Genomic DNA, 42,684 nt, shown 5'->3' with positions numbered 1-42,684 from the left:
GGTGGGCCTATCGTCTGTCAGCAGTTCGTGGGTTCACTAACTATCTACACGCCACCGATCCCACAGTCGAGGTGCCGCCATCGGACTTACTGCCCTGGCGGGCGCACCGAGCCAGCCCGTATCTGTATCGTGAGGAAGAGATCGTCGCGCTGATGAAGGCCGCCGGCATGCTCAGTTCACCGCTGCGAGTGGCGACCTACCAGACCTTGATTGGGCTACTCGCCGTCACCGGCATGCGGGTCGGTGAGGCGATCAACCTGGATCGGCAGGACTTCGATGCGCGCAACGGCACGCTGATCATCCGGCGGGCGAAGTTCAATAAAACGCGAGAAGTTCCATTGCACCCAACGACGGTCGCGTCCTTGAAACACTATCTCGCTCGCCGCAACCGTGCGCCCTGCGCCGAGAGAACCTCGGCGCTATTCATTTCCCCGACTGGCAGTCGGCTCCTGTACTGCAATATTCAGTGGACCTTCCAGCGACTGCTCCACAAGGCCGGTCTCGTGCCGCGCACCTCTCGTTGTCGTCCCCGTATCCATGACCTTCGTCATGCTTTCTCTGTTAACTCGTTGCTTGAGGCCTACCAGGATGGCTCGGACACGCAGCAGCGTCTCACGCTGCTTTCAACTTATCTTGGGCACATCAATCCGGCGGCGACCTACTGGTATCTGTCCGCGGCTCCGGAGCTGCTCGCTAAGGCAGTCGAGCGTCTGGAGCATCCACATGGAGAACAGACATGAGTGCACTTGCCATTACCCTGCAAGCATTCTTCACTGATCGGCTCGTCCGGGAACGTCACGTGAGCCCATGCACAATTGCCGCATATCGCGACACGTGGCGATTGTTGCTTGGCTTCGGCGCAAAGCGAGTCGGTAAATTACCCTCGGCACTCGATTTTTCTGACTTCGACGTTTCGCTTGTCTGCGCCTTCCTGGACCACCTCGAACGGGATCGCAAAAACAGCGTGCGTACCCGTAATGCTCGGCTCGCCGCCATCCACTCGCTGTTTCGCTACGCGGCTTTACGTCACCCCGAATACACAGCGACCATCGCCCGGGTACTCGCGATATTACCCAAGCATTTTGAGCGCGCGATCGTTACCTTCCTCACCGAAGCCGAAGTGCAAGCGCTTCTTGCAGCGGTCGATCGCACCTCGTGGTGGGGACGACGTGACTATGCATTGTTGTTGGTCGCGGTGCAGACCGGATTGCGAATCTCAGAGCTGATTGGCCTGCGACGGAGTGACGTTCACCTCGGCGTTGGTGCACATCTCGCCTGCCAGGGAAAGGGTCGCAAGGAACGCATCACGCCCTTGACCGCCCCTGTGGTCAGCGTGCTGCGCACCTGGCTCGCCGTGTGTGACGTCAAATCAACTGCGCGGTTGTTCCCAACGCGGACCGGCAACCCACTCAGCCGCGACGCGATCGAGCGCCGCATCGCTGTGCACGCAGCTACAGCAGCCGCCGCGTGTCCGACTTTGGCGAAGAAGAACATCACTGCCCATGTACTTCGACATACCGCTGCGATGCGGCTTCTGGAAGCCGGAGTCGATCCCACAGTAATCGCTCTATGGCTAGGCCATGAGCATGTCGACACCACTGCCATCTATCTCCACGCGCATCTTGGCATCAAGGAGCAGGCTCTCGCCCGGGCTCGAATGCCGAACGCAAAGCCGGGCCGGTATTGTCCCTCCGATCCGCTTTTGACATTCCTGGAGTCGCTCTGATTATGCCGATGCCTACAGCGCGTTCACCGCCAGCGGTGCGGCATCGCGTCCGCACAACGGCATAATCCGGAGATCGGCGTAATGGAACTTATTCCGACATCGGAATAAGTTCCACAAAATGGGCAATGTCCTGAATGCGCTGCCGAAGTCACAACAGGGCAAAGCCAAAGCAGATCTGCAGGCGATCTGGATGGCCGCCACGCGCGCCGACGCGTATGCCGCGTTTGATCGTTTCGTAACGGTCTACGCGGCGAAATATCCGAAGGTAACAGAGACGTTGAAGCTTTGATGACGATTCTTGGGGCAGACGCGATCCAACCTTGACGAGGGCGGGAGGCGACAACCGGCCAGGAAGGAACCTTCGTTGGTTGCGCCGCCATGACAGTCGAGAGGCAGTTCCGCCCTCGCAAGCGGTCATTCGAACGCTGAGAGCCTGCGTTAGGTGATCTTGAGGTTTGTTCGACGCCTGCCCATGTCCGCGGGCTCGCAAGCGCATGAGTGCGCATGCGGGCAGGCGTTGGACAAACCTCAAGACAAGGTGCTGGCGCCTCCGTCGTCTTGGTGTTTCGCATCCGCGGTCCGCGTGGGAGTCCGTTGTTTGGCGAGGAGAAAAGTTGAGCACGCTTGGTGAGGAACCGGAAGCCTAGTACCTCATCGATCGTGAACAAGAAAACGGTCGCAATGCCCTCAGAAGAATGCTCACGCTCACAACCACCCGTCGAGTCGAGGCGGAACGGTCGGTATCGGGGCAGCGCAGATAAAGTCACCGGAAGCGAATTCAAAGAGGCCCCTCGTTGGCGGGGCCTTGAGCTACGAATCACCGTCTTTCTGTTAGTACGTCACGGAAGCCCCACTGCCAGTAAAACTGTGCTGGGTAGGAGCGTCATTTGCATAGTCGGCAACGGCCTGGATGATGTTCACGATCTGTTGCGGCAGCCTGCCGCCGCTGACGGCGGTCATTGCAGTACGATCCATCTCAACGGCTATGGGGAGGTCTTTGATTACCAGCGTGTTCATTTCGATTCTCCAAGGGGCAATTAGTCAGTCAGGAATGTCGGAGCTTATTTTGAGGGTGTCGCCACTCCTCGATAAGGATCAAAGCAAAGGGCGTGCCAAACGGTGGCGCCGCGGTAGGCGCCCACGCAACTAGTTGAAAATATTGGATTTTTAATGGTGACCAGTGCGAATCGGTAGACAGACATGCGCGCTGCGGCCGGTGGCTCGGATCCAACTCTCCGTCTGGCGCTGTGGGTTAGATCGCGACACATGCGGTCCGCCTACGTATCCCGTGTTTGTACGATGTCCTCGAGGCTTAGAATCCGATCGAAGCCTGACGACAATGAGTCTGTCGCGGACAGTCTCGCTTTCCTGCTGGACTCTGCTATGGCCACCATGCTGCTGTGGCCTACGATGGCGAAACGGCGCTCAGGCTCCTTCGTACCGGCGCTTTTGAAATCAATTTCCGTGACGAGAACCTGCCCGACATAAAAGGCAGTGCTGTCGCATGGTCGCTGAGGGAAACGCCAATTCGCTCCGCGGTTTTCCTCGTTTCAAGGACGGGAGACGCTGCCAGTCAGGGAGACATTGCCCGGCTCTTCGATGTCTATTTGCAGAAGCCGTTCTCCTGCGAAGCACTCATGCAGGTCATCGAAGACGCTCCCTGCAGCAGCGATGCGAATACTCGACAAGCCACCTGGCCACCTTGCCACTTCATCCGAACGACCAGGCATTAGCTATCAGCGGACCCTTCGAAGGTTAGGCGCGCGTCGAGTCAAGGTGCAAAAGTCGCGTCCATGCGGCCGGCCTGTTTGCAATTGCCCTGCTCCGATAGCGCTTAGTGAGCCTACATCTAAGGGACTGTCTCCTTGCGTGAACGCACCCCTTCGCACTCGAGCCATGAGCGGAACAGCATGACCAGGTCATCTGCAGACTTCCCATCCGGAACGTAGGTGCAATAGCTCCTTGACGGCAGACGAGGATCGACGAACGGCGCGACAAGCCGGCCACCCGCGAGATCGTCGGAGATCAGCGCGGTCGGTCCCATCGCGATACCTATCCCATCAATGGCAGCTTGCAACGTCAGATAGAAGTGGTCGAAGGTCAGCGCGGCAGCCGGCGTGAGTTCAGCAATGTTTGCCCTCGCCAGCCAGTCCGGCCAAAGCCGCGGCAGACTCGACGTGTGCAGCAACGTATGCTGCTGCAGATCGTCTGGCATCTGAAGCGGCTGTCGCTGCAAGAGTGCCGGACTGCAGACCGGGAGCCTCTCTTCGGAGAGGAACGGCTGCATCGAGTACCCATAGAACGTGTCCGGACCGCCCCGGATGATGACGTCGTAGGTCTCTTTCAGACTCTCCACCGGCTCGTTCGATGTCTCCACCTTGACGTCCACGTCGACATGCCCGGCGCGGAATTTCGCCAGTCTCGGCACCAGCCAACGCAAGGTGAACGTCGCGGGCGCGTTCACGGACAGTGTCCGGGAAACCGTTCCGGAGAAACCATATCGCGCGGTTGCCTGCGAGAGTTGCTCGAACACGGGACCGATTTCCCCAAGGTAGGCCTTCGCCGCCGGAGTGATCGCCACGCGCCGGTTGTGCCGTTCAAACAGCGGCGCGCCAAGCCACTCCTCGAGCAGGCGCACCTGCTGGCTCACCGCGCCGTGAGTGACGTGCAATTCGGCGGCGGCTTCCTTGAAGCTACCGAGCCGGCCTGCGGCTTCGAAAGCGCGCAGTGCATTGAGCGGAGGCAATACCCGTTTCATTCGAAAGAGTTTATCTAACGCGAACTGTCAATTTATCTGAGTTGTTTGCCCGTCACAAGATAGATATCTATTTACGGTGCCGCATAAACTTACCCCTTCCCTTGTGGCCCGGAGCCCGCATGCTTAGTTACACCGGCGGTATCGTCCTTCTTGCCGCCTTGCTTCACGCAAGCTGGAACGCGATGCTGCACGGCAATCGCGACCGGTTCCTGTCCATGACGTGGATGAGCATCGCCATTGCGACGGTTTCCACACTCGTAATTCTGTTCACGCCGTGGCCGGCCGACGCGGCCTGGCCGTACATCATCGCTTCGGGGCTCGTGCATATCGTCTACAACGTGACTCTTGTACAGTCGTACCGTCGCAACGATCTGGGGCAGGCGTATCCGATCGCACGAGGCTCGTCGCCGCTGCTCGTCACGCTCGGCGCGGCGCTGTTCGCGCACGAGGCGATCGGCCCCTTGCACGCGCTCGGGATCCTGATGATATCGGGCGGCATCATCGCGATCGCGCTGGAGGGGAGTCGCGTATCGCGCGCAGGTGCGCTGGCCGCACTGACGACCGGCGCGACAATCGCGGTCTATACCGTGATCGACGGCATCGGCGTGCGCCTGTCCGACGGTCAGGCGCTCGCCTACACCGCGTGGATGTTCCTGTTCTATTGGCTGATGCCGGTGCTGTTCGTCGCGACGCGTGGACTCAGGGCGTTGTGGGTACCGGTACGGACGGTGCCAATGGCAATCGGCTCGTCGCTGGTCGGCGGCCTCGTGTCGATCGCGGCGTACGGCATCGTAATCTGGGCGTTGCAGTCGGGTGCGATGGGCACGGTATCGGCGCTGCGCGAAACCAGCGTGGTCTTCGCGGTGCTGATCGGACGGATGTTTTTGCGGGAAACAGTAAGTGAAAAGCGCTGGCTCGCGTGCGTGGTCGTCGCGGTCGGGGCGGTTTGTCTAGGACTTTGACAGCGCCTGAAGCGCATGATGTGTTGCTCTTGCGTCAGCGCCCGTCCGGCACCCCGCCTGACCGTACCGGGTCCGACACCACTGACCATCCCGGCCTATCAATCGCCATAGCCGCGAAGCGCGGTTTCCTCCATCGGGTTTATTCGACGCCTGCCGACATGCGCGCAGGCATGCACCTTCCTGCGGCCGATGGCAGGCATCGAATAAACCTTAACGACTAGCGCCGAATGTGTCGGCGCTAGTCGGCCTTGGCGGGACACTACTTGCTGGTCGCGCGCGGGCTCGGTTCATCCGGACATCACGTCAGGCCGGACGATCAAACGTGCCAGGACTTGTGTGCGTCGCCTTCCAGCTTTCGGTGCGCTCCTTCGTCGCGCGCGCCAGCGCATCTTTGACGCCGTGTACATCGAAATCGCCCGTATAGACAGGCGAGCCGGGCTGCTGCCTCCATGAATCAGCAATCGTGCCTGCGTCTACTGGATCGAAGCCGATCTGATCGACGAGTCTGAACACGACTTCCTTCGCCTTCGGGTTGTCGCCTGCCACGGGCAGCGCGATGCGTCCCGACGTGCCAGCGGGCTTGCCCATCCCTTCGAGGTGCGCGGCATAGATGTTGTTGAACGCCTTGACGACGGCGTGGCCGATCTGCTCCTCGACCCAGCGGCTTTCGGGCGCGCCCGTCTCGATGCCGTCGATGCGCCCGTCACGTTGACGAGGGTAATAGTTACCCGTATCCACGACGATAGCCGACGGCTTTGCGTTGCCGAACAGACCTTTCGGCAAATTCGTCACCTTGGCTTGCGGAATCGTCACGACGATCACGTCCGCGTCGGCGACGATATCCTGCACGTCGCTTGCCGTCGCGCCCGTCTCCTTCGCAATGTCCCCCAACGATGCCGCTCCGCGCGAGTTCGCGATACGCACGGCATGCCCGTTTTCCACGAAACGGCGCGCGAGCACCTTGCCGATGTTTCCTGCTCCGATGATGCTGATATTCATAATGACCTCTTGAAAATGAACGAGCCGCGCGCCGCACTGGAGCCTTCAGGCGACGGAATAGCCGGCGTCTGCAAGCAGCGCATGACCCGCCACATATGACGAATCGTCGGATGCGAGGAAGGCGACGACCGTCGCCATTTCCTCGGCGGAACCGAAGCGGCCCGCCGGCGTGCTGGCGGCGAACGCATGCTGCGCTTCGACCGCCGGCCAGACGCCTCGATGATGGAACGGCGTTCGATCAGCCCCGGACACAGGCATTGACGCGCACACCGTGCCTGAACCATTCGATCGATGCCGGCTTCGTGATGGCGATCACAGCATGGTTCGTGCCCATATAGAGTGACGCGTTTTCGAAGCCGATTATGCCCCCATCGACGCATTGTTGATAATGCTTCCAAAACCCTGTTACAGCATGACTTCCGCTTCGTTATTTCATGCTATTGAACACGCCGCGCACGTTCGGTTCGGACACCATGTCAAAGCGTTCGTTGTTCTGTTCGACGAGCGGCGCAAGAATGCCTTCCGTGCCCGCGTTGTTGAACGCGAGCCGAACTGGACGAAGTCGTTGCCGCGATCACAGCGGCGGGCGGCGACGCGACCTCGCTCGTCGTCGATATGACGAAAGAGGACGACGTTGCCGCGATGGTGAGGCTTGCGGTCGATACTTACGTGAAGCGCCACGCAGCGGCCCGAAAATGCCCTTTTGCCGATCGAGAGATTCATCTGCATTGTCCGCCTGCTATTCCTTCAGGGTCCGCGAGCGCCTAGTCGTTGCCGTAGCGCCGCAGGTCCGCAGCCCGCCAGAGTTTGGCACGCCCAGACCGGATTTGCGGATCACGCGGGCGGTCTGGCGCCGGTCATGATGTATTGGTCCTTTCATACTGAAGTGCGCTCAAACTCGAAAGCGACGCTGGCAGTTTTATTAACCAATCTGAAGGAGTCGTTCGATGGACATCACTCTCGTACCCGGCAATTCCCTCATTACGGCGACGCCCGAGGATGGTCGGCACCTGGCGATCAAAATGGCGCGCCTTGAAATCAAGGCCACCCAGCCTGACGACGATACACGAGCGAAGTTGCGCGCAGTCTATGCGAACGGTGCTTCGGACCTCATTCAGGTTGGCCACGTCGTGGCGCTCGAGTTCGCCACCATCGCTGCGGCGAACAACTATTGGCGAGACTAATCGCACATGCCGCAGACTCGCCGCGCGATTGAGCGGGACAACGCCTGAGATGGCTCGCTGCTGCTGTCGACGGGCGCTATGCTGTGCGGGCGTTCATCGAGACGGAATTAACATGAGTGACAGCCCGCTACCCACTATTCGGACATGGGCCACCAGCACCGTTCCTTGGGCGCAACGCGTCGCGTACTTCCAAGCTGCGTGTGCGACCGCGCTCGTTCCCTTTGGCTTATCGGGACCCAACACCGCGAGTTTTTGCGCGTCGATCGAGGCCGTGGACCTGGGACCTCTCTCGTTGATGCGGCACAGCGGCAGCGCACATATGGTTCGAAGCGGTAAGCTGGAAATCCAGCGTCGGATTGAACGCAACTTCAATGTGCTCGCGACTCGCCGGGGATCGTGGCGACTCAGACACCGGGAAGAAAATCTGTCCGCCCCCCACATCGCTGCGTTCACCGACTCACAACTGGATTTGACGGTCCAGACACTGGAAGACTATGACCTTGTCAATCTCCAGCTTCCCGTCGGCTGGGTGCGTCAGTGGTTGCCAGAGCCGCAGGTTTTGCTGGGACGCCGCATCACCCCGCACACCCCGTGGGGCCGGGCGCTGACGAACTTCATGACGGCCCCGAGACCTGAAAGCATGGTCCGTCCACCGCTTCCGCCACAACTCATCGCGGACTATCTGGGCGCCCTGCTGGCATTGGCCGCCAATGAGATTGCCGACGGCGGCGACTCCCCAGCGCGACCTGACAAGTCTTTGGCCGATCGCATCGAAGACTGTATTCGCGCAACGCTGCGGAGAGCTCTCGCTGACAGCAGTGAAGTGGCACACGCGCTAGACATCTCGCCACGAACGCTGCATCGCCATCTGGCCTCCCGCATACAGGTCTTCGGTATTGTTCTCATATCCGCGCGCGTCGCCGTGGCAGCCAGGATGCTCGAATCGCGACTCTTCTCGCACCTGACTGCAGCTCAGATCGGTCAACGCGCCGAATTTGCAGACCCTTCGCACTTTGCACGCACGTTTCGCCGCGCGGTATGTATCGCCGCTCAAATTCCGGCATGGCGGACACGAGCCGAAATCCCACGAATGACGGGCAGGCTGCTTCCTGCTTTCGATGGATCCCGAACCGGACAGTCATTGCCTCAAGATTGCTGCCGGGAAACCTCGAAGGCCGATCGGCTGACCGATGATCTCGCGAGCGGTATGGCCGCTGTTGAGATGCTGCCAGTCGAAACGTCCTTCCTGTGGCAAGGGCAGCTTTGTGACACCGCATCTCAGCGGGTGCAATCGGTCAGGTTGAGCCATTCAGAGGAAGCTTTCGCGGGTCCCGCTCCCGGCTCGACATGAGACGGTCGCTGATCGCGCTCTGAGCTTGCCGTCCGCCATTCCAGGGCATCGCGAATTGCGGACGAAGGATGACCTGCTGTGTGACCTGATGTCCAGGTGCGATGACGCCGGTGAATAATGCCCGGCCCACCACAGGTGGCCGTGCTGCAGAAAAGCAGAGGTTCATTGGGCGGGCACAATACGTGAAGGCCGGCGCCTGAACGGGAACCGCGAACAGCTACCTGCGAAACGCGCTTCGCGTACGCCGAAGCACGTCGACGTCCACCGACAAGCGGCTTGGATCACGCAGTCGGAACAGTCCCGCCATCGATGACGTACTCAGTGCCGGTGATGGCGCTGGCCCGCGCGGAGACGAGGAAACCGATGAGTTCTGCCACTTCGCGGGGAGAGCATGGCCGGCCGAGAGGAATGCCCCCGAGCGAATCCATGATGATCTTGCGGGCGCCTTCCGTGTCGATGCCGTTCTGCCGGGCGATCTCAGCAACGAGACCTGCGGCGGCATCCGTCTCAACCCAGCCGGGGGAGACACGCACGACCCGAACGCCTTTCGGACTGACTTCCTTGGACAAGGCTTTGCTGTAGTTCGACAGGGCAGCCTTGGCGGCGGCATAGGCAATCGTGGCCTCCGGCAACGGTAACTGCCGCTGGATCGACGTGACGTGGATGATGACGCCTGAGCGCTGCTCGACCATCGAGGGCAACAGCGCGCGATCGATGCGCACTGCCGGGAACAGGTTCAGGCTCAATGCCTTGTTCCATTCGTCGTCGTCGAGCACCCTGAAGCCACCCGCCGGCGCAGATGAGCCACCCGCCACGTGCACGATTATATCGACGCCGCCGAGCCGGTCGAGCACGGCGTCGACAATGGTTTTACAGCCCTCGGCCGTCGTGATGTCCGCACCGATGAAACTTTCTTCTGTAAGGTCATCGGAACGCGAACGTGCCGTCGCGAGGACATTCGCGCCCGCCTCGCAAAGGTGCGCGACTACGGCTCTACCGACGCCTTTGGTCCCGCCTGTGACGAGCGCCCGAAGCCCCTGAAGTTCGAGTGCGGCGCTCATCAGCGAATCTCCAGAGACGCGATCTTGCCGTCGGCCAGGACAAACGTGTAGGTCAGCTCGACCGGGCTGCCGGGGAAGGTGCCGGTGAGCCTGGCGCGCATCGTCACGGCGGCGCCATCCTGTGACAAGTCCAGCGGCTCGACGGCGTACTGGTACCTGGCTTTGGTGTCTTTCTTCCAGGCCTGGATGGCTTCGAGCCCCTCGATAGTGCGACCCTCGTCGCGCACAACAGCATCGGCAGCGAAGCAGTTCGCGAGAGGAGCGGTGTCGCTAGTGGTTTCCGCGTTCAGATAGGCATCCACTGGCGGCGGCAGGGTCATGTTCATCGGACTTGTCCTGAACGTCACGTTTGCATGTCCCAATGATGGCGCTATAGTTACCGCATCGCAAGAACGCACTAAAAAGTAAGTAAGCCGTGCCCAACCGAAAAGCCTACACGCCCACCACCGCCGCGATTGACGTCGAAGCCGCATTCAAGCTGCTTGAAGGACGTTGGAAGCTGGTCATCCTGTTTCACCTTTTCGGTGGTCAGGTGCGACGCTTTTCGGACCTCGAGAGGCTGATCCCCGGCATCACGCAAAAGATGCTTGCCCAGCAGCTACGCCGCCTCGAAGAGGACGGCATTGTGACGCGCACGGTCTATCACCAGGTGCCGCCGAAGGTGGACTACCGCCTGACCGATTGGGGGCAGGCGCTGTGCCCGGCACTGGATGCGATTCTGAAATGGGCGGAGCGCCGTGAAGACTTTCCATCGGCTGCGTCGAGCGTGCGTGCCTAAGGCTGACTGACCTGTTTTCCTGAATTCGAATTCTGTGGGTCGTCGACGAGGCGTCTGCTGCAAGTCAACGGATGCGTCTGCATCGGTTTGGGGTGTTCTCCCGACGTTTTCGGAGTCACGCCGTCGGGGTCGCGGTATGGTCGGACCGCGTCAGCGATCCGCCACTTTCCGTGATGGCCGACGAGATAAAGGAGGCCGACGCGTTATCCGCGGTCGTCTCATGTATTCGCTTCGATAGCTGACCGGCAGGCAGCGCCATGGTCGCTCGTCGTCAATCGCATTCGGCCGTCGGTTCGCCAATAAGGCCCGCTGCTCCGATTAATAGCGGACATGCCCCCATCCCCAGGATTGGTACAAATGAAGCGAATTTAGCTTAGAACGGCGCTGTCACGTTGCTGAATTGGTCGAGTAAGATCGCGTGATGAAGAATGCAAAATCGCTTTAACAGGTCGTCGCTTTCCAGCGGCGGTCATCAGTTGCGCGGTGCGCTGGTATTTCAGGTTTCAGCTCAGCCTGCGTGATATCGAAGAGCTGCTGTTCGAGCGCGGGGTTATCGTCAGCTACGAAACAGTCCGACGCTGGGGCGATAAATTCGGTGCGTGTTTCGCACACCGTGTGAAAGCAGCGCGTCGTAAGCCCGGCACCACATGGCACCTTGACGAAGTATTTGTGACGTTGCGCGGAGAGTCTTATCTGTTGTGGCGCGCCGTTAATCAACACGGTGCTGAACTCGATATCCTGCTACAGAAGCGCCGGGACAAGGCTGCAGCCTTATCCGAGGCCACGTGAGCTGGCGAGCCCGCAGTCGACGAACTGGTCGCGCCGCCGTAGCTTTCAAACGCTTTCTGTTGAGCCGCCATCCGCGCTAGCGCGGCCTGGAAGTCCATCGAGAAATTCGTATCGACGCTCGAACGGTCGTGATAGGCCGTGCGTTGAAGCTGAACGGGTTCCGTACGCACTTGCTCAAGCGTTAGCGGACCGTTGCTGTGATCGAACGCGACCGTGGGGATGGAGAGCACCGACGCGACAACGGGAGCGGGGATGAAAAGCTTAGCCATGGTGAAACCTCCATATCGAGCGTCGGATACAACGGACGCGAGGTGTGTGAACAACGGCCTGGCCGGGAAAGGGGGATACCTGAACGCCAGTTCGCTGAGGGCCAGTTTATCCACTTACTATCGACGTACAACCGCCTAAGCGGCAACGAACAGTTCCCGTTGCTGCAACGCGTCGTGAGCCAATCGTGTGAAGCTGTCCTCAGTTTTCGGATAATCGAACAAGAATTTGCGCAGCGACGCGTACCGGCTTTCTTCTGTGCCGTCGGGTTGCTGACGGTCTACCTGCGAAGCGTGCACGGGTGCGTTGCGAGTAGGCCCAATAACCTGTTCATCGTGACGTCGTCGAGCTAGTGACTACTTGAATGAGTTTGTTAAGGTCACGCGTTCGCGTTCCGTCACGCTTCGTTCTTGAAGCGAGCGAGGTGACGCTCCTACTGGGAGATTCCGCCCATCCGCACCTAACTATGTGAACTCGACGCTGAGTTGACGAATGCAAGGCGCGGTTGCATTCGCTGTGTGAAATCTTGACTGCTTTCACGTTCAACCGGATTGAGGCGATGTCGAAGCCGGCGGGGCGAACTCGTCGTCGCTTTAAAAAACGATAGGCCCGAATCGCACGTGGCTGCGGGAATAATACGGACCGTCTATTGGCGATAGTGCAACTGATAGTTGCGAGGCTCGAATGGCCGTTCGGTGTACGTATAATGCATCCCGCACCTGAGACAGCAGGTGCCCGGATGACAGACGGTTCACGCAAGTGCAACAGCTACAAGTTCTAGTTTTGTTGCTGTCCCGCGTACTTCTTTCTGCGGGTGGGCCAAGGAGATGGAGTCTTCGCGCTCGCCGGGTTCTTGTGTGACCGGTCTGTCAACGTTACCTTGTGCCTGCCCACCACTTTTGACAGTCGGATGCAGGCTGCGTCATTCACACAGGAGTAGTCATGGCACAGCAACTTATGTCCCAGATCGGGCAATCGAAGACAGGAGTCGTCCACGAGATCGTACAGCACGCGCTGCGCATTGCTGCTACAGCTTCGACGTCTAACGGTGCTATCGACGCGCTTGGCGACGCACTGCTCCAGGTTGAGCGCCTGGTGACACACAGGAGCGTTCGGACGGACAGCGCCCTTATTTGCGGCACTGCTGGTTTCGCTCGTGACCAGCTCGCATGCGTCTGGTGATTCGTCAATCAATGCCACCGTTGAGAATGTCGGGGGAATGAATGAAAACGGGGGATTTGTGGTGCTACGGTCGACCGATGGAATGTGCCGCTATTACGGCGTACTTCAGGAGACGGCCCGAGCGCCCCGGAGGACCGGTGAACGAATTATGGCTCTGGCAAGCGGGGGAAGGTGTACGACCGGGTGACGGTCATCAGCTATTCGGCATGTCTGCAGCGGGACGGAAATTACGTTAGCGAGAGTATTTCACTGGTTTCGCCCGGCGGGCAGCGGCTTGGCATCGGAGATAGCGTAATCCTGCGATCTTCCGTCTAGCCAGGTTCGGTGCGGTGTTTATCCCTGTGACCGTCGGCAACGCCTTGGGGGAGCTGATATCGGGGCCGAAATTGCACCGGGCGCTTCGCCGCCCCGCTAGGGGGCGCCATGTCATTTCACCAATGGACTAACGATGACAGGATCCAAACGCGCCTGACCATCATCTGCCTGACTATTGCGGTCGTTCATCCCGCCAACCTCCGGAGAGCGACGGAGATCGTACCGGCGAAGTGCGGCAAACAATGGCGAAGCGTTACCACGGTGAGCCTTGTACACGGGCGACGGTATCGGGACACCCGCCGGAAAAAGACTTTCACATTTGTCGTCATGATTGACATATAAACCAATTATGATTATAATGTCATAAAACGCGACGTCCGGCGGTTCTTCCTTCGGGCCGTATGAAATCGTGCCCGGTGTCCCCTGTTTTCGCAGCACGGATATGCAGCCGCGAATGGCTTTTATGCTGGCAAGTCTGGCCGGCTCGGCTGTGGTGTTGAACAGGTACTCGCCGGCTCGGCAAGCGACTCGGCGCCCGGCGTCGCACTGTTATCGCGCACAGCCAACGCCTGTGCGGTGATCGTGCTGTCTCCGCCCGCTTTGCTGCAACTGCCCGGATCTGCTGTCGGCGGCCGCTTTAATAAAGCAGGTGGCTAGCAGGAGCAGCGCTGCCGCCAGGCGCGGCGGCGCAAGCCATCGAGTACGGCATCAACTACCGCAAAGGTTTGACGGATGATTTTCGACTGCAAACGAAGTGATTCGCCGGATCGGTGGCGAGAATGAAGCGACGCGCGCTCTTTGTCTTGATGTGCCTGTGCCTTCTTTCTTTCACGGCGACGGTCAGCGGTTGCGCCACGATAGTCACACCGGTGCCTCGCGTCATAGCGGTCGTCGTTCCAGTGATGCCGCCAGCTCCAGTGGTGGCGCCCGCTGCGCCAGCATATCGGATCGCACCTCCATTGTTGATCGAAGTCACTGGCCCATCTGATGGCCAATCGCAGGTAAGGACCGACAAGCCGGAAACCCGGGAAGGTAAGTGGCGACAACAAGGTGATGACAAGCGGAGTCGCAACGCGTCGCGCGCAGCGACTGTCATCTGAGGAAAATGAGTGATGGATACCGCGGGCGTTGCAGCGCGTGTGAGGTATACGCGCGAGGTTATTGACCAACGGCTTTGCATCTCGCGGGTTTCATTCGGCCCATCATCTGCGTCGACGGTCGAGCACATCGACGGCTCGTCCATCGCCAGCTTTCGCCGACCAACGATGCGGCTGCGGTCGAAACTGATGGCGCAACACGAGTCACTCGATCAGTTTTCCAAAGAGACGCGCTTATGATTGTCTACCATCGCCAATCTCTGTTCTGGGGGGCCATAGCGCTAGCGGCCGGCATCTTGCTGTGGAACCTACGTCCCGTTCTCACGCCGTTTCTGCTTGGCGCGCTCATCGCATACGTTTTGCAGCCGGGGGTGGAATGGCTGGTACGTCATCACATGCCGCGCGGACTGGCGGCGCTGGTGATGATGTCCTTTTTTGCGTCGGTCGTCGCGCTGCTGGCACTGCTTGTGTTCGTCGTGATCCAGAAGGAAGGGCCTCAACTCGCGAGACAGATTCCCTTCATGGTAGCGAAGCTCGATGCATGGCTGAGCCCTCGGCTGGCTTTCATGGGACTTGGTTATTCGCTCGATTTGACCGGTATCCGTGACGCACTGGCTGCGCATCTCAGAGCGAGTGAACAGGGGGCTGTTCTTGCTGCGTGGCAGTACCTGCGCACAAGCAGTGACATGATGATCAGTGTCGCGGGCAATACGGTGCTGGTGCCGCTCGTTCTGTTCTATCTTCTCTACGACAGGCACGAGGCGTTCGCGCGGATGGAGAGCTTCGTGCCACGGCGCTGGCTCGGCAAGACGCGGGAATTGGCGACGGAGATCGATCGCATGATGTCGCAGTACCTGCGCGGGCAACTGCTCGTGATGGCAGTCCTAGCCGCGTTCTACCCGACTGCACTGATGATCGCGGGATTCGAAATCGCGCTGCCTGTGGGTCTCCTCACGGCACTCGCCGTGTTCATCCCCTACGTTGGCTTTGCGACCGGGCTCGCCTTTGCGCTCCTCGCGGCGCTACTCCAGTTCGGTGACTGGTATGGATTCGGTGCGGTGATCGTTGTGTACGGTATTGGCCAGATCCTTGAAAACGTTGTTCTCACGCCGAGACTCGTTGGCGAGCGCATCGGCCTGCATCCGCTCGCGGTGATTTTCGCGTTACTGGCTTTTGGCCGGCTGTTCGGGTTCTTCGGCGTGCTCCTTGCGCTGCCGGTCAGCGCGATCTTTGCCTCGGCACTGCGGGAATTGCGCCGTCGTTATGTGGCGAGTGCGCTTTACACGGATTGACCGTATCCCTATGGTGCGGACAGATATTGGAACCTCTATGCCGCATACCCGTGAACCAGACATCACCAAACTCGCCACGTCGGCGGCGCTGACATCGCCCGACGCGGCGACAGAATCGCGGCCGCGTGGAGTTCGCCGAAAGCAGGAAACGCGAGCCCGTCTGCTTGATGCCGCGCTCCGTCTAATGGCCAGAAAGGGCATGGAAGGCGTGACCATTAACGAGATCAGCGAGACTGCCGACGTCGGTTTCGGATCGTTTTATAACCATTTCGAATCGAAGGAGGCGATCTATGCCGCGTTCGTCGATCGCGTATTCGAAGACCATTTTCGGCGCGTGTGCTAAGCCTTGGGCTCGGACAGCGACAGCGCACGCAACGGGGTATCGCAGGTAAGCGCTTCTTCGTCGCTGTTCCGTTTTTCGGCTTCCTTTCGCTGAAAGGCACCTTGCTTGCAGCGATCGCCGTCGAACTGCACATCGCGGCGCCGACGGGTGGCGTACTGGAGGAACTCGGCGCAAACGGAGAGCATCTCGCGGAGCGAACAGCCACAGCTGTCCTGCAAATGCTGGGGATCGAGCGCGCGGAGGCCGACAACATTGCAAAGCGAACCCTTCCCGGAATGCAAAGGCACGTCAAAGGCAGGCGAGCGCGACTGAAGGCGCCGTAAGCGCCGGGTCGCTCCATTGCCGCAAGGTTCGATCATGCGGGTCCTGACTCACAAATGGTCTCATCAGAGCACAGGCCGCGCCGTATGCGGGCGATGCGGCTTCCCTGCGAGAAACCTGCACGCCGTATGACGCTGCGTGCCGGCGCGCTATGTGCGAAATGTCCGCCTGCTCCCTGCTAACGGGCTAATGGCCCTTCTCAACGGGTCTTGACGTCGGACTTGTGGGCAGCGGACGTTGTGCGATTTTCTCGGCCTCCACGCGTTTGAGACCGAACGCCTGCAACACAATTGCCGCTGTGCGCTCGGCAAACTTTGCTTCGCTGGATCGAAGCACCTTTCGCGCGCGGACAGTCCGCTTCGATGAGGCAGCGAAGTGCAATTCAGCAGCAATTCCCGCGAGGATGGTGCCGATAGCGGAGATGAGGCACATGAGCTGGTCTGCGACAACAAAGCGTCTCTCTGAAATCCCTCTCTCGCTATCTCGCAGCAGTCGCTGACCGAGACCCCTGCTCAGCGCGTGCGCTGAAAACCCTTCGCGTATCAGGAGTTGGCCCCACACCGGCTCCCGGTAGGCGCGCATGAGCGTATGACGCACGGAGACAGCGATCACTTCCGCCGGATCGGACAAGCCGCTGGCGAGGTGATCGAGCGTACACGCGAATTCCTCGAACAGCCATTCGACGAGCGCGACGAAGAGTCCTTCCTTCGATTCGAAGTGGTTGTAAAACGAGCCGAACCCGACGTCGGCTGCCTCCGTGATCTCGTTAATGGTTACGCCGTCCATGCCCTTTTCCGCCACTAGTGCGAATGCAGCGTCGAGCAGACGGGCGCGCGTCTCCAGCTTGCGTCGGGCACCGCGCGTATGGCGTCCACTGGTCATCTCCCAAGGCGCAATCGGCGTCTTGAGGGTGCGTCGGCGACTCGTGCGCGGGTTTGGGACATCTGGCATGTTGGCACCCCAGTTATTGTATGTCCCGATACTAGATTCAAACGTCATGGTTGACAAGCATATCAGTAATGGGTCTAATGTCACATTTTCGGAAGCACAGGTGCAGGAACGGAGCATGAACAGGGGCGCTCGAGAATCCCCGGCAAAAGGTCTTTCGCTGAGCTTGGCCGAAACCGGCAGACCGGCGGGGTGCGTAGCCATGGAAGCACGCTGATCACATTCTGATTGCGCACGTCCATGAGGATGTCGGATGCCGCCAGCATGCAGCGAGGTGCCAGGAACTTGCTGGCGCCGCTGCATGCAAGCGACTGACGGGTAAGGGAGTTGTGTAGCACGCGATGACCCAGACTGAAGAGCGACCATTGTTAAATCCGTATAAGCAGGATTGCTAACGTATAAAGAAAGCTTGTTTTGTGCGTCCGCGCTGATGGCGAACCGTGCTTCCCGGCACGCGGGGTTTCCACAGCATCGGGCAACTTTTTACCTGGTTCATCACTTGCCTTGTGAACATCGTGAAACACTCCGGTCTTAACGCGCAGACGTCTGCGTACTCCTTCCTGTCGTTCGTCGCGCCGTCATCCCGCCGAGGACGGCTTTTCATTGCGGCTTGCGGGGCGATCCTGCTCTCGGCCTGCCACCACCGTGAAGCGACTCCACCGGAGCTCAAGCCCGTTGTCGCCCTCGCGATGCATCCCGACGGGCGCACGGCGAGCGCCTCGTTGCCGGCCCAGGTACAGGCGCGGTACTCCACCTCCCTTTCGTTCAGGGTTGGAGGCAAGATCACCGAACGCAAGGTGCGCCTCGGCGATACTGTCAAGGCGGGACAGACCGTTGCAATGCTCGACCCTACCGATCTGCGTATTAACCTGGTGAACGCGCGAGCACAGCTCGACGCCGCCGAACATCGCCTCGTGTACGCCAGGCAGCAGCTCGACCGCGACCGCGCTCAGGCGCAGGCAAATCTGATCGCAACGGCGCAGATGGAGCAGACCCAGGACGCCTACGCTTCCGCCCTCGCGCAACGCGATTCGGCGCTCGCCCAAATGGCGCTCGCCACGGATCACCTGCGCTACGCCACGCTCTCGGCAGACCACGACGGGGTGATCACATCGGAGGACGCCGACACCGGCCAGAACGTTCAGGCAGCCCAGGCCGTCTATCACCTCGACTGGACCGGGGACGTGGATATCGTCTGTGACGCGCCCGAGCGGACGCTTGGCGCACTGACCGTCGGCAGTAAGGCGCGTGTGAGCCTGTCCGCGCTGCCCGGCAAGACCTTCGAGGCGCGCGTGCGCGAGGTGTCGCCCGCCGCCGACACGCAAAGCCGCACCTGGCGCGTGAAGCTCACGCTGGCCGCGCCGAGCCCGGAAGTTCGCCTCGGCATGACGGCCAATGTTGCGTTCGACGCCGTCGGCGACGCGGCCGCGGCGCGTCCGTTCGCGCTGCCCGTGACGGCGCTCTTTCACAAAGGTGAGGATCCCGCTGTGTGGGTGGTGCGCGCCGGCAGCGACACCCTGGAGCTGCGCCCCGTCAGCATCGCGCGCTACGACGAGCGCACGGTCTCCGTCACTGGCGGGCTGCACGATGGCGACCGCGTCGTGATGCAGGGCGTGCACGCAGTGAGTGCAAACCAGCACGTGCAGGTAGTGGCCCCGCTGCATCCCGAGGATTTTTCGTCATGAACGCACGCGACCGTGAAACCGCGCGTGACAGCGCGTCCGTCACCCCGTCCGACGCCGAGGCACATGGCGAAGGCGGCTTCAATCTCTCCGCGTGGGCGTTGCGCCATCAGCAGCTCGTGATCTTTCTGATCGGGCTTGCAACCCTGTTCGGCGTGATCGGGTATACGCAGCTTGCGCAGTCGGAGGACCCGCCATTCACGTTCCGGACCATGGTGGTCAAGACTTACTGGCCGGGCGCGACCGCCCGCGAGGTGCAGGAACAGATCACGGACCGGATCGGCCGCCAGTTGCAGGCGGCGCCCTATGTCGACAATATCAAGAGTTACTCGCGGCCCGGCGAGTCGATGATCTTCTTCGCAATGAAGGACTCGGCTCCGGTCAAGGAGGTCCCCGAGACCTGGTACCAGGTGCGCAAGAAAGTGGGCGACATCGCGGCGACGCTGCCCAAGGGAACGATTGGACCGTTTTTCAACGACGAGTTCGGTGACGTCTACACGAACATCTATGCGCTCGAAGGCGACGGCTTTACGCCGGCGCAACTGCACGACTACGCGGATCAGTTACGCACGGTCCTGCTGCGCGTGCCCGGCGTCGCCAAGGTCGACTACTTTGGCGACCCGGACCAGCACATCTTCGTCGAGATATCGAATCCGGAGCTGACGCGGCTCTCTATCACGCCGCAGCAGCTCGCCCAGGCAATCGACGCGCAAAATGCGGTGGCGCCGCTCGGTACCATTACGACGGCGAACGACCGGGTGTTCGTGCGGCCAAGCGGCGCGTTCAAGGACGTGCAGGCGCTCGCCGACACGCTCATCACCGTGAACAGACGCACCTTCCGGCTCGGTGACATCGCGAAGATCACGCGCGGCTACGACGATCCGCCCGTCACCCAGATGCGCGTCGGGGGTCAGGCGGTGCTCGGGATCGGCGTGACGATGCAAAAGGGCGGCGACGTGATCAGCCTCGGCAAGGCGCTCGACGCGAAAGCCGCCGAACTCCAGGCGACCCTGCCGGCAGGACTCAAGCTGGCTCCTGTCTCGAGCATGCCTCACGCGGTCAAGCATTCGGTGGACGAGTTCGTCAGGTCGGTCGGCGAAGCGGTAGCAATCGTGCTGGTCGTGAGCCTCGTTTCGCTCGGCCTGCGCACCGGCATGGTCGTCGTGATTTCGATTCCGATCGTGCTCGCCGTGACGGCGCTGTGCATGCATGTGTTCAATATCGGGCTGGACCAGGTCTCCCTTGGCACGCTCGTGCTCGCGCTGGGGCTGCTCGTGGACGACGCGATCATCGCCGTCGAAACGATGGCCGTGAAGCTCGAGCAGGGGTGGAGTCGCATGCGCGCGGCGGCCTTTGCCTACACGAACACGGCATTCCCGATGCTGACCGGCACGCTCGTGACGGTATCGGGCTTCCTGCCGATCGCACTCGCGAAATCGAGCACGGGCGAATACACGCGCTCGATCTTCGAAGTGTCGGCCATTGCGCTGATCGTTTCGTGGTTCGCGGCCGTCGTGCTGGTCCCATTGCTGGGCTTCCACATGCTGCCCGAGCGCAAGAGCCACGAGAGTGGCGGGCACCATCACGAGCACGATGTTTACAACACCGGCTTCTACCGGCGCCTTTCGGATTGGGTCACGTGGTGTATCGAACGTCGCTGGGCCGTGCTTGGCGTCACCGGCGTGGTCTTCGCCATCGCGATGGCGGCCTTCACGCGCGTGCCGCAGCAGTTCTTCCCGAACTCGGAACGGCCAGAACTGCTCGTGGACCTACGGCTGCCGGAAGGCGCATCGTTCGAGGCGACGCTGCGTGAAGCGAAGCGCCTGGAAAAGGCGCTCGACGGCAATCCCGGGATCGAGCACTTCGTCGACTTTGTGGGCACCGGCGCACCGCGCTTTTATCTGCCGCTCGATCAGCAGCTTCAGCAGCCAAACTTCGCGCAGTTCGTGATCACGGCCAAAAGCGTCGAAAACCGCGACGAGTTGATGCACTGGCTCGATGCCAAGCTCGGCAAAGAGTTCTCCGGCGTGCGCACGCGTGTGGCGCGTCTCGAGAATGGTCCGCCCGTGGGTTTTCCGATCAAGTTCCGGGTGAGCGGGAGCGATATTGCGAGCGTGCGCTCGATTGCCGAGAAGGTCGCCGACAAGGTCCGCGCCGATTCCCGCACGCGCGATGTCCAGTTCGACTGGGACGAGCCGGCTGAACGGTCGATCTCATTCGAGATCGATCAGAACCGGGCGCGCCAGCTTGGCGTGTCGTCGGAGGACGTATCGAACTTCCTGGCCATGACGCTTTCTGGCTACACGGTCACGCAGTTCCGTGAGCGAGACAAGCTGATCAACGTCGATCTGCGTGCGCCGAAGAGCGAGCGGGTCGATCCGGCGCAGCTCACGAGCCTCGCGATTCCGACGCCAAACGGCCCGGTACCGCTCGGTTCCCTCGGACACATTCGGAACACGCTCGAATACGGGGTGATCTGGCAGCGCGACCGGCAGCCGACAATCACGGTGCAGGCTGACCTTCGTGGCGACGCACAGGGCATCGACGTGACCCGCTATATCGAACACGCGCTCGCGGAGCAAAAAGCCACGCTGCCGGTCGGCTATCGCATCGAGGTCGGCGGCGCGGTCGAAGAAAGCGTGAAAGGCCAGACCTCGATCAACGCCGAGATGCCGCTCATGATCATCGCCGTGCTGACGTTGCTCATGATCCAGCTGAAGAGCTTCCTGCGGACGTTTATCGTCGTGCTGACAGCGCCGCTCGGGCTGATCGGCGTCGTGGCTGCGCTGCTCCTGTTCGGCAAGCCCTTTGGTTTCGTCGCCTTGCTCGGCGTGATTGCCATGTTCGGCATCATCATGCGCAACTCCGTGATTCTGGTCGACCAGATCGACCAGGACATCGCGGCAGGGCAAGGGCGCTTCGACGCGATCATCGGTGCAACCGTGAGGCGCTTCAGGCCGATCATGCTGACGGCCGCCGCCGCCGTGCTCGCCCTGATTCCGCTCCTGCGTTCGGCGTTCTTCGGGCCCATGGCGACCGCGCTGATGGGCGGCATCACGATCGCCACGGCACTGACCATTTTCTTCCTGCCGGCGCTCTATGCGACGTGCTTCAGGATCCGGCGCGATGAGCGCGAGATGCAACCGGTCGTCGTCGAGCATACGGAGATCTGACCATGAAGTTTGCCTATAAGACATCCGTTCTCGCCGTGGCTACGGCGCTCGCGCTGACGGCCTGCTCGTTCGGCCCCAGCGGCGAACCGCCGGCGATGCCTTCGCCCGAGCACTACGGGGCGCAGGCGCAGCCCTCGAAGATTGTTGCCGCAGGCGGTGTTGCGCAGGAGTTCGATATCGGCGCCACATCGGTGCCGCAATGGTGGCGGCTTTACCGGTCCGATGCGCTCGATGCACTCGTCGACGAAGGCCTGCGCAACAGCCCGACGCTGGCGGGTGCGCAGCGGACGCTGGCGGCCGCGCAAGAGGAACTGCGCGCGCAGGTCGGCTCATCCACGCTGCCGTCAGTCGACGGTGTCGCCCAGGTCGAACGCGCGCGTTCACCCGTCGTGCCGGGGCTCGGGCCTCAGGAGGTGCAGTACAACTTCTTCGCCGGGCAGATTCAGGCGCACTATACATTCGATTTCTTCGGTCAGACGCGTTACGCAAACTCGGCGAGCGCCGCTCGCGTAAACGTGCAGGCGTACGAACTGGAAGCGGCCCGGCGCGCGCTCGCGGCCAACATCGTCGGCACGGCGATCAATGTGGCGGCGCTCGACCGCCAGATTGCGCTCACCGAACGGCTCGTTGCCGTGGCGAGCGAAACTGCAAACGAGGATCAGCAACGCTACGCGCTCGGGTCCATTTCGCATGTGCAGGCGCTCAACTCGACGCAAGATGCAGATTCGATCGCGGCGAGTCTTCCGGCCATGCGCCAGCAACGCGCCTCAGCGGTCCACGCGCTCGCGGTGCTGATGGGCCGCACGCCGGATAACGCCCCGGGCGTTCCCGAACTCGACAGCCTGTCGGTGCCCGAGCATGTGCCCGTGGTCGTGCCGTCGGATTTGCTGCGTTCGCGTCCCGACATTCAGGCGGCTGACGCCGCCGTGAAGGCCGCCGCTGCCGACGTGGGGGCTGCGACCGCGCAAATGTTTCCTAGCCTGTCACTAACCGGCTCGATGGGCCGCGGCGGTTTCAGCTGGCCGGCAGTGCTCTCAGGTGCGGGCGGACTCTGGGCGATCGGTGCGGCCCTGTCGCAGCCGATCTTCCATGGTGGCGCGTTGTTCGCGCAGCGCAGAGCCTCGATCGATACCTACGATGCGGCGGTTCTGCACTACAAGTCCACGGTGCTGTCGGCGTTCCAGGATGTCGCGAATTCGCTGGCCGGACTGGATAACGACGCGCAGACGCTGGCATCGACCGAAAGAGCGGCAAAGGCAGCGCAAGCCGCATTCGACGACACGGCGTCGCGTCGCCGCATGGGATCGTTGCCTTCAACGGCAGAGCATGCCAGCGAGCAGCGGTTTCTCAATGCACAGATCGGCGCCGTCCGCGCAGCGAGCCAGCGCATGAGCGATACCGCGGCGCTGTTCCAGGCGATGGGTGAACTGCCGCCCGGCCAGCCGCAGGCAGCGATAAGAGAATGATCGCGCGTCCGTGAGTGCGGGTTGAGCGACCCGGTGAATCCAGTCGCTTTTCATGATCCGCTGTGAGAAAAGTCAGACGGCGCTAGTTCGGTATCCGAAATGGAGCCGTCATTTTATCTGCCTCGAATGACACTGGAACTTCACCGTCGTCGGTCGCCCGTATGGAATATCAGAAACTGATTGCCTGCCACGAATGCGATCTGCTGTTTCGCAAGCCTTCGGGTGTGAGACGGCTGGTTGCGTGTTGTTCGCGCTGTGGCGCGCGCCTGAAAGGAATACATGGCGTCGGCCTGCCGCTCGACGGAATCTGCGCGGTGACCCTCGCGGCGTTGATTACCTTTTTTATAGCGCAGGCTTTTCCTGTAATAGAACTCAAGGCTAACGGAATGGTGTCCGAGGCGACACTGTTCGGCGCCGTGCGGTCGTTGTGGACAGGTCACATGCGCCTCGTCGCAATGATGGTGTTCTGCTCGGCCATACTGTTCCCGCTCATTGAACTGCTCGTCTTTCTCTATGTGCTGGTTCCGCTTCGCATCGGCAAGCTTCCGCCTCACTTCAACAGGATGCTTCGCGTCGTGCAGTTGGTTCGGCCATGGGGCATGGTCGAGGTGTTCATGCTGGGCGTGCTCATCACGATCGTAAAAATGGTGAGCCTGGCGCAGGTGATTCCAGGCACGGGACTGTTCGCGTTTGGTGCGCTGACCTTGATGCTGGGCGTTGTCGCCGCGTTCGACGCAGCCGGGCTGTGGCGAATTCGGGACGAGTTGAAGCTTCGGCGACCGCGCGGCGTTCGATGGGCGAGGGTAAGTCACAGGCGCGCCGGCCTGAGACGGGTGTCCGGTGCGCAGAAAACGGCGTCAACGGCTCATCCCACGGCACAACGTGCCGGACTTATTGCGTGTCATACGTGCGGCCTTGTCCTGAAGCGTATCAGGCATCAGCCACATCAGCACTGCTCGCGATGCGAATCCGTGCTGCACGAACGCCATCCGCATAGCGTGACACGCACCTTAAGTCTGCTTCTTGCCGCCGCGCTTCTCTACGTTCCGGCGAATCTCTTGCCGATCATGCACGCGTCGTCACTGGGCGGCTCCGAGGATGACACGATCCTTGGTGGTGTCGCGTACTTCTGGACCTCTGGAGACTGGCCGCTGGCTGTCATCGTCTTCGTTGCCAGTGTCGTGGTGCCGATGCTCAAACTTGCCGTTCTCACGCTGCAGACCGTAGCAGCTTGCCGGAGATCCGCCTGGCTGCCGCTTGAACGCGCCAGACTGTACCGGCTCGTCGAGCGCGTTGGCCGATGGTCGATGCTCGATGTCTTCGTTGTAGCACTGACGGTCACTCTCGTGCATTTCGGCTCGTTTGCCGTCATCACTGCGGGTCCGGGGGCACTCGCTTTCGGAGCGGTGGTGATCCTTACCATGCTCGCGTCGCATCAGTTCGATCCGCGGCTGATCTGGGACAACATCCACTCGCGAAAAACGTCCCCTTAACGACCATGAATGAAAGCAGCTTCCTGGCTGCGCGAGCTCCAATAAACTGAAACCTGGAAATAGTCTACGAGCGATGCATCTTCCCAATCCCCCCGACCCCGAAATCAAGCCGCGAAAACGTTGGCTTCCATCCCTGATCTGGTTAGTCCCGCTGATCTCTGCGCTGATTGGCATCGCGCTGGTGGTCAAATCCGTTACCGAAAAAGGACCAACGGTGACCGTCACATTCGATCACGCAGAGGGTATGGAGGCGGCCAAGACGAAGGTCAAGTACAAGGATGTAGAAATCGGCTCGGTACAGGCCATTACGCTGTCAAAGGATCTCCGGCATGTCATCGTGAACGTCCAGCTCACCAGGGAAGCTGAAAAATTCGCCAGCAGAGGCGCGCGCTTCTGGGTCGTTCGCCCGCGTGTCGGTGCGAACGGCATATCGGGCCTGGGTACGTTGCTCTCTGGCGCGTACATCGGCGTCGACATCGGGCGATCGGCAGAAAGGCAGACCACGTTTGTCGGCCTCGAAAATCCACCCATCGTCACGACCGGCCAGCCGGGGCATCAGTACACGCTGCGAGGGGGGTCATTGGGCTCGATCGATATTGGCGCTCCCATTTTCTACCATCGTATCCAGGTGGGGCAGGTGGTTGGCTTCTCTCTCGATCCGCACGGCACCGGTGTAATCGTCAACGTTTTCGTCAATGCCCCGTTTGACCAGTACGTCGGAACCAATTCACGGTGGTGGCATGCGAGCGGCGTTGACCTTCGTCTCGATTCGAACGGACTGAAGCTCAATACGCAATCTCTGGCGACGGTGGTCGTCGGAGGCCTGGCGTTCCAGTCGCCCGTGGGCGAGGAGGCCGGACCGCCGGCTGCTGACTTGGCCGTGTTCCGACTTGCATCGGACGAGTCGGACGCGATGCGCGAGCCGGACGGCCTGCCGCTCCATGTGGTGATGAGGTTTAACCAGTCGCTGCGGGGACTGTCTGTGGGCGCACCTGTCGACCTTCGCGGGATCGCTCTGGGGCAAGTGACGGACATCGGTATCGAGTACAACGAAAAGGAAAAGGGTTTCAGCATGAAGGTGGCCATGGCGCTTTATCCCGATCGGCTCAGCCGGCGCAGCAGCGAGGCGCTACCGGCTCCGGGCACACGCGGCGGGCATGAGATGCTGCAACACCTCGTCATGGAAGGGCTGCGCGGCCAGTTGCGAACCGGAAACCTGCTGACCGGGCAGCTTTATGTGGCGCTCGACATGTTCCCGAAAGCGCCTAGGGCGACCGTCGACGTACATCGAAACCCGATCGAACTGCCGACCGTGCCCAACACGCTCGATGAACTGCAGGTGCAGATTGCGGACATTGCCAGGAAACTGAATCAGGTCCCGTTCGACAGGATCGGAGCCAATCTGAATGGCGCACTGGAAAATGCCAGCCGGCTGTTCGGGCACATGGACACAGAGGTCGTTCCGCAAGCTCGCGACACGCTGGCAGCCGCGCAGCGAACCTTCAGCACCGCTGACACGGCGCTCCGGCAGGCTGCGCCCATGCAGTCGGACATTCAGGACGCGATGCAGGAACTGACGCGCACACTGCAATCCCTCAACGCGCTCGCTGACTATCTGGAACGTCATCCGCAGGCGCTGCTGTTCGGCAAGAAAGGAGACAGACCGTGAAACTGATTCAAACCCGCTCGTGTCGCACGATGGTGCGGATGGTGACGGGCATCGGTCTGGCTGTGCTGACAGCGTGTGCTTCCTCGCCAGCACGCTTCTATACGCTGGGGACAGACAGCGAGTCGACAATTGCAAACCGTACGGCGAGCCCGGCCTTTCTTATCGACATGCGTCCGGTCAAGGTGCCTGCTGCAGTGGCGAGGAGCCAGCTCATCGTACAGGTGAATGCGGCCCAGGTGAAGGTATTGGAGGATGACCGCTGGGCGTCGCCGCTTCCCGATGAAATCCGCAATGCGCTGCTGGCTGCCCTGACACAGCAGGCAGGCGCGCCTGACGTGCGCGAGGCCGCATTGCCCGTGTATCAGGTTTCCGTCGACATACAGCGTTTCGAATCGTGGCCGGGGTCACACGCGCTTATTGATGCCGTATGGAGCGTGCGCACGTCAGACGCACAGGAAACGTTGACCTGCCACAGCGTAGCCACTCAGGCTGTGTCGTCGGGCTACGATGCGATCGTCGATGGCCATCGACAAGCAATAAGAAGAATCGCGGCGCAAATTACTCAAGGCGTTCGGGAATTTTCAGCGACGTCGACAGTGCGCCCGATTCGGCTCGCCAGCACGCCCGTCACGACGAGGAAGGCGACGTTGTCGTGCCAGTCGCTGGCGGGTGGATTTGATGCCGGAATGAATGTGCCGGTTCACGGCCCGGCGCGATGACCCATTCACCGGGTCGCATATTGGGTAGGCGCGGTTTGCGAATCTGCGTGAGCCCGAATTAAGGAAAAGAATGGCAGGAATTCCTAACTGGAAGTATGCGGGCGCGTTTTCACTTGTCCGGGTCGGAGCTGGAAACAGCGGTGGGAACGAAGATTCCCGCTTGCGTAAGCAGGTCGATGACCTCTGTATCGCGCTTTTCGATCGCTGGTGTGAGCGCCGCGCGATCACGCCACTCATCTATCTATTGCATGCGTGGCCGTTTTTCCCATCGACACCTCAGCCGGTCAAAACCGTGTCGGCAGCGCTTCGGGAACTCTTGAAGTTCCACTTGGAAGCGCTTGACCATGGGGATCGGGAGTTGATTGCTAGCGTCAATGCATTAGCGGGCGATTGAAGTGAATCGCCAACGATCGAGCGGGTTCCATTCGACAGGCTGATGCGAGTGCCGACCGATGCTCATTTCACATGGACAGCCCGGAAGCAGGATGATCAGAGTTAGTCAGAAGCGGTAGCGGTCATCGATCGCTGATCGATGACCGCAGGGGAAAACCATACCGTCACTGTCGTCCGAGCTTAATCCGCTTCGATGGCTTCCTCGACGAGTGGCAGCGGACGCGCTGCAATCTTCTCCGCCTCCGCGCGTTTGAGCCCGAGTGTCTGCAGCAGCATGGCTGCCGTACGCTCTGGGAAATGCTCTCCGGTGAACCCAAGCTTCTCCAGTACCCCTGCCGCCGGTGCGCCTGGAGCGACGAAGTTCAGCTCGGCGGCAATGGCAGAGAGGACCGTGCCGCCCACCGAAAGAAAGCCGATGAAGGGGTCGGCGACCACGAAGCGTTTCGCGGCAATACCGGCGCCGATATCGCGTAGCAGCCGCTGGCCCAGCCCGCGGCTGATCGCGCGCGCCGAAAACCCTTCACGTATCAGGAAACGTCCCCACACGGGGTCGCGCCGCGCACGCATCACGGCATGGCGCACCGAGACGGCGATCACCTCGGCCGGGTCGGAAACGCCAACGGCGAGGCGATCCAGCGTGTCCGCGAAATTCTCGAACACGTTATCGACAAGGGTCGCGTAAATCGCCTCCTTCGATTCGAAATGGTTGTAAAACGAGCCAAAGCCGACATCGGCGGCCTCGGTGATTTCGTTGATCGCTACGCCCTCCATACCCTTTTCCGCCATCAGCCTGAGAGCAGCTTCCAGCAGGCGGGCGCGCGTCTCGCGCTTGCGGCGCGCACCGCGCGGCTCGCGTTCTTCGGGAATGGCAACGGGGGAGACTGGCGCCGCAGGGGTAGGACGCTTTGCTGTCGGGCGCTTGGAAGTGTTCGGCATGATCGGTCCACATGTGGCTATACCCAAGTATAGATTCAAATGTCTATATTGACAAAAGGCTCATGAATGACTTTAATGTCATTAACGGCAGCCGAGCTGCCGGTTTCACAAACAACAGACGGAGTGACCGTGGAGACAGCAGGAAACAATGGCGTCGTGCCTCACAGCCGGGTGCCGCGCCTGCGCGCGCAATTCGAGGAGCTGCAGATCAAGCCGAAGAATGCATTTCGCCGGGGGTTGTTCGTCAAGGGTCGCTCGTCGACGAGGCTAGTTCGCGGCGCTGTCATCGCGCAAGGCTGGGTGAGAGGTTCGGATGGCACCACGCGTCTGAGCGACGACGTGTTCGGCCAGGACCTCACGCTGATCGGGTTTGGCGTGGATGCGGCGGCTGCGCTCGTTCACGCGACGGCCGCAGCGTTTGCGCATGCCGGAGGGCACGTTGTCCAGATTGCCCCTCGCGGGCAACGGCTGCATCTTGCCCGGCGCGACAGCTGGGAAGACCTTGAAGGCGCATTTCTTCCCGGGCTGGTGCCCCTGGAGTGGGCTGCCGTCGTCCGGGCCGACAAGACGATCGTCCACGACGGCCCGGCTACCGATGCAAACCATCTCGTGCGCGAGAGTCTTGTCTTGCTCGGTGATCCCGTCAGCGCGCCAACGCTGGACGCCGAAACCGCTATTCGAACCGCCTGATTTCCTATCTCTTATGAAACTCACCACTGCACAGCCGGCCCGTCATCCCAGTCCCACGACGAAAGCGTCGGCATTGGCCTATCTGATATTCGATCGGCCAGACCTCGAGAAAGCCGAGCAGTTTCTCAATGACTTTGGGCTGCGAACTGTATTGCGCGGTGAAGCGCTCCTGCTGCTGCGGGGAACGGGTGCTTCGCAGTTCTGCTATGTCGTCCGGAAGGCGCCCAAATCGCGGTTCGTTGGTTTCGGGCTACAGGTCGATAACAGGGCCGATCTCGATGCACTTGCCAAGCTGCCTGGTGCCTCCGAGGCCAAACCGTCGCCGTTGCCAGGCGGCGGCTATATCGTACGGTTGACCGACCCTTCCGGCTTTCGCGTCGATGCGATATGGGGCCAGGCGCCAGCTTCGACGCTATCCCACCGGCCGCCATTGGAGTTCAACTCCGTGGATGCGGCCGTCCGGATTAACGGAACGCAGCGACCGCCCGAGTGTGCGCCCGAAGTTATCCGGCTCGGGCATGTCGTGCTCGAACTCGCTGACTATCAGCAGACTTGCGCATGGTATACGCAGCATTTCGGCTTCATCCCGAGCGATGTGCAGGTGCTTCCCGAAGGCTCACCCGTCGTCGCGTTCATGCGGCTCGATCTTGGCGACAAGCCGGCCGATCACCATACCCTCGCGCTTGCACAAGGCTTCCTGCCCACCTACAGCCATAGCGCCTACGAAGTCGTTGATGCCGACGCGGTCGGCATGGGCCAGCGCGTCCTGCGCGAGAAGGGCTGGACGCACGCCTGGGGGATCGGCCGCCATATCCTGGGCAGCCAGATCTTCGACTACTGGCAGGACCCGTGGGGCGACAAGCACGAGCACTATTGCGACGGCGATCTCTTTACGGCCGACGCGCCGGCGGGTGTGCACGCAGTGAGCCGCGAAGCGATGGCGCAATGGGGACCGACGATGCCACGCAGCTTCACGAAGCCCAGATTCACGCCTGCGAGCATCGTGGCGCTCTTCAGGAACCTGCGCCGCAGCCCCGACCTGACGCTGGGCAAGCTGCGGACGCTGGCAAAGATTTTCGCCTGAACCAACCTTTCCATCGAATACGGAGATCGAAAAATGGCACTTCACGTTCTGCATTATTTGCATCAAGACCGCGCCCAGTGGGGCGTGGTTGCGAATGGCGCTATCACGCCGATTCCGGGCGAGTTCAAGACGACCGCCGAGTTTATCGAGGCTAACCCGGTCGAGCGGCTGTTCCTGCTGAGCGGCCCGACGATTCCCGAATCGGAAGTGCAATGGTTGTCGCCCGTCACCGCCAATCAGCAGTTCATCTGCCAGGGCGCGAACTATCGCCAGCATATGATCGAGTCCGGCATGGACCCGGACGTGAAGAAATTCAACATGATCTTCACGAAGGCGACGAGCTGCATCGTTCCGGCCGACTCGCCCGTGGTCAAGCCAGACGAGGTCCAGTTCCTCGACTACGAGATCGAACTCGGTCTCGTCCTCAAGCGCGACATTACGTCCCGCGCCACTGTCACCGACCAGAACCTGCATGACTACATCGCCGGCGCGGTGATCGTCAACGACTATTCCGCGCGCGACATCCAGATTCCGCAAATGCAGTTCTACAAGGGCAAGAGCTATCGCACGTTTGGCCCTGTCGGCCCTTACCTTTGCCTCCTGGAGAAACAGGATATTCCAAAGCTGAAAGAGCTCGTGCTGACGCTGATCGTAAACGGAACGGTCCGCCAGAATGACTCCACCTCGGGCCTCGTCTACAGCCCGGCTGAAACGTTAACGGAGCTTTCCGGCATACACGATCTGCGCGCCGGGGACCTGCTCGCCACTGGCACGCCCTCCGGTTGTGCGCTGAGCATTCCGTCACCGGAGAAGCAGCGCGCCGCGGCGCAGCTGCCCGAAGCGGAAAAATGGGGGCTTTTCATGAAGATGCAGGAGGCGCGGCCACAGTACCTGCGCGTGGGTGACCGCGTGGAGGCGCATATCGTCAGCCATGACCGCTCGATCAATCTGGGCGTACAGCAGAACGTCGTTGTGGAAGAGCCGGCATGAAAGGCGTTGCCAATCTACGCGATGTCCTTGCCATTGAAACGCAGGGGCAGCTGGCGGATCTTCCGTCGAGTACCTACGAGATGATCTGTCGGGGTGCCGCCATCAATCCGTCGGCACCGGCACTTTCATTCTTTGCAGCGGCCGACGACTACCGGAACGCTGAGTGCTGGACGTATAGCGAACTCGTGCGTGATGTCACCCGAACCGCGAACATGTTTGCGCGCCTGGGAGTACAGCGCGACTCGGTCGTCGCATATGTTCTGCCCAACCTCCCGGAAACGCACTTTGTCATCTGGGGCGGGGAGGCGGCAGGGATTGTCTGCGCGATCAATCCGCTGCTTGAGAGCGAAGCTATCGGCGAACTGCTCAACGCTTCATGCGCGAGCGTGCTCGTCACTTTGGCGCCGTTCCCCGGATCCGACCTTTGGCAGAAGGTGCAAGCGGTGCTCCCCAAGGCCCCTTGTCTGCAGCATCTGGTGCTCGTGAATCTGGCCGACCGCATGCCCGGTGGGGAGCGGCTCGCGGCCCAGATGCTTGAACGTGGCGAGGATTCAAGACTGCACGGTTCTGGCGGCGTTCACAGTGCGGTTCCCGCGCATGTCGGCATCCACGATTTCAGCAGCGCAATCGCAAGGGAGCCCGGGGAGGCGGTCAGCAGCACGCGTCGAATAAGCATCGATCACGTATCGTCCTTCTTCTGCACGGGCGGTACCACGGGACTACCGAAGATTGCGATTCGCCGCCACGGCAACGAGGTGGCCAATGCGTGGAGCGCGGGTCGATTCTTCGGTGAAAGCATTGGTCCGGGGAAAACCATTTTCTGCGGATTGCCGCTTTTCCACGTCAACGCCGTGGTGGTGACAGGTCTGCTGGCGTTCTCGCGTGGTGCCCACGTCGTGCTCGGCACACCGCAAGGTTATCGGGGCGAGGGCGTCGTAAAACGCTTCTGGGAAATTGTCGAGCATTACCGCATCAACTTCTTCAGCGGAGTTCCGACACTCTACGGATCGCTGCTTGACGTTCCAGTGGGCGAGCACGATATCAGCTCGCTCGAGTATGGCCTGTGCGGCGCCGCCCCGATGCCGGTGGAATTACTTCGCACTTTTCAGGCTCGTACTGGAATAAGAATCCTTGAGGGCTACGGTCTCACGGAAGGGACCTGCGTGAGCAGCGTCAACCCGCCGCTTGGCGAGCGCCGGGTCGGTTCGATTGGTCTTCGTCTGCCCGGCCAGGAAATGAAAGCAGTAGTGGTCGATGAAAACGGCCGGTATGTACGGGATTGCGTGGCGGATGAGGTCGGCCAGCTGGTTATCTCCGGCCCGAACGTGTTCGTTGGCTATACCCGGCTGGAGCAGAACATTGGGATCTGGATGGAAGGTGGTGACGGCGGGCGCTGGCTCAATACCGGCGATCTCGGACGCTGCGACCCCGACGGTTACTTCTGGCTTACCGGCCGGAAGAAGGAGCTGATTATCCGGGGCGGACACAACATCGATCCTGCGGCAATCGAAGAACCGCTGCATCGCCATCCCGCAGTCCAGATCGCCGCAGCCGTCGGGCGTCCCGATATGCATGCGGGCGAGTTGCCGGTTGCCTATGTCCAGCTAAAGCCAGGCACGACCGCCACCGAAGCGGAACTGGCCGAGTTTCTGCGTCGCGAGATCAACGAACGCGCCGCGTTGCCAAAGGGGATACGGATCGTGGATGCGATGCCGCTGACGGGCGTTGGCAAGATCTTCAAGCCGGCGCTGAGACGGCGCGAAACGGCAGACGCCCTACGGTCGGCACTCGCGGAGGCAGGCGTCGAGGATGCAAGCGTTAGCCTCCTTGATGACACCTCGCGCGGAATTGCACTCCACGTCGAACTTGCCGACCCCGCGTTCGAAGCGCTGGCGACTTCCGCGCTCGGACGCTTTCCGTTCGCCTTCTCGATCTCGGCCGGCGGGAGACAGCCAAAGGCGGAGCAGGCGGCGGGGACGGACCCGGCAGCGACAGATGCGCAGGGCAGCCCTGCGTGACACAAGCAACGTCATCAAAGGGACGTCTTCGGTCATGCGCCCGGACTAAAGGCTAACCACGGCTACTCGCCGCATGCCGCGTTTCGGATGTTTGTCGGTGTATCTGGTTTAGAACACCTAATCGTTATGGAAGGAAAAGATGATGAGCGTTGCCTCAAAAAGGTCTTTGCGTTCGCAGGTTGAAAAATGGCTCGGACCGACTTCTTCGATGCCAATTCGGATTACCCGATTCGGCCGCGCACGTTCGAACCAGAGACGATGCGTGCATATCGAGCTGCTGCTACCGACAGGCCCGCTCGGATTCTTTTTCTTCCGGCACCGCGACGGTACGTGGTGCGTGTTCCCTCCCGAGACGGAACGCCTCGCCATGCACGCCTGCTAGGGTGCAGGGCGATCGGAGTATGTGACCTGTGTAGCTGTAAGCAAGGAGGCAAACAATCAATTGAGCAGATCCAGCCGCAACATCAATGATTGATAAAAATTTCCAGACAAGAGACCGGAAGAGACACATGAGAAATTACAGACGAGTGATCAACTCAGTCAGTATCGCGGCTTGCATCTGCCCGGCTGCGCTTATCGACAATGCCAATGCGCAGTCGGCCGGAAGCATAACGCTGTCGACAGGATGGCTTCACGTTGCGCCACAGGGCGACGCAACACCCCTAACCGTGGAAAGCGTGGGCGGCGTAGCGGTGAATCAGCAGTTATCTGGTAGCGGAGCGCATGCGAGCTCAACGGATACGGTGGGAATTACCACCGAGTACTACGTCACGGACAACATTGGTGTCGCCATGCTTTTTGGACTACCGATAAAGGTGAATCTGGTTGGCGACGGGACGCTACAGAAGTATGGCAATCTCGGCACGACAAGGCCGATGCCGCCCGCCATCGAACTTCGATACCACCTGTTTTCAGCCGAATCAAAATTCCGTCCGTTCATCGGACTCGGCGTGAACTATACGTGGTTCACCCAGGTCCGGACGACCAATAGCCAGTTTGTCACTGATAGCCTCGGTCCAGGCGGCTCGGCACACGCGTCACTCAGTGCATCGTGGAATCCAGTATTCGAGGCCGGGGCAAATTACGCGATTACAAAACACTGGTCGGTCGGAGCTTCTCTCGGCTACGTTCCGGTGAAGACTCACCTGACGTTATACGGGCAGACCGCAACCGGAACGCAGATCGTTTCCAAATCGACGCTCCGGCTCAATCCGCTTAACGTCTTCCTGAACGTCGCCTATACGTTCTAGCGCGTGCAGGTCGTCGACGCGCCAATCGAGGGGTTTGAACGCACATCGAAGACACGGAAGTTATTTTTTCGTCACCCGGACCTGACTGCGGGCCGCGACCTCACGGTCGATTACACATATTGCGACACACGCTGCTGCAAAGGGGCCCGGCGATGCCGGGTCTCTGACCTACAGCCGACATGACCACGCTCGTCTGGGCTGCTCGCACGCCCGGGCAAGCGGTCAGTCATGCCGCCGCTTGCGCAACCAAGCTTCTCTTTGGATCGGATAATGAAACGACAGGTCCTCAAGACCATTCTTTTTGCCTTGCCCAAGGTCCTTGATCTGACGGCACGCCGCTTTCCCGCCTATCGTGATCGCCTGAAGGAGCGCGATCTGGTGGCCTGGATCGGACTCGTGGACGAAAGCATCGGCCGCGTCATCACGTTCAGGAACGGGCGCGTCCGGTCGCGCGCCGGCAGGCATCGGCGGCCCGACGTGCGCATGGCCTTCAAGGATGTGGCCACCGCCCTGGAGTTCCTGTCGCCCAAGCCGGATCAGGGCGAAATCGTCCACGCCGCCAAGAACTTCAAGGTGGTCACCGAGGGCGAGGACGAACTGCTGGTCTGGCTATTGCAAACCCTGAGCATGATGCAGACCGTCGGCCTGCCGATGGGCACGCCCATGCGCGACGGCACCCGCCGCTACACCACCTGCACCAACGGCGGCCCTCTGTTCGTTTACGTCAAGGACGACCGCGTGGTTCGGGTGACCCCCATCGATCTGGACAGCACGGATGCGCCAAGCTGGGTGATCGAGGCGCGCGGACGCCGCTTCAGCCCGCCACGGCGTGGACTGGTCGCGCCCCACGCGTTGACGCTCAAGTCGATCGTCTACTCCGACAAGCGCATCCTTCATCCCATGAAGCGGGTCGATTTCGACCCTGACGGCGAACGCAATCCCCAGAGCCGGGGCAAGTCCGGCTATGTGCGTATCAGTTGGGACGAGGCCCTGGACATCGTCGCCAAGGAGATCAACCGGCAGAAGCGCGTTCACGGTCCGGGTTCCATTACCTTCCCCATGTCGTCCCACCACCAGTGGGGCAATGTGGGCTACTACCTCAGCGCGCTGACGCGCTTTGCCAACCTGATCGGCTTCACCCGGGTCGCCGCAAATCCGGACAGTTGGGAAGGCTGGTACTGGGGCGCCATGCATCATTTCGGCAACTCGATGCGCATTGGCGTTCCATCCGGCTATGGTGGGGTCGAGGATTGCCTCAAGGAAGCCGACATGATCGTCTTCTGGTCCTGCGACCCCGAAAGCACCAACGGGGCCTATGCGGGATTCGAGGGGACGCCGCGGCGTCTGTGGGCCAAGGAGCTCGGTATCGAGTTCGTTCATATCGATCCGCACTGCAACCCCACGGCCCAGTTGCTGGGCGGCCGCTGGATTCCGATCCGACCGCAAACCGATGCTGCGCTCGCCACCGCGATCATGTATGTGTGGGCCGTGGAGGACTTGTACGACAAGGATTACGTCGCCACCCGCACGACCGGGTTCGACGAGTGGAGGGCCTATCTTTTCGGCGAAGCCGACGGCGTTCCCAAGACTCCTGAGTGGCAGGAGAGCGAGACAGGCGTGCCCGCCAAGGACGCCCGGGCGCTTGCACGCCTATGGGGGAACAGGAAGGTCCATCTGGCCGTCGGGATGACTGGCGCGGGATTCGGTGGTGCGGGTCGCGGCGCGACGGGAGCGCAGTGGGCGCGCTGCATGATCATGATGATGGCGATGCAGGGCTGGGGTAAGCCGGGGGTCAATTTCGGCTGTCTTGAAGTCGGTGTTCCCCATGACCTCCATTTCTATTTCCCCGGCTACGCGGACGGCGGCATTTCCGGCGACCTGGCGTGGACCGCCAATGCGGTCAACAACTATCAGCGCATGCCGCACATCCTGACCATGAATCCCGTCAAGCAGATGGTCCCGCGACAGCAACTGCCCGACGCCATCATCAATGGGCATGCAACGGGCTACCTCTGGGACGGCATCTCGCAGGAAGCCCAGTTTGCGCCGTTCAGCTACCCCATGCCCGGGTATTCACCGATCCACATGATCTATCGTTACGGCGGGTCCGCCTTCAGCACGGTGACGAATTCCGGACGCTGGGCCGACGCCTACCGGCACCCCAGCATCGAGTTCGTGGTCAACCAATCGATCTGGATGGAGGGCGAGGCCCAGTTTGCCGACATCATCCTGCCTGCGTGCACTGCGCTGGAGCGCTGGGACATCGGCGAATGGTCGAATTCCGGCGGCTACGCGCACCATGGGCATGGCACGGTCAATCATCGCGTGATGACGCTGCAGCACAAGTGCATCGAGCCTTTGGGCGAGTCCCGGTCGGACTACGACATTTTCACCGCCATCCTGACCCGGCTGGGCCTGGGCGGGGTGTTCACCGAGGGATGCAGCGAGCTTGACTGGGTCAAGCGGGTCTTCAACTCGTCGGATCTGCCGGATCACGTTTCGTGGCGCGAGTTCTGCCGTAAGGGCTATTTTGTGGTGCCACCCGAGAAGCCCGGGTTGCGTCATCCGGTGGACATGCGTTGGTTCGCGGAGGGCCGGCGCAAGGACCTGCAGGAACCACATCCACTGCCGTCCCAGTTCGCCGAAAAATTCGGCATGGGTCTGCAGACGCCGAGCGGCAAGCTGGAGTTCGTGCCCGAGTTGCTGAAGCGGCACACTGCGGACAATCCCGAGCGCCCGGCGCTCAACCGGTATATCCCCTCCTGGGAGGGGCTGCGCTCGGACCTGGCTGAGCGCTATCCGCTGCAGTTGATCGCCACGCACAGTCGTTACAGCTTCCATACCCATAGCGACGGCAAGAATTCTTCGGTTAACAGCATCGAGGATCATCGCGCGCTGATCGGCGGGCACCGCTTCTGGCTGCTGAGGCTTGGTCGGGCCGACGCGGCCACTCGAGGCATTGCCCATCGTGACCTCGTCAAGGTTTACAACGACCGGGGCGCAGTGATCTGCGCGGCCGACGTCTCGCCGCTGGTCAACGCGGGAGTGGTCAAGTCGTACGAGGCGAGCGCTGAATTCAAACTGATCGAAATCGATGGCGAGCGCGTCGAAATCGGCGGTTGCATGAATATGCTGACCCCCGACCGGCCTCAGACCGCCGGCACGAGCAGCATGAGCCCCAACTCCTGCCTGGTGCAGGTCGAAAAGTGGCGAGGTGCCGAGGCGTTCCTGCTCGGTCGCGCAGCGTGAGGAACATGGAATGAGCAAGTGGAATCTGGTTATCAAAGTCGGGCGTTGCGAGAACTGTCAGAACTGCGTCATTGCCGCGCGGGACGAGCACGTCGGCAACGACTTCCCCGGTTATGCCGCCCCTGCCGCGGCCGACGCCGACAGTCCCGTGCGCATCCTGCGCCGTGTTCAGGGCGACTCGCATATGGTCGAGACCACCTATCTGCCGGTCATGTGCAACCACTGCGATGAAGCGCCGTGCATGCGGGTCGGCGGTGACGCCATTCGCAAGCGCGCCGACGGCATCGTCATCATCGACCCGGACAAGGCGCGGGGCCGCAAGGATATCGTGAAGGCCTGCCCGTACAAGGCGATCGTCTGGAACGACGAGCTGCAGCTGCCGCAGACCTGGATCTTCGATGCCCATCTGCTCGACCAGGGTTGGCCGCAGCCTCGTTGTCAGCAGTCGTGCCCCACTGAAGTCTTCGAGACGGTCAAGCTGGATGACGCAGCGATGGCCGAGAAGGCCCGGCGCGAGGGACTCAAGGTATTGAGGCCCAACCTGGGTACGAAGCCACGCGTGTGGTACAGCGGCCTCGAGCGCTGGGAAACCTGCTTCATTGGCGGAAGCGTCAGCACCCGGATGGGAGAAGTGGTGGAGTGCGTCACGGATGCGGTCGTCGCGCTGTACATCGGCAATGAGATGGTGGGCGAAACCGTCACGGACGGCTTCGGCGATTTCCGGTTGGGTGGCCTTGCCAAGGGAAGCGGCCAGTACCGGGTCGAAATCCGTCATGACCTCGGCAACGCCTGGCGCAAATGCGAACTGGACGAAAGCGTCTACCTGGGCGAGATCAGGCTCGCCCAGTCGACCAACGGCGTGGGAGTCGCGTGATCATGAGCACCGCAACGAAGCTGCTTTGCCTGGGACCGGCGGACCCCATCCAACTGGAGACACGAAGGACCGCGATGCCCCGACCGGGAAAAGGCCACGCTCTGGTCCGGGTCGTGGCGCATAGGTCAATCCCGTCGGCGCCAGGGGCGCCAACGGGTACCTCCGGTCGCTTTCCGAGCCCCAAAGGGGCCAGGAAAGTTTCCTCCGATCCTCGGCACACCCGTTAAAAATGGAGTTCTCGGGACTATCCCGCAAGCCGGCGCATCGTAACCGAGTATCGACATGCCAACGCCACCGCCAACCGGCGTTGGTGGACTCGCTGCCAAGGAGGCTCATTCAAATGAACAATGTTGCTCTCGCATGCGTGATAGTTCTAGGGCTACTACTTTTCGGGCTTGGGTTGTCAATCTCAGTCATGCGTTTTCGGGAAGGCACCGGCTCAGGTTGCGAGCCGGACCCCGCGAACCCCCTACACAAGCTCATACGGGCTCATGCCAACACGGCCGAATACGCGCCGTTCCTCGCGTTGCTTTTTCTCTATCTCGGCGCGCGATCGCCTTCGACGGCGACACTGTCGCTGATCGTCGCGGCAACCATGTGCCGCTGTTTGCTCGTCATCGGACTTATCGCATGGCCCACGATGGCCCAGCCCAACCCTTTCCGGTTCGTCGGCGGACTTGGGACCTACCTGGCCGGGTTGGCGCTCTGCGGGATGCTCCTGCATTGAGACGCGATGGCCAGATGAGATCGCGTGAGCTCCCGGGGCTATCCGCTGCAAACCGGCGCATCGTCATCGCAAGGCCGACATGCCAGTTTTCCCGTCAAACATCATTCTGCCGAACTGCAACGTCGACTGCGCAGCATGCTCGGTCACGAGCAGACCGTCGCGCAAGAACTACGGAGTGGGCACTGGTGACCTGTGCCTGTCACAGGTTCGCTCGTAAAGATGCCTTCAAAATCAGCATAGACTTTGTCGTCTGTATTGACATATATATCATAAATGAGTTTAATGTCGGAAACGGACTCAGCCGTTGTCGCGATGCAGTGCGGTGCTGTAGACGCAGCCGCGCGGCTGGCGCGCAAACGGAGAGTTGCCGGGACCATCATGCGCGTACCGCAAAGGCGTGCAGGCGGCGCAGTCGGGTGATAAGAGGCACGGTTGCGCCGAGCGACCACTCATTATCGAGTACCAGGCGCCGCCACTACGTCAAGCCGTTCTTGGTGTCACTCACTCCTTGGAGCAGCTGGCATGACACTGTCGAACTCTCGCAGTGGTTCCCCGTTTCGGTGGCACTCGCCTTCCGCCCGCTGTGCGGGCTTTGCTCGGCTCACGCGGTGCCGCGGATGCCGAACTGACCGGTACGTTATGCCATGAAGCGGGAACGTCTGACACGCGCACAACGCAAAGAGCAGACGCGTGAGCACCTACTTGAGGCCGCGCGGACGATGTTCGTCAAAAAGGGATTGGCCGCCACAAGTGTGGAGGACATCGCCAGGGCGGCCGGCTACACGCGCGGCGCGTTCTACTCGAATTTCGACGGTAAGCCGGAGCTGTTGCTTGAGTTGCTGCGGCTGGACCACGATGGCGCCCAGGCGAAGCTGCGGGCGATCCTGGAAGACGGCGGCGCGCACGAGCAGATGAAGGCGCGTTCCATCGCATACTACAAGCAGTATTTTCAGGACTGCGACAGCTTTCCGCTTTGGATTGAGGCCACGCTAATCGCGTGCAGAGACACCGCGTTTCAGGAGCTATTTAACGCTTTCCGGCATGAAAAGCTCAAGCGGGTCAGCGCGTACATTCGCGCCATTGCGGAGCGTGACGCCAGTCGATTGCCCCTGCAGGCGGACGCCCTCGCGCTCGGCCTGGTGGGCCTGTGCGATGGGGTACAGCTCTTCAGAACGTGTGATCCGCAGATGGTGAGCGACGAGATGATACAGACGGTGCTTGCCGGGTTTTTTCCTGCGTAGTGTGGCGGCAATCGGAAAAAATTCCGCATGAAGACCGTTGTGCGGACGTGTCCGACCGAGGCTGTTGGACGTTGAACGCCCACTTCGGGCGTCGACAATAAGACCCGGCACGATGAAATTGAAGGCAATAGCCTCGGCAACGCGCTGTACTCCGCTCAGCTCGTAGCCATGAGAACTCGACGCGGCCGCGCAGGCCTTCAGTTTCGTACCGATGGCGCCGGTAGTAGTTGCGTATGTCAACCTGTGATAGGCGATAACCATGTATTACGACCACATAAATTCCCCAAGTATCGAGCACCGCAGCGGCACAAATGATCGGAGCGACGTGGTTCCGGCGTCGACCCGTGTCGTCGAGGTGATCAATCCCACCCCGACAAGGAACTGGGCATGGGCGCATCATGGCGAGTTATACGACTGGATGGACTGGCACAGTCCGTTTCCTGCTGCAAGTCCGTCGGAGTGAAAGCGGTATGGCGGCGCTACGCTATCGCTGAAGCGATGCAACCGCTCGACTCCTTTCGCGAGTTTTGAAAGGATCTCGATCAGTTCGACGAGTAGATGTCACACATCGAACGGCGCCTGCAGAACTGGATGAAGTAAGGCGAACGTTGCCATGTGCGCGCTGGCCATGTCGAGGCGTGCCAGCCAGGAATGATATCGACCATGGTATCAATACGGTCGGGAATGACGTCCGGGTCAAAGGCCGTAATGAGGTCTCGGTTGATGCAATCCAATCGATAGATGCCTACGGAACACTCGAAAGAATCGTCCGCGATGAAGTAACAGAGCATGTTCATACAGTTTCCGGCATCGGGCAATTGCGTTCTGTCCAGGTAATACGGGTATCAGCGGACGGCTTTCATTGACGCAGGCGGTCGGGTATCAGTGGTGGATGAGGACACGCTCCCATTGCGACGCTACTCGCGCTGGGCAGCTTGGGGCGGCGCGCAAGGTTCACGGAAAGCTTCAATCGTTCGAGCTCTACACGAGGGATACCAGGTTATGAATTGATCCGTTGATGTGTGGGACATGACCGTGGCAAGACTTGGCGATGGCGCAGTCAGCGAACGAGTCGATCCACGCACGTTTGCCTCGACTGGTTCCTTCGTCCCAGGGTGGGAGGGATCGCCAGGCATGTCAATCGTACGGGTACTCGACGAACCGACAGACCAAACACTGACCGTTTCATGGCGCGATGCGCGCTCCGGATACTACGGTTACCCCAGACCGACCTGGCGCGCAGTTGTCGCAAAGGTGCCAGACACCTGTGTGCTGACCGGCCGGCTAACTAAAGTCGGAGATGCCATGTACAAGCCGCGCTTTATAGGGCAAGCACCGGCTAATGCTGGCGCGATGATCTGCGCGACAAGCGTTGACACATCAAAACAACCAATCTGATCCCGGCTGATCCCGGACTGCCTTGACTGCGGGGATGCATAAGGCTCGCGCATAAGGCAATGGCGAATCCATGCCGTCAGTCTCCCAGTAGCCTCCGAACTTTGCTTGGGTGACAACGCCTGTGCTTATCATCGGGCCGCGACGACCGCATCGTTCTCAGGCAGGTCGGTGCCGCCGCGCTTTCTTTTAAGCCTTCGTGAAGATCCGTTGATCGCCCCGGTCGGCTATAGACGACAGTCGGTCATGTCAAGGGCGCTAG

35 protein-coding genes and 3 pseudogenes are annotated in these 42,684 nt (G+C 60.9%); 29 read left to right on the top strand and 9 right to left on the bottom strand.

The annotated features are described in order from the left end of the window. The 3 genes and pseudogenes from PQR02_RS30025 to PQR02_RS30015 all read left to right on the top strand — a co-directional run. A partial coding sequence (locus tag PQR02_RS30025; protein ID WP_408240142.1) for a tyrosine-type recombinase/integrase occupies nucleotides 1–740 on the top strand: 740 nt, incomplete at its 5' end. After that, on the top strand, nucleotides 737–1,726 hold the full coding sequence (locus tag PQR02_RS30020; protein ID WP_408240139.1) for a tyrosine-type recombinase/integrase: 990 nt from the start codon (nucleotides 737–739) through the stop codon (nucleotides 1,724–1,726). The genes PQR02_RS30025 and PQR02_RS30020, both read left to right, overlap by 4 nt. A 109-nt stretch (nucleotides 1,727–1,835) precedes the next feature. Further along, nucleotides 1,836–2,009: pseudogene (locus PQR02_RS30015) on the top strand (transposase); the annotation flags it as partial. 548 nt (nucleotides 2,010–2,557) lie between these two features. Here PQR02_RS30015 and PQR02_RS30010 read toward each other — a convergent pair. After that, the gene (locus PQR02_RS30010) at nucleotides 2,558–2,743 is read right to left on the bottom strand and encodes a hypothetical protein (RefSeq protein ID WP_408240136.1); all 186 of its coding nucleotides are present in this window, start codon (nucleotides 2,741–2,743) and stop codon (nucleotides 2,558–2,560) included. Nucleotides 2,744–3,126: 383 nt separating this feature from the next. On the opposite strand from PQR02_RS30010, the gene PQR02_RS30005 reads away from it, so the two are divergent. Continuing rightward, nucleotides 3,127–3,459: a response regulator gene (locus tag PQR02_RS30005; protein ID WP_408240133.1), complete on the top strand. Its 333-nt coding sequence runs from the start codon at nucleotides 3,127–3,129 to the stop codon at nucleotides 3,457–3,459. Nucleotides 3,460–3,575: 116 nt separating this feature from the next. Here PQR02_RS30005 and gcvA read toward each other — a convergent pair whose 3' ends face one another. Then, nucleotides 3,576–4,484, bottom strand: a complete 909-nt coding sequence (gene gcvA, locus PQR02_RS30000) for a transcriptional regulator GcvA (RefSeq protein ID WP_408240130.1) — start codon at nucleotides 4,482–4,484, stop codon at nucleotides 3,576–3,578. 119 nt (nucleotides 4,485–4,603) lie between these two features. On the opposite strand from gcvA, the gene PQR02_RS29995 reads away from it, so the two are divergent. Then, nucleotides 4,604–5,446 carry an EamA family transporter gene (locus PQR02_RS29995; protein WP_408240127.1) on the top strand — a complete coding sequence of 281 codons (843 nt, stop codon included), beginning with the start codon at nucleotides 4,604–4,606 and terminating at the stop codon, nucleotides 5,444–5,446. 303 nt (nucleotides 5,447–5,749) lie between these two features. Here PQR02_RS29995 and PQR02_RS29990 read toward each other — a convergent pair whose 3' ends face one another. Then, nucleotides 5,750–6,445 (bottom strand): NADPH-dependent F420 reductase, encoded by a 696-nt coding sequence (locus PQR02_RS29990; protein WP_408240124.1) that lies wholly within the window; start codon nucleotides 6,443–6,445, stop codon nucleotides 5,750–5,752. Nucleotides 6,446–6,490: 45 nt separating this feature from the next. Further along, on the bottom strand, nucleotides 6,491–6,703 hold the full coding sequence (locus tag PQR02_RS29985) for an SDR family oxidoreductase (protein WP_408240121.1): 213 nt from the start codon (nucleotides 6,701–6,703) through the stop codon (nucleotides 6,491–6,493). Nucleotides 6,704–7,392: 689 nt separating this feature from the next. Here PQR02_RS29985 and PQR02_RS29980 point away from each other — a divergent pair. Beyond that, complete coding sequence (locus PQR02_RS29980) at nucleotides 7,393–7,629, top strand: hexameric tyrosine-coordinated heme protein (protein ID WP_408240118.1); 237 nt, start codon at nucleotides 7,393–7,395, stop codon at nucleotides 7,627–7,629. 112 nt (nucleotides 7,630–7,741) lie between these two features. Then, nucleotides 7,742–8,980 carry a helix-turn-helix transcriptional regulator gene (locus PQR02_RS29975; RefSeq protein WP_408240115.1) on the top strand — a complete coding sequence of 413 codons (1,239 nt, stop codon included), beginning with the start codon at nucleotides 7,742–7,744 and terminating at the stop codon, nucleotides 8,978–8,980. 281 nt (nucleotides 8,981–9,261) lie between these two features. Here PQR02_RS29975 and PQR02_RS29970 read toward each other — a convergent pair whose 3' ends face one another. Further along, nucleotides 9,262–10,041 carry an SDR family oxidoreductase gene (locus PQR02_RS29970; RefSeq protein ID WP_408240113.1) on the bottom strand — a complete coding sequence of 260 codons (780 nt, stop codon included), beginning with the start codon at nucleotides 10,039–10,041 and terminating at the stop codon, nucleotides 9,262–9,264. Continuing rightward, nucleotides 10,041–10,367, bottom strand: coding sequence for a nuclear transport factor 2 family protein (locus PQR02_RS29965; protein ID WP_408240110.1), 327 nt, complete (start codon nucleotides 10,365–10,367; stop codon nucleotides 10,041–10,043). The genes PQR02_RS29970 and PQR02_RS29965 overlap by 1 nt, the downstream gene beginning before the upstream one ends. 89 nt (nucleotides 10,368–10,456) lie before the next feature. On the opposite strand from PQR02_RS29965, the gene PQR02_RS29960 reads away from it, so the two are divergent. The 5 genes and pseudogenes from PQR02_RS29960 to PQR02_RS29940 all read left to right on the top strand — a co-directional run bounded on the left by PQR02_RS29960 (nucleotide 10,457) and on the right by PQR02_RS29940 (nucleotide 16,427). Further along, nucleotides 10,457–10,819, top strand: coding sequence for a winged helix-turn-helix transcriptional regulator (locus tag PQR02_RS29960; protein WP_018437480.1), 363 nt, complete (start codon nucleotides 10,457–10,459; stop codon nucleotides 10,817–10,819). A 421-nt stretch (nucleotides 10,820–11,240) separates the two neighbouring features. Continuing rightward, nucleotides 11,241–11,590 (top strand): annotated as a pseudogene (locus PQR02_RS29955) (IS6 family transposase); the annotation flags it as partial. 1,227 nt (nucleotides 11,591–12,817) lie between these two features. Continuing rightward, nucleotides 12,818–13,057 carry a hypothetical protein gene (locus PQR02_RS29950; protein ID WP_408240106.1) on the top strand — a complete coding sequence of 80 codons (240 nt, stop codon included), beginning with the start codon at nucleotides 12,818–12,820 and terminating at the stop codon, nucleotides 13,055–13,057. 1,648 nt (nucleotides 13,058–14,705) lie between these two features. Beyond that, entirely contained in the window at nucleotides 14,706–15,761 is a 1,056-nt protein-coding gene (locus PQR02_RS29945) for an AI-2E family transporter (RefSeq protein ID WP_408240103.1), read from the top strand. A 37-nt stretch (nucleotides 15,762–15,798) separates the two neighbouring features. Beyond that, a pseudogene (locus tag PQR02_RS29940) lies at nucleotides 15,799–16,427 on the top strand (TetR/AcrR family transcriptional regulator). Between the two features lie 184 nt (nucleotides 16,428–16,611). On the opposite strand, the gene PQR02_RS29935 reads toward PQR02_RS29940, so the two are convergent. Further along, on the bottom strand, nucleotides 16,612–17,376 hold the full coding sequence (locus PQR02_RS29935) for a TetR/AcrR family transcriptional regulator (protein WP_408240154.1): 765 nt from the start codon (nucleotides 17,374–17,376) through the stop codon (nucleotides 16,612–16,614). Nucleotides 17,377–17,888: 512 nt separating this feature from the next. Between PQR02_RS29935 and PQR02_RS29930 the strand changes: the two genes are divergently transcribed. The 7 genes from PQR02_RS29930 to PQR02_RS29900 all read left to right on the top strand — a co-directional run bounded on the left by PQR02_RS29930 (nucleotide 17,889) and on the right by PQR02_RS29900 (nucleotide 27,969). Continuing rightward, complete coding sequence (locus tag PQR02_RS29930) at nucleotides 17,889–19,058, top strand: efflux RND transporter periplasmic adaptor subunit (RefSeq protein WP_408240151.1); 1,170 nt, start codon at nucleotides 17,889–17,891, stop codon at nucleotides 19,056–19,058. Then, nucleotides 19,055–22,228 carry an efflux RND transporter permease subunit gene (locus PQR02_RS29925; RefSeq protein WP_408240100.1) on the top strand — a complete coding sequence of 1,058 codons (3,174 nt, stop codon included), beginning with the start codon at nucleotides 19,055–19,057 and terminating at the stop codon, nucleotides 22,226–22,228. The genes PQR02_RS29930 and PQR02_RS29925 overlap by 4 nt, the downstream gene beginning before the upstream one ends. A 2-nt stretch (nucleotides 22,229–22,230) precedes the next feature. Further along, nucleotides 22,231–23,694 (top strand): efflux transporter outer membrane subunit, encoded by a 1,464-nt coding sequence (locus PQR02_RS29920; protein WP_408240097.1) that lies wholly within the window; start codon nucleotides 22,231–22,233, stop codon nucleotides 23,692–23,694. Between the two features lie 161 nt (nucleotides 23,695–23,855). Further along, nucleotides 23,856–25,187, top strand: a complete 1,332-nt coding sequence (locus PQR02_RS29915) for a paraquat-inducible protein A (RefSeq protein WP_408240094.1) — start codon at nucleotides 23,856–23,858, stop codon at nucleotides 25,185–25,187. A gap of 73 nt (nucleotides 25,188–25,260) precedes the next feature. Further along, nucleotides 25,261–26,856: a PqiB family protein gene (locus tag PQR02_RS29910; RefSeq protein ID WP_408240091.1), complete on the top strand. Its 1,596-nt coding sequence runs from the start codon at nucleotides 25,261–25,263 to the stop codon at nucleotides 26,854–26,856. Continuing rightward, the gene (locus tag PQR02_RS29905) at nucleotides 26,853–27,575 is read left to right on the top strand and encodes a PqiC family protein (protein ID WP_408240088.1); all 723 of its coding nucleotides are present in this window, start codon (nucleotides 26,853–26,855) and stop codon (nucleotides 27,573–27,575) included. The genes PQR02_RS29910 and PQR02_RS29905 overlap by 4 nt, the downstream gene beginning before the upstream one ends. 70 nt (nucleotides 27,576–27,645) lie before the next feature. Beyond that, a complete protein-coding gene (locus PQR02_RS29900; protein WP_408240085.1) occupies nucleotides 27,646–27,969 on the top strand; it encodes a hypothetical protein in 324 nt (107 codons plus the stop codon). Between the two features lie 179 nt (nucleotides 27,970–28,148). Here the strand turns inward: PQR02_RS29900 and PQR02_RS29895 are convergent, their stop codons facing one another. Beyond that, a complete protein-coding gene (locus PQR02_RS29895) occupies nucleotides 28,149–28,904 on the bottom strand; it encodes a TetR/AcrR family transcriptional regulator (RefSeq protein ID WP_408240082.1) in 756 nt (251 codons plus the stop codon). Nucleotides 28,905–28,979: 75 nt separating this feature from the next. Between PQR02_RS29895 and PQR02_RS29890 the strand changes: the two genes are divergently transcribed. The 9 genes from PQR02_RS29890 to PQR02_RS29850 all read left to right on the top strand — a co-directional run bounded on the left by PQR02_RS29890 (nucleotide 28,980) and on the right by PQR02_RS29850 (nucleotide 41,027). Continuing rightward, nucleotides 28,980–29,594 (top strand): hypothetical protein, encoded by a 615-nt coding sequence (locus PQR02_RS29890; protein WP_408240079.1) that lies wholly within the window; start codon nucleotides 28,980–28,982, stop codon nucleotides 29,592–29,594. Between the two features lie 13 nt (nucleotides 29,595–29,607). Beyond that, a complete protein-coding gene (locus tag PQR02_RS29885; RefSeq protein ID WP_408240148.1) occupies nucleotides 29,608–30,678 on the top strand; it encodes a VOC family protein in 1,071 nt (356 codons plus the stop codon). 33 nt (nucleotides 30,679–30,711) lie between these two features. Next, nucleotides 30,712–31,668 (top strand): fumarylacetoacetate hydrolase family protein, encoded by a 957-nt coding sequence (locus PQR02_RS29880; protein ID WP_408240076.1) that lies wholly within the window; start codon nucleotides 30,712–30,714, stop codon nucleotides 31,666–31,668. Beyond that, nucleotides 31,665–33,686 (top strand): acyl-CoA synthetase, encoded by a 2,022-nt coding sequence (locus tag PQR02_RS29875; RefSeq protein ID WP_408240073.1) that lies wholly within the window; start codon nucleotides 31,665–31,667, stop codon nucleotides 33,684–33,686. Before PQR02_RS29880 ends, PQR02_RS29875 begins: the two co-directional genes overlap by 4 nt. 509 nt (nucleotides 33,687–34,195) lie before the next feature. After that, entirely contained in the window at nucleotides 34,196–34,936 is a 741-nt protein-coding gene (locus PQR02_RS29870; protein ID WP_408240070.1) for an OmpW/AlkL family protein, read from the top strand. 270 nt (nucleotides 34,937–35,206) lie between these two features. Beyond that, nucleotides 35,207–38,185 (top strand): molybdopterin-dependent oxidoreductase, encoded by a 2,979-nt coding sequence (locus PQR02_RS29865; RefSeq protein WP_408240067.1) that lies wholly within the window; start codon nucleotides 35,207–35,209, stop codon nucleotides 38,183–38,185. 10 nt (nucleotides 38,186–38,195) lie between these two features. Next, a complete protein-coding gene (locus PQR02_RS29860) occupies nucleotides 38,196–39,059 on the top strand; it encodes a 4Fe-4S dicluster domain-containing protein (RefSeq protein WP_408240064.1) in 864 nt (287 codons plus the stop codon). 340 nt (nucleotides 39,060–39,399) lie between these two features. Next, nucleotides 39,400–39,786 (top strand): MAPEG family protein, encoded by a 387-nt coding sequence (locus PQR02_RS29855; protein WP_408240061.1) that lies wholly within the window; start codon nucleotides 39,400–39,402, stop codon nucleotides 39,784–39,786. A 644-nt stretch (nucleotides 39,787–40,430) separates the two neighbouring features. Next, a complete protein-coding gene (locus PQR02_RS29850) occupies nucleotides 40,431–41,027 on the top strand; it encodes a TetR/AcrR family transcriptional regulator (protein WP_408240058.1) in 597 nt (198 codons plus the stop codon). Between the two features lie 542 nt (nucleotides 41,028–41,569). Here the strand turns inward: PQR02_RS29850 and PQR02_RS29845 are convergent. Next, nucleotides 41,570–41,824 carry a hypothetical protein gene (locus tag PQR02_RS29845; RefSeq protein WP_408240055.1) on the bottom strand — a complete coding sequence of 85 codons (255 nt, stop codon included), beginning with the start codon at nucleotides 41,822–41,824 and terminating at the stop codon, nucleotides 41,570–41,572. Nucleotides 41,825–42,056: 232 nt separating this feature from the next. Here PQR02_RS29845 and PQR02_RS29840 point away from each other — a divergent pair, with 232 nt between their 5' ends. Further along, a complete protein-coding gene (locus PQR02_RS29840; RefSeq protein WP_408240145.1) occupies nucleotides 42,057–42,425 on the top strand; it encodes a DUF3331 domain-containing protein in 369 nt (122 codons plus the stop codon). Nucleotides 42,426–42,684 lie beyond the last annotated feature (259 nt).

The organism is Paraburkholderia sediminicola, assembly GCF_046026895.1.
Taxonomy (GTDB): Bacteria; Pseudomonadota; Gammaproteobacteria; order Burkholderiales; family Burkholderiaceae; genus Paraburkholderia; species Paraburkholderia sediminicola_C.
The sequence above is the reverse complement of the archived record's forward strand: the minus strand, read 5'-3'. Positions and strand labels throughout refer to the sequence as shown.

Excerpts from the sequence above, each read along its gene's own strand:
- PQR02_RS30020 (WP_408240139.1), top strand. The coding sequence starts at position 737 with ATGAGTGCACTTGCCATTACCCTGCAAGCATTCTTCACTGATCGGCTC.
- PQR02_RS30010 (WP_408240136.1), bottom strand. The coding sequence starts at position 2,743 with ATGAACACGCTGGTAATCAAAGACCTCCCCATAGCCGTTGAGATGGAT.
- gcvA (WP_408240130.1), bottom strand. The coding sequence starts at position 4,484 with ATGAAACGGGTATTGCCTCCGCTCAATGCACTGCGCGCTTTCGAAGCC.
- PQR02_RS29995 (WP_408240127.1), top strand. The coding sequence starts at position 4,604 with ATGCTTAGTTACACCGGCGGTATCGTCCTTCTTGCCGCCTTGCTTCAC.
- PQR02_RS29990 (WP_408240124.1), bottom strand. The coding sequence starts at position 6,445 with ATGAATATCAGCATCATCGGAGCAGGAAACATCGGCAAGGTGCTCGCG.
- PQR02_RS29985 (WP_408240121.1), bottom strand. The coding sequence starts at position 6,703 with ATGCCTGTGTCCGGGGCTGATCGAACGCCGTTCCATCATCGAGGCGTC.
- PQR02_RS29980 (WP_408240118.1), top strand. The coding sequence starts at position 7,393 with ATGGACATCACTCTCGTACCCGGCAATTCCCTCATTACGGCGACGCCC.
- PQR02_RS29975 (WP_408240115.1), top strand. The coding sequence starts at position 7,742 with ATGAGTGACAGCCCGCTACCCACTATTCGGACATGGGCCACCAGCACC.
- PQR02_RS29970 (WP_408240113.1), bottom strand. The coding sequence starts at position 10,041 with ATGAGCGCCGCACTCGAACTTCAGGGGCTTCGGGCGCTCGTCACAGGC.
- PQR02_RS29965 (WP_408240110.1), bottom strand. The coding sequence starts at position 10,367 with ATGAACATGACCCTGCCGCCGCCAGTGGATGCCTATCTGAACGCGGAA.
- PQR02_RS29950 (WP_408240106.1), top strand. The coding sequence starts at position 12,818 with ATGGCACAGCAACTTATGTCCCAGATCGGGCAATCGAAGACAGGAGTC.
- PQR02_RS29945 (WP_408240103.1), top strand. The coding sequence starts at position 14,706 with ATGATTGTCTACCATCGCCAATCTCTGTTCTGGGGGGCCATAGCGCTA.
- PQR02_RS29935 (WP_408240154.1), bottom strand. The coding sequence starts at position 17,376 with ATGCCAGATGTCCCAAACCCGCGCACGAGTCGCCGACGCACCCTCAAG.
- PQR02_RS29925 (WP_408240100.1), top strand. The coding sequence starts at position 19,055 with ATGAACGCACGCGACCGTGAAACCGCGCGTGACAGCGCGTCCGTCACC.
- PQR02_RS29920 (WP_408240097.1), top strand. The coding sequence starts at position 22,231 with ATGAAGTTTGCCTATAAGACATCCGTTCTCGCCGTGGCTACGGCGCTC.
- PQR02_RS29915 (WP_408240094.1), top strand. The coding sequence starts at position 23,856 with ATGGAATATCAGAAACTGATTGCCTGCCACGAATGCGATCTGCTGTTT.
- PQR02_RS29910 (WP_408240091.1), top strand. The coding sequence starts at position 25,261 with ATGCATCTTCCCAATCCCCCCGACCCCGAAATCAAGCCGCGAAAACGT.
- PQR02_RS29900 (WP_408240085.1), top strand. The coding sequence starts at position 27,646 with ATGGCAGGAATTCCTAACTGGAAGTATGCGGGCGCGTTTTCACTTGTC.
- PQR02_RS29895 (WP_408240082.1), bottom strand. The coding sequence starts at position 28,904 with ATGCCGAACACTTCCAAGCGCCCGACAGCAAAGCGTCCTACCCCTGCG.
- PQR02_RS29890 (WP_408240079.1), top strand. The coding sequence starts at position 28,980 with ATGTCATTAACGGCAGCCGAGCTGCCGGTTTCACAAACAACAGACGGA.
- PQR02_RS29885 (WP_408240148.1), top strand. The coding sequence starts at position 29,608 with ATGAAACTCACCACTGCACAGCCGGCCCGTCATCCCAGTCCCACGACG.
- PQR02_RS29880 (WP_408240076.1), top strand. The coding sequence starts at position 30,712 with ATGGCACTTCACGTTCTGCATTATTTGCATCAAGACCGCGCCCAGTGG.
- PQR02_RS29875 (WP_408240073.1), top strand. The coding sequence starts at position 31,665 with ATGAAAGGCGTTGCCAATCTACGCGATGTCCTTGCCATTGAAACGCAG.
- PQR02_RS29870 (WP_408240070.1), top strand. The coding sequence starts at position 34,196 with ATGAGAAATTACAGACGAGTGATCAACTCAGTCAGTATCGCGGCTTGC.
- PQR02_RS29865 (WP_408240067.1), top strand. The coding sequence starts at position 35,207 with ATGAAACGACAGGTCCTCAAGACCATTCTTTTTGCCTTGCCCAAGGTC.
- PQR02_RS29860 (WP_408240064.1), top strand. The coding sequence starts at position 38,196 with ATGAGCAAGTGGAATCTGGTTATCAAAGTCGGGCGTTGCGAGAACTGT.
- PQR02_RS29855 (WP_408240061.1), top strand. The coding sequence starts at position 39,400 with ATGAACAATGTTGCTCTCGCATGCGTGATAGTTCTAGGGCTACTACTT.
- PQR02_RS29850 (WP_408240058.1), top strand. The coding sequence starts at position 40,431 with ATGAAGCGGGAACGTCTGACACGCGCACAACGCAAAGAGCAGACGCGT.
- PQR02_RS29845 (WP_408240055.1), bottom strand. The coding sequence starts at position 41,824 with ATGAACATGCTCTGTTACTTCATCGCGGACGATTCTTTCGAGTGTTCC.
- PQR02_RS29840 (WP_408240145.1), top strand. The coding sequence starts at position 42,057 with ATGACCGTGGCAAGACTTGGCGATGGCGCAGTCAGCGAACGAGTCGAT.